Source organism: Diaphorobacter oryzae DSM 22780 (genome assembly GCF_059568935.1).
Genome location: NZ_JCANUL010000013.1, coordinates 1 through 54,319 on the forward strand (window position 1 = coordinate 1; position 54,319 = coordinate 54,319).

The 54,319-nt window shown below is 66.8% G+C and carries 65 protein-coding genes (1 of these 65 cut by a window edge); 16 read left to right on the plus strand and 49 right to left on the minus strand.

Going from position 1 to position 54,319, the window contains the following annotated elements:
- Nucleotides 1–417: 417 nt before the first annotated feature.
- From gshB to BP68_RS16445, 7 genes are all read right to left on the minus strand, one after another.
- Nucleotides 418–1,374 carry a glutathione synthase gene (gene gshB / locus BP68_RS16415; protein WP_496373721.1) on the minus strand — a complete coding sequence of 319 codons (957 nt, stop codon included), beginning with the start codon at nt 1,372–1,374 and terminating at the stop codon, nt 418–420.
- A 26-nt stretch (nt 1,375–1,400) separates the two neighbouring features.
- Nucleotides 1,401–2,594, minus strand: coding sequence for a benzoate/H(+) symporter BenE family transporter (locus BP68_RS16420; RefSeq protein WP_496373723.1), 1,194 nt, complete (start codon nt 2,592–2,594; stop codon nt 1,401–1,403).
- Nucleotides 2,595–2,714: 120 nt separating this feature from the next.
- Entirely contained in the window at nt 2,715–4,583 is a 1,869-nt protein-coding gene (locus tag BP68_RS16425) for a potassium transporter Kup (protein WP_496373725.1), read from the minus strand.
- A gap of 139 nt (nt 4,584–4,722) precedes the next feature.
- Entirely contained in the window at nt 4,723–6,018 is a 1,296-nt protein-coding gene (gene gshA / locus BP68_RS16430; RefSeq protein WP_496373727.1) for a glutamate--cysteine ligase, read from the minus strand.
- A gap of 55 nt (nt 6,019–6,073) precedes the next feature.
- Nucleotides 6,074–7,540 carry a TrkH family potassium uptake protein gene (locus tag BP68_RS16435; protein WP_496373729.1) on the minus strand — a complete coding sequence of 489 codons (1,467 nt, stop codon included), beginning with the start codon at nt 7,538–7,540 and terminating at the stop codon, nt 6,074–6,076.
- A 15-nt stretch (nt 7,541–7,555) separates the two neighbouring features.
- Complete coding sequence (gene trkA, locus BP68_RS16440) at nt 7,556–9,010, minus strand: Trk system potassium transporter TrkA (RefSeq protein ID WP_496373731.1); 1,455 nt, start codon at nt 9,008–9,010, stop codon at nt 7,556–7,558.
- A gap of 60 nt (nt 9,011–9,070) precedes the next feature.
- Complete coding sequence (locus BP68_RS16445) at nt 9,071–10,351, minus strand: glutamate-5-semialdehyde dehydrogenase (RefSeq protein WP_496373733.1); 1,281 nt, start codon at nt 10,349–10,351, stop codon at nt 9,071–9,073.
- An 83-nt stretch (nt 10,352–10,434) separates the two neighbouring features.
- Between BP68_RS16445 and BP68_RS16450 the strand changes: the two genes are divergently transcribed.
- A complete protein-coding gene (locus BP68_RS16450) occupies nt 10,435–10,737 on the plus strand; it encodes a hypothetical protein (protein WP_496373735.1) in 303 nt (100 codons plus the stop codon).
- 7 nt (nt 10,738–10,744) lie between these two features.
- Here the strand turns inward: BP68_RS16450 and BP68_RS16455 are convergent, their stop codons facing one another.
- The 8 genes from BP68_RS16455 to BP68_RS16490 all read right to left on the minus strand — a co-directional run bounded on the left by BP68_RS16455 (nt 10,745) and on the right by BP68_RS16490 (nt 18,208).
- Nucleotides 10,745–11,173, minus strand: a complete 429-nt coding sequence (locus BP68_RS16455; RefSeq protein ID WP_496373737.1) for a helix-turn-helix domain-containing protein — start codon at nt 11,171–11,173, stop codon at nt 10,745–10,747.
- Nucleotides 11,174–11,318: 145 nt separating this feature from the next.
- Complete coding sequence (locus BP68_RS16460) at nt 11,319–11,630, minus strand: HU family DNA-binding protein (RefSeq protein ID WP_496373739.1); 312 nt, start codon at nt 11,628–11,630, stop codon at nt 11,319–11,321.
- A 114-nt stretch (nt 11,631–11,744) separates the two neighbouring features.
- A complete protein-coding gene (locus tag BP68_RS16465; RefSeq protein WP_496373741.1) occupies nt 11,745–12,890 on the minus strand; it encodes an acyl-CoA dehydrogenase family protein in 1,146 nt (381 codons plus the stop codon).
- A 1-nt stretch (nt 12,891) separates the two neighbouring features.
- On the minus strand, nt 12,892–14,010 hold the full coding sequence (locus BP68_RS16470; RefSeq protein ID WP_496373743.1) for an LLM class flavin-dependent oxidoreductase: 1,119 nt from the start codon (nt 14,008–14,010) through the stop codon (nt 12,892–12,894).
- A 147-nt stretch (nt 14,011–14,157) separates the two neighbouring features.
- Nucleotides 14,158–15,336: a c-type cytochrome gene (locus tag BP68_RS16475; protein WP_496373745.1), complete on the minus strand. Its 1,179-nt coding sequence runs from the start codon at nt 15,334–15,336 to the stop codon at nt 14,158–14,160.
- The gene (locus BP68_RS16480) at nt 15,333–16,139 is read right to left on the minus strand and encodes an ABC transporter ATP-binding protein (RefSeq protein WP_496373747.1); all 807 of its coding nucleotides are present in this window, start codon (nt 16,137–16,139) and stop codon (nt 15,333–15,335) included. Before BP68_RS16480 ends, BP68_RS16475 begins: the two co-directional genes overlap by 4 nt.
- Nucleotides 16,133–17,155 (minus strand): ABC transporter permease, encoded by a 1,023-nt coding sequence (locus BP68_RS16485; protein ID WP_496373749.1) that lies wholly within the window; start codon nt 17,153–17,155, stop codon nt 16,133–16,135. Before BP68_RS16485 ends, BP68_RS16480 begins: the two co-directional genes overlap by 7 nt.
- 18 nt (nt 17,156–17,173) lie before the next feature.
- A complete protein-coding gene (locus tag BP68_RS16490; RefSeq protein WP_496373751.1) occupies nt 17,174–18,208 on the minus strand; it encodes an ABC transporter substrate-binding protein in 1,035 nt (344 codons plus the stop codon).
- A 275-nt stretch (nt 18,209–18,483) separates the two neighbouring features.
- On the opposite strand from BP68_RS16490, the gene BP68_RS16495 reads away from it, so the two are divergent.
- Entirely contained in the window at nt 18,484–19,152 is a 669-nt protein-coding gene (locus BP68_RS16495) for a cysteine dioxygenase family protein (RefSeq protein ID WP_496373753.1), read from the plus strand.
- A gap of 84 nt (nt 19,153–19,236) precedes the next feature.
- Here BP68_RS16495 and BP68_RS16500 read toward each other — a convergent pair whose 3' ends face one another.
- The 33 genes from BP68_RS16500 to BP68_RS16660 all read right to left on the minus strand — a co-directional run bounded on the left by BP68_RS16500 (nt 19,237) and on the right by BP68_RS16660 (nt 45,897).
- Nucleotides 19,237–20,028: a DNA adenine methylase gene (locus tag BP68_RS16500; RefSeq protein WP_496373755.1), complete on the minus strand. Its 792-nt coding sequence runs from the start codon at nt 20,026–20,028 to the stop codon at nt 19,237–19,239.
- Between the two features lie 147 nt (nt 20,029–20,175).
- Nucleotides 20,176–20,397, minus strand: a complete 222-nt coding sequence (locus BP68_RS16505; protein ID WP_496373757.1) for a hypothetical protein — start codon at nt 20,395–20,397, stop codon at nt 20,176–20,178.
- Complete coding sequence (locus BP68_RS16510) at nt 20,390–22,279, minus strand: hypothetical protein (RefSeq protein ID WP_496373759.1); 1,890 nt, start codon at nt 22,277–22,279, stop codon at nt 20,390–20,392. The genes BP68_RS16505 and BP68_RS16510 overlap by 8 nt, the downstream gene beginning before the upstream one ends.
- Nucleotides 22,280–22,289: 10 nt before the next feature.
- Nucleotides 22,290–22,721, minus strand: coding sequence for a hypothetical protein (locus BP68_RS16515; RefSeq protein WP_496373761.1), 432 nt, complete (start codon nt 22,719–22,721; stop codon nt 22,290–22,292).
- Nucleotides 22,721–23,065: a hypothetical protein gene (locus BP68_RS16520; RefSeq protein WP_496373763.1), complete on the minus strand. Its 345-nt coding sequence runs from the start codon at nt 23,063–23,065 to the stop codon at nt 22,721–22,723. Before BP68_RS16520 ends, BP68_RS16515 begins: the two co-directional genes overlap by 1 nt.
- Nucleotides 23,066–23,070: 5 nt before the next feature.
- On the minus strand, nt 23,071–24,273 hold the full coding sequence (locus BP68_RS16525) for a hypothetical protein (protein ID WP_496373765.1): 1,203 nt from the start codon (nt 24,271–24,273) through the stop codon (nt 23,071–23,073).
- Between the two features lie 15 nt (nt 24,274–24,288).
- On the minus strand, nt 24,289–26,253 hold the full coding sequence (locus tag BP68_RS16530; RefSeq protein ID WP_496373767.1) for a hypothetical protein: 1,965 nt from the start codon (nt 26,251–26,253) through the stop codon (nt 24,289–24,291).
- A gap of 13 nt (nt 26,254–26,266) precedes the next feature.
- Complete coding sequence (locus BP68_RS16535) at nt 26,267–27,934, minus strand: hypothetical protein (RefSeq protein WP_496373769.1); 1,668 nt, start codon at nt 27,932–27,934, stop codon at nt 26,267–26,269.
- Between the two features lie 6 nt (nt 27,935–27,940).
- Nucleotides 27,941–28,324, minus strand: coding sequence for a hypothetical protein (locus tag BP68_RS16540; RefSeq protein ID WP_496373771.1), 384 nt, complete (start codon nt 28,322–28,324; stop codon nt 27,941–27,943).
- Nucleotides 28,321–32,019, minus strand: coding sequence for a tape measure protein (locus BP68_RS16545; RefSeq protein ID WP_496373773.1), 3,699 nt, complete (start codon nt 32,017–32,019; stop codon nt 28,321–28,323). Before BP68_RS16545 ends, BP68_RS16540 begins: the two co-directional genes overlap by 4 nt.
- 88 nt (nt 32,020–32,107) lie before the next feature.
- Nucleotides 32,108–32,875, minus strand: coding sequence for a phage tail tube protein (locus tag BP68_RS16550; protein ID WP_496373775.1), 768 nt, complete (start codon nt 32,873–32,875; stop codon nt 32,108–32,110).
- Between the two features lie 2 nt (nt 32,876–32,877).
- Nucleotides 32,878–33,360 carry a phage tail terminator protein gene (locus BP68_RS16555; RefSeq protein WP_496373777.1) on the minus strand — a complete coding sequence of 161 codons (483 nt, stop codon included), beginning with the start codon at nt 33,358–33,360 and terminating at the stop codon, nt 32,878–32,880.
- Complete coding sequence (locus tag BP68_RS16560; RefSeq protein ID WP_496373779.1) at nt 33,360–33,866, minus strand: phage protein Gp36 family protein; 507 nt, start codon at nt 33,864–33,866, stop codon at nt 33,360–33,362. Before BP68_RS16560 ends, BP68_RS16555 begins: the two co-directional genes overlap by 1 nt.
- A gap of 5 nt (nt 33,867–33,871) precedes the next feature.
- On the minus strand, nt 33,872–34,198 hold the full coding sequence (locus tag BP68_RS16565) for a capsid cement protein (RefSeq protein WP_496373781.1): 327 nt from the start codon (nt 34,196–34,198) through the stop codon (nt 33,872–33,874).
- 13 nt (nt 34,199–34,211) lie between these two features.
- A complete protein-coding gene (locus tag BP68_RS16570; RefSeq protein ID WP_496373783.1) occupies nt 34,212–34,577 on the minus strand; it encodes a hypothetical protein in 366 nt (121 codons plus the stop codon).
- Nucleotides 34,578–34,587: 10 nt separating this feature from the next.
- Nucleotides 34,588–35,526 carry a major capsid protein gene (locus BP68_RS16575; protein ID WP_496373785.1) on the minus strand — a complete coding sequence of 313 codons (939 nt, stop codon included), beginning with the start codon at nt 35,524–35,526 and terminating at the stop codon, nt 34,588–34,590.
- Nucleotides 35,527–35,553: 27 nt separating this feature from the next.
- Nucleotides 35,554–36,747, minus strand: a complete 1,194-nt coding sequence (locus BP68_RS16580) for a peptidase (RefSeq protein WP_496373787.1) — start codon at nt 36,745–36,747, stop codon at nt 35,554–35,556.
- A gap of 119 nt (nt 36,748–36,866) precedes the next feature.
- Nucleotides 36,867–37,292, minus strand: coding sequence for a Mor transcription activator family protein (locus tag BP68_RS16585; RefSeq protein WP_496373789.1), 426 nt, complete (start codon nt 37,290–37,292; stop codon nt 36,867–36,869).
- A complete protein-coding gene (locus BP68_RS16590; protein WP_496373791.1) occupies nt 37,285–37,731 on the minus strand; it encodes a phage protein GemA/Gp16 family protein in 447 nt (148 codons plus the stop codon). The genes BP68_RS16585 and BP68_RS16590 overlap by 8 nt, the downstream gene beginning before the upstream one ends.
- Complete coding sequence (locus BP68_RS16595; protein WP_496373793.1) at nt 37,728–37,967, minus strand: hypothetical protein; 240 nt, start codon at nt 37,965–37,967, stop codon at nt 37,728–37,730. Before BP68_RS16595 ends, BP68_RS16590 begins: the two co-directional genes overlap by 4 nt.
- Before the next feature lie 3 nt (nt 37,968–37,970).
- Nucleotides 37,971–38,213 (minus strand): hypothetical protein, encoded by a 243-nt coding sequence (locus BP68_RS16600; protein ID WP_496373795.1) that lies wholly within the window; start codon nt 38,211–38,213, stop codon nt 37,971–37,973.
- 95 nt (nt 38,214–38,308) lie between these two features.
- Nucleotides 38,309–39,226, minus strand: coding sequence for a recombination-associated protein RdgC (locus BP68_RS16605; RefSeq protein ID WP_496373797.1), 918 nt, complete (start codon nt 39,224–39,226; stop codon nt 38,309–38,311).
- Entirely contained in the window at nt 39,223–39,435 is a 213-nt protein-coding gene (locus tag BP68_RS16610) for a hypothetical protein (protein ID WP_496373799.1), read from the minus strand. Before BP68_RS16610 ends, BP68_RS16605 begins: the two co-directional genes overlap by 4 nt.
- Nucleotides 39,432–39,959 (minus strand): host-nuclease inhibitor Gam family protein, encoded by a 528-nt coding sequence (locus tag BP68_RS16615; protein WP_496373801.1) that lies wholly within the window; start codon nt 39,957–39,959, stop codon nt 39,432–39,434. The genes BP68_RS16610 and BP68_RS16615 overlap by 4 nt, the downstream gene beginning before the upstream one ends.
- A 16-nt stretch (nt 39,960–39,975) precedes the next feature.
- A complete protein-coding gene (locus BP68_RS16620; protein WP_496373803.1) occupies nt 39,976–40,176 on the minus strand; it encodes a hypothetical protein in 201 nt (66 codons plus the stop codon).
- Nucleotides 40,173–40,784 (minus strand): HI_1489 N-terminal domain-containing protein, encoded by a 612-nt coding sequence (locus tag BP68_RS16625; RefSeq protein WP_496373805.1) that lies wholly within the window; start codon nt 40,782–40,784, stop codon nt 40,173–40,175. The genes BP68_RS16620 and BP68_RS16625 overlap by 4 nt, the downstream gene beginning before the upstream one ends.
- Nucleotides 40,781–41,047, minus strand: a complete 267-nt coding sequence (locus tag BP68_RS16630; RefSeq protein ID WP_496373807.1) for an SH2 domain-containing protein — start codon at nt 41,045–41,047, stop codon at nt 40,781–40,783. Before BP68_RS16630 ends, BP68_RS16625 begins: the two co-directional genes overlap by 4 nt.
- Nucleotides 41,044–41,196 (minus strand): hypothetical protein, encoded by a 153-nt coding sequence (locus tag BP68_RS16635; RefSeq protein WP_496373809.1) that lies wholly within the window; start codon nt 41,194–41,196, stop codon nt 41,044–41,046. The genes BP68_RS16630 and BP68_RS16635 overlap by 4 nt, the downstream gene beginning before the upstream one ends.
- A 4-nt stretch (nt 41,197–41,200) precedes the next feature.
- A complete protein-coding gene (locus tag BP68_RS16640; RefSeq protein ID WP_496373811.1) occupies nt 41,201–42,397 on the minus strand; it encodes an AAA family ATPase in 1,197 nt (398 codons plus the stop codon).
- The gene (locus BP68_RS16645; protein WP_496373813.1) at nt 42,394–44,145 is read right to left on the minus strand and encodes a transposase family protein; all 1,752 of its coding nucleotides are present in this window, start codon (nt 44,143–44,145) and stop codon (nt 42,394–42,396) included. The genes BP68_RS16640 and BP68_RS16645 overlap by 4 nt, the downstream gene beginning before the upstream one ends.
- Before the next feature lie 11 nt (nt 44,146–44,156).
- Entirely contained in the window at nt 44,157–45,095 is a 939-nt protein-coding gene (locus BP68_RS16650; RefSeq protein ID WP_496373815.1) for a hypothetical protein, read from the minus strand.
- Nucleotides 45,096–45,106: 11 nt separating this feature from the next.
- Complete coding sequence (locus tag BP68_RS16655) at nt 45,107–45,424, minus strand: IclR family transcriptional regulator (RefSeq protein WP_496373817.1); 318 nt, start codon at nt 45,422–45,424, stop codon at nt 45,107–45,109.
- Nucleotides 45,421–45,897, minus strand: coding sequence for a hypothetical protein (locus BP68_RS16660; RefSeq protein WP_496373819.1), 477 nt, complete (start codon nt 45,895–45,897; stop codon nt 45,421–45,423). The genes BP68_RS16655 and BP68_RS16660 overlap by 4 nt, the downstream gene beginning before the upstream one ends.
- 113 nt (nt 45,898–46,010) lie before the next feature.
- On the opposite strand from BP68_RS16660, the gene BP68_RS16665 reads away from it, so the two are divergent.
- Nucleotides 46,011–46,271, plus strand: coding sequence for a hypothetical protein (locus BP68_RS16665; RefSeq protein WP_496373821.1), 261 nt, complete (start codon nt 46,011–46,013; stop codon nt 46,269–46,271).
- Nucleotides 46,272–46,349: 78 nt separating this feature from the next.
- Here the strand turns inward: BP68_RS16665 and BP68_RS16670 are convergent, their stop codons facing one another.
- Nucleotides 46,350–46,598: a DNA-binding protein gene (locus BP68_RS16670; protein WP_496373823.1), complete on the minus strand. Its 249-nt coding sequence runs from the start codon at nt 46,596–46,598 to the stop codon at nt 46,350–46,352.
- 115 nt (nt 46,599–46,713) lie between these two features.
- Between BP68_RS16670 and BP68_RS16675 the strand changes: the two genes are divergently transcribed.
- From BP68_RS16675 to BP68_RS16735, 13 genes are all read left to right on the plus strand, one after another.
- The gene (locus BP68_RS16675) at nt 46,714–47,145 is read left to right on the plus strand and encodes a helix-turn-helix domain-containing protein (protein ID WP_496373825.1); all 432 of its coding nucleotides are present in this window, start codon (nt 46,714–46,716) and stop codon (nt 47,143–47,145) included.
- A 10-nt stretch (nt 47,146–47,155) separates the two neighbouring features.
- The gene (locus BP68_RS16680) at nt 47,156–47,587 is read left to right on the plus strand and encodes a hypothetical protein (RefSeq protein ID WP_496373827.1); all 432 of its coding nucleotides are present in this window, start codon (nt 47,156–47,158) and stop codon (nt 47,585–47,587) included.
- Nucleotides 47,584–48,096, plus strand: a complete 513-nt coding sequence (locus BP68_RS16685; RefSeq protein ID WP_496373829.1) for a hypothetical protein — start codon at nt 47,584–47,586, stop codon at nt 48,094–48,096. The genes BP68_RS16680 and BP68_RS16685 overlap by 4 nt, the downstream gene beginning before the upstream one ends.
- Nucleotides 48,097–48,284: 188 nt before the next feature.
- On the plus strand, nt 48,285–48,560 hold the full coding sequence (locus BP68_RS16690) for a hypothetical protein (RefSeq protein WP_496373831.1): 276 nt from the start codon (nt 48,285–48,287) through the stop codon (nt 48,558–48,560).
- Between the two features lie 104 nt (nt 48,561–48,664).
- On the plus strand, nt 48,665–49,594 hold the full coding sequence (locus tag BP68_RS16695; RefSeq protein ID WP_496373833.1) for a hypothetical protein: 930 nt from the start codon (nt 48,665–48,667) through the stop codon (nt 49,592–49,594).
- A gap of 113 nt (nt 49,595–49,707) precedes the next feature.
- Nucleotides 49,708–50,256, plus strand: a complete 549-nt coding sequence (locus tag BP68_RS16700) for a glycoside hydrolase family protein (protein WP_496373835.1) — start codon at nt 49,708–49,710, stop codon at nt 50,254–50,256.
- Nucleotides 50,253–50,837, plus strand: a complete 585-nt coding sequence (locus BP68_RS16705; RefSeq protein ID WP_496373837.1) for a DUF2514 domain-containing protein — start codon at nt 50,253–50,255, stop codon at nt 50,835–50,837. Before BP68_RS16700 ends, BP68_RS16705 begins: the two co-directional genes overlap by 4 nt.
- Nucleotides 50,827–51,171: a hypothetical protein gene (locus BP68_RS16710; RefSeq protein WP_496373839.1), complete on the plus strand. Its 345-nt coding sequence runs from the start codon at nt 50,827–50,829 to the stop codon at nt 51,169–51,171. The genes BP68_RS16705 and BP68_RS16710 overlap by 11 nt, the downstream gene beginning before the upstream one ends.
- Nucleotides 51,171–51,479, plus strand: a complete 309-nt coding sequence (locus tag BP68_RS16715; protein WP_496373841.1) for a hypothetical protein — start codon at nt 51,171–51,173, stop codon at nt 51,477–51,479. Before BP68_RS16710 ends, BP68_RS16715 begins: the two co-directional genes overlap by 1 nt.
- A gap of 3 nt (nt 51,480–51,482) precedes the next feature.
- A complete protein-coding gene (locus BP68_RS16720; RefSeq protein WP_496373843.1) occupies nt 51,483–52,028 on the plus strand; it encodes a DUF3486 family protein in 546 nt (181 codons plus the stop codon).
- Nucleotides 52,028–52,273, plus strand: coding sequence for a hypothetical protein (locus BP68_RS16725; RefSeq protein WP_496373845.1), 246 nt, complete (start codon nt 52,028–52,030; stop codon nt 52,271–52,273). The genes BP68_RS16720 and BP68_RS16725 overlap by 1 nt, the downstream gene beginning before the upstream one ends.
- Nucleotides 52,273–53,733 carry a terminase large subunit domain-containing protein gene (locus BP68_RS16730; RefSeq protein ID WP_496373847.1) on the plus strand — a complete coding sequence of 487 codons (1,461 nt, stop codon included), beginning with the start codon at nt 52,273–52,275 and terminating at the stop codon, nt 53,731–53,733. Before BP68_RS16725 ends, BP68_RS16730 begins: the two co-directional genes overlap by 1 nt.
- A protein-coding gene (locus BP68_RS16735; RefSeq protein WP_496373849.1) for a DUF935 domain-containing protein crosses the window boundary here: on the plus strand, nt 53,733–54,319 show its 5' end (the start). It continues 898 nt past the right edge of the window; 587 of the gene's 1,485 nt are visible here — the first part of the coding sequence; the start codon lies at nt 53,733–53,735; the stop codon falls past the right edge of the window. The genes BP68_RS16730 and BP68_RS16735 overlap by 1 nt, the downstream gene beginning before the upstream one ends.

Below are 54,319 nucleotides of genomic sequence, written 5' to 3' on the forward strand. Positions count from 1 at the left end.
TCTATTCTCATGAGCGTTTGATAGTTCCAAAGAACTTGGCACCCGCCATCAAACGCCCACGCTTATCGGCTGTATGTTTTTAATGAACCAAAAGCCAAAATTTTTTCTGACTTTCTAGCTTTGCTGCGATCAGCGAAGCCTTGAATTCTAACACAGTTTTAAAAGACCTGTCAAACTTTGTGGCCTTTCGGCCTTTTCGCTTTATTCACCAATCTGCAACTTTCATCGCAGACCGCCTCAGCAGCGAAGCCTTGAATTCTATACCGGTTTTAAGCACCGAATCAACTCAAGGCAGAGGAATTTTTTAGCTTCCTCTTCTTGCTGCAGAAGAGCCCTTTTGAAGGACTTCCGCTGCAGCAAGCTGGCTAGTGTAACTGAGAAATCCCACAAAAAAGGAAACGTGGTTCCGCCAACGAATTACTTTACGGATGAAGCGACGGCAGCCTCGAGCGCATCCACGAACAGGGCCGCCACGTCGCAGCCGGTTTGGTCATAGATTTCCTGGAAACAGGTAGGGCTGGTGACATTGATCTCCGTGACGCAGTCGCCAATGACATCCACACCCGCCAGCAGCAGGCCGCGCTCGCGCAGCACCATTCCTAGCGATTCCGCAATCTGCTCGTCCCGAGCCGTGAGCGCCCGCGCCACGCCAAGCCCCCCCGCCGCCAAGTTACCCCGCACCTCGCTTCCTTGAGGAATGCGTGCCAGGCAATAGGGGACGGGCTTGCCGCCGATGATGAGCACGCGCTTGTCGCCCTCGGCGATCTCCGGCAGGAACTTCTGCACCATGACGCTCTGGCTTCCATCCCTATTCAGGGTCTCGATGATGCTGCCCAGGTTCAGGCCGTCGGGTCCGACACGGAAGATGCCCATGCCGCCCATGCCATCCAGCGGCTTGAGGATGATGTCGCCATGTTCCGCATGGAAGCGCCGGATGTCCTGCGGGTCGCGCGTCACCAGCGTGGGGCCGATGAACTGCGGAAACTCCATGATCGCCAGCTTTTCCGGATGGTCGCGCAGCGCCCTGGGTTTGTTGAATACCCGCGCGCCCTCACGTTCGGCCTGCTCCAGCAGATGGGTGGCGTAAAAGTACTCGCTGTCGAACGGCGGGTCCTTGCGCATGAGCACGGCGTCGAAATCGGCCAGCGCCACTTCGCGCTGGGCGCGAACGGTGAACCACTCCGACGCGTCTGCCGTGAGGATGATGTCCCGCACGCGCGCCATGACCTTTCCGCCACGCTGCCAATGCAGGTGTTGCTGCTCGCACACCGCCAGTGCGTGGCCCCGTCGTTGCGCCTCGCGCATCATGGCAAATGTGGTGTCCTTATGGATCTTGAAATACTCAAGCGGATCGGCGACGAAGAGAAGATTCATGGGCTGCGCGGGAAAGGTTGCAAACACTATCGCGGCGCCTGGGGTGCGCGAGAGCGCCCATACTGTTGCACAAATAGCGCAACACTGCCGGCGACCACGCCCCAGAACGCCGAGCCAATGCCGGCGATGGTCACCCCGCTGAGCGTGACCAGGAAGGTGACGAGCGCTGCCTCGCGGTGGCTTTCCGCCTGCAGCGCCGACGCCAGGCCGCCGCCGATGGCGCCCAGCAAGGCCAGGCCGGCGATCGCCACGACCAGTTCCTGGGGAAAGGCCGTCAGCAGCCCCGTGACCACCGCTCCGCAAATACCCACGGCGATGTACAGCAACCCGCACGACGCCGCTGCCGTGTAGCGCCGTGCGCGGTCCGGGTGCGCCTCCGGCCCCATGCAGATGGCGGCCGTGATGGCGCTGAAGTTCAGCGCAAAGGCCCCGAACGGCGCCAGCACCAGCGTCACCAAGCCCGTCATGCTGATGAGACGCGACACCGGCAACTGGTAGCCCGTGGCGCGCATGACGGCGACGCCCGGCAGGTTCTGCGACGCCATGGTCACGATGAACAGCGGCAGCGCCAGGCTCATCATGGCCTGTACGCTGAACTCAGGCATGGTGAACACCGGCATGGCCAGGGCCCAATGGACGGCCGACCAGCGCAGTTGCCCTCCGACCGCCGCCCAGGCGATGCCGGCCGCCAGGGTGAGCACCACGGCGTAGCGCGGCAGCAAACGCCGGGCCACCAGGTAGGTGAGCAGCATCGCCAGCACCAGCGGCAGCGCCGTCTGCAGTGCCGCGAAGGCCTGCATGCCAAAGCGCGCCAGCACGCCCGCCAGCAGCGCGGAGGCCAGCTCCATGGGAATGCGGTTCATGACCCGTTCGAACCAGCCCGTCACGCCTGCCAGCGTGATGAGCAGCGCGCACACCATGAAGGCGCCGACCGCCTCTCCCATGCTGAAGCCCCCGGCCATGCCCGCCGTCGCCAGCACGGCAGCCCCGGGCGTGGACCACGCCACCATCACCGGCTGGCGCAGGATGAGCGAGGGCACGAGGGAGCACAGGCCCATGCCCCAACCCAGGGCCCACATCCAGGAGGTGATTTGCTCGGGCGTGGCGCCGAACGCCTGCGCCGCCTGGAACACGATGGCCACGGAGCTGGTGAACCCCACGAGCACCGCTACGAAGCCCGCCGTGAAGGCCGACAGGCTCAGGTCTTTGAGAAATCGCATGGCGGCAGATTGTGGCACCGCCGCCCGGTGGCCGCTGCGCATGGCGCATCAAAAACCATAGCTATCAGCGCTTGACACATAAGCGCAGAAGGCCAAAAATCCTTGAAGCCGGGATTCCCATCAGATCTCGACCTTGGACCCCAGCTCCACCACGGCATTGCTCGGCAGATGCAGAAAGGCCGCCACGCCGCTGGCGTTGTGGTGCATCTGGGCAAACAGCTTTTCGCGCCAGGGCGCCATGCCGCTGCCGATGGTGGGCACCACCACGTCGCGCGAGAGGAAGTAGCTGGTGTTCATGGCGTCGAGCTCGCAGCCGCGCCCCTGCATGAGGCGCAGCGCGCTCGGCAGATCCAGTTCGTTCTTGAAGCCGTAGTTCACCGCGACCTGCCAGCAGTCGCCGCCCAGGGGCTGCACCTGCAGCCGCTGGTCGAGGCCGATCCAGGGCGTCTCGTGGTAGCACACGGTCACGAACAGGTTCTGGCGGTGCAGCACCTTGTTGTGCTTGAGGTTGTGCAGCAGCGCATTCGGCACCACCCCCGCCTCGGCGCTGAGGAACACCGCCGTGCCCTCCACGCGCATGGGCGGGTTGGCCTGCACCGAGGCCAGGAAGTCCTGCAGCCCGATGGAGTCCTCGCGCAGCTTGTCGTTGAGCAACTCGCGTCCCCGCTTCCAGGTCATCATGAGCGTGAACAGCAGCCCGCCGATCAGCAGCGGGAACCAGCCGCCCTGGAGCAGCTTGAGCAGGTTGGAGCTGAAAAACGCCAGGTCCACGATGAAGAAGAACCCCGTGGCGGCCACGCACAGCGCCAGCGGATAGCCCCAGCCATAGCGGATCACGAAGAAGGTGAGCACGGTGGTGATCAGCATGTCCAGCGTCACGGCAATGCCATAGGCCGCCGCCAGGTTGCTGCTGGACCGGAACATGACCACCGCCAGCACGATGGCGACGAACAGGCTCCAGTTCACGAACGGCAGGTAGATCTGGCCGGTCTCGCGCACGCTGGTGTGCTGGATGTTCAGGCGCGGCAGATAGCCGAGCTGGATCACCTGCTTGGTGACGCTGAACGCCCCGGTGATCAGGGCCTGCGAGGCGATCACCGTGGCCATCGTGGCCAGCACCACCAGCGGCACCAGCGCCCAGTCGGGCGCCATCATGTAGAACGGATTCTTCACCGCGGCCGGCTCGGTCAGCAGCAAGGCCCCCTGGCCGAAGTAGTTGGTCGTGAGCGCGGGCATGGCCACGCAGAACCAGGCTAGGCGGATGGGACGCTTGCCGAAATGCCCCAGGTCGGCGTACAGCGCCTCGGCGCCGGTGACACACAGCACCACCGCCCCCAGGATGATGAAGCTGATGCCCGGGTTCTCCCAGATGAAGGCCAGCGCATGGTGCGGACTCAGCGCACCAAGGATCTCGGGGTGCTTCAGGATATGCGGCACGCCCAGTGCGGCAATGGTGATGAACCACACCAGCGTGACCGGCCCGAAGAAACGCCCTACGCCCGAAGTGCCGTGCTTTTGCAGCGCAAACAGGCAAAACAGCACCACCAGCGTCAGCGGTATGACCGCCTTGCCGAAATGCGGCGAGACCACCTCCAGCCCCTCGATGGCCGAGAGCACCGAGATGGCCGGCGTGATCACCCCGTCGCCATAGAACAAGCAGGTGCCGAAGATCCCCAGCCCGAGCAGCCAGGCCCGCAGCCGCGGCCGCTCCTTCACCGCCTGCGAGGCCAGCGCCAGCATGGCGATCAGCCCGCCCTCGCCATTGTTGTCGGCTCGCAGCACCAGCACCACGTACTTGAGCGAGACGATGATGGTGAGCGTCCAGAACAGGACGGAGAGCACTCCGTAGACATTGGCGTGCGTGAACGGCACATGGCCGGAGCCGAAGACCTCCTTGACCGCATACAGCACGCTGGTGCCGATGTCGCCATAGACGACGCCGATGGCACCCAGGGTGAGTGCCGCTAACGACGATTTGGTGTTTTGCACGGTGGGATGGCCCAGGCCTTCAGCCCGAACGGTCCTTGATGGTTTTGCAGGACCGCCATTGTGCGCCGGGGCCATCCGGAGTGCATGCGGGTATCCGCCTTGTTGCAGCGCAACAACTGGCGCTTCCCGCGGTGCCTAATCAGTCGTAGACCTCGGCCTCGGGGTCGGTGGCCTCCAGTTCATAGCTGGCGGCAAGCATGGCCAGGCGGGCGATCACGCCATACATGTAGAAACGATTGGGCGCGCTGGCGCCCGGGCGGGCGCCGGGCTGCGGCAGGTGGGTGCTGTGCTCGAACGCCAGCGGCACGAAGCTGGCGCCGGGCGCGTTCAGGTTCTCGTCCACGCCGCGCTCGGCATGCATGCGGTAGAAGCCACCGACCACGTAGCGGTCCATCATGTAGACCACGGGCTCGGCCACGGCCTCGTGCACGCGCTCCTGCGTCAACACCCCCTCCTGCACGATCACGTCATGCACCACCTGCCCGTCCTTGATGACGGCCATCTTGTTGCGGGTCTTGCGGTTGAGCCCGTCCAGCTCCTTGGCATCGCGCACGGTCATGATGCCCATGCCGTAGGTCCCGTTGTCGGCCTTGACGACGACGAAGGGCTTTTCGTTGATGCCGTATTCCTTGTACTTGCGCCGCACCTTGGCCAGCGTCGCGTCGACGGCGCTGCGCAGGCCCTCCAGGCCGGTGTCCTCGTTGAAGTCCACCCCCTCGCAGCGGCTGAACAGCGGGTTGATGAGCCAGGGGTCGATGCCCAGCATCTTGCCGAAACGCTTGGCCACCTCTTCGTAGCTCTGGAAATGGCGGCTCTTCCTGCGCACGCTCCAGCCCGCGTGCAGCGGCGGCAGCAGGTACTGCTCGTACAGCTCCTCCAGGATGCCGGGCGGGCCGGCCGACAGGTCGTTGTTCAGCAGGATCGTGCAGGGGTCGAAGTTCTTCAGCCCCAGGCGGCGCTTGCTGCGGATCACCGGCTCCAGCGTCACCGTCTCGCCATGGGGCAGCGTAATGGTGGTGGTCTTCTTGATGTCCGGGCTGATGGAGCCCACGCGCACGTTCAGGCCGGCCATGTTGAAGATGCGCTGCAGCTGCGCCACGTTGGCCAGGTAGAAGGTGTTGCGCGAATGGTTCTCGGGAATGATCAAGAGGTTGCGCGCCTCGGGGCAGATCTTCTCGATCGCCGCCATGGCGGCCTGCACGGCCAGCGGCAGCATCTCGTTGGTGAGATTGTTCCAGCCGCCCGGAAACAGGTTGGTGTCCACCGGCGCCAGCTTGAAGCCGGCATTGCGGATGTCCACCGAGGAATAGAACGGCGGCGTGTGCTCCATCCATTCCAGGCGGAACCAGCGCTCGATGGCCGGCATGGAGTCGAGGATGCGCTGCTCCAGCTCGTTGATCGGCCCGGTGAGAGCGGTGATGAGATGGGGAACCATGGATAGCCCTCGGGGAAGACGGAAAAGTCGTTGGCGATCGATTGTAGGGACTGCCCTAGCGGCGCCAGAACGCCGGCGTGAGCAGGGCCATGAAGCTCAGGATCTCCAGACGCCCAAGCAGCATGGCCAGCGTGCAGACCCAGAGCTGGAAGTCGGTGAGCACGGAATAGTTGGAGGCCGGCCCCAGCAGCCCCAGGCCCGGCCCCGTGCAGTGCACGCTGGCCAGCACCGCTGAAAAGGCGGTCACCATGTCCAGGTCGGTCAGCAGCAGCACCATGCTCAGCGTGATCACCGTGGCGCCGTAGACCAGCATGAAGGCCAGCACCGAAAAGATCATGCGGTTCTCCACCACCCGCTCGCCCAGGCGCACGGGCTGCACCGCGCGCGGATGCACGATGCGCGTCATCTCGCGGCGCGCCTGCTTGAGCAGGATGAGCATGCGCACCATCTTGATGCCGCCACCCGTGGAGCCGGCGCTCGTCGCCACGCCGGACAGCAGCAGCATGAACACCGGCGCGAACACCGGCCAGGCCAGGTAGTCGGTGGTGGCAAAGCCCGTCGTCGTGGCCACGGACACCACGTTGAACATGCCGTGGCGCAGCGCCTGCAGCGGGTCGTACACGCCCTTGGCCCACAGCAGCAGCGCCACCGCCAGGCCGCCGCCCACCAGCGCGGCCATGGTGGCGCGCATCTCGGGGTCGCGCCAGAAGCCCCGCCAGTGGCCCTTGCGCAGCGCGATGAAGTACAGGGCGAAATTGCAGCTCGCGCACAGCATGAAGCCCAGCGCAATGGCCTCGAGCAGCGGTGACTCGAAGTAGCCAAAGCTCGCGTCGTGGGGCGACAGCCCTCCCAGGCTCACGGTGGCGAACATGTGCATGATCGCGTCCGGCGGCGTCATGCCGCCCAGCCAGAACGCGAGGGCGCAGCCCAGCGAGAACACCACGTACACGCCCCACAGGCCCTTGGCGGTTTCCGTCATGCGCGGCGTGAGCTTGGTGTCCTTCACCGGGCCGGCAGCCTCGGCCTTGAAGAGCTGGCTGCCGCCCACCCCCAGCAGCGGCAGCACGGCCACGGCCAGGATCAGGATGCCCATGCCGCCCATCCACTGCATGAACGTGCGCCACATGTTCACCGACAGCGGCAGCTGGTCCAGCTGGGCCAGCACGGTGGCCCCGGTGGTGGTCAGCCCCGACACCGACTCGAAGTACGCATGCGTGAACGACATCGGCCGGCCGATGGAGTGCATCACCAGCAGCAGCGGCAAAGCCGCAAACAGCGGCAGCACCGCCCACACCAGCGACACCAGCATCACGCCGTGGCGCGGCAGCAGCTCGCGCCGGTGCGCGCGCAGCCCGCCCCACAGCAGCACGCTGGCCAGGCAGGTGACCGCCATGGACGCGACGTACTGCGGCCACAGTCCCTCGTCGGCCCAGACGGACGCGGCCAGCGGCACCCCCATGGAGGCGGCGAACATGGCCAAGAGCGCGCCCAGCAGGCGCAGTACGGGCAGCACGTCAGACATGGCTGTGCGACCGCATCAGAAGAACGTGGCGCTCACGCGGAACAGCTTTTCCACATCGCGCACCAGCCGCTTGTGGGGCAGGAAGAAGACCACATGGTCATTGCTCTCGATCACCGTGTGGCTGCGCGGAATGATCACCTCGGGCGGCGCATCGGCCGGGGGCTCGGAGCAGTCCTCGGGCAGGCCGCGCACGATCAGCCCCATGTGCACCTCGGGCGGCAGGTGGATCTCGCTGACCTTGCGCCCCACCACGCGCGAGCTCTTGCGGTCGCCGCGCGCCACGATCTCCAGCGCCTCGGCCACACCGCGGCGCAGGCTGTGCACGGCCTGCACGTCGCCCTGGCGCACATGGGCCAGCAGCTCGCCCAGCATGGCCTGCGCCGGCGACAGCGCAATGTCGATCTGCGTGCCGTGCATCAGGTCGGCATAGGTGCGGCGGTTGATGAGCGCCAGCACGCGGCGCGCGCCCAGGCGCTTGGCCAGCAGGCAGGACATGATGTTGTCCTCGTCGTCATCGGTGAGGGCGAGGAACAGGTCCACCTCCTCGATGCCCTCGTCGCCCAGCAGGTCCTCGTCGGTGGCATCGCCCTGCAGCACCAGAATGTCGGAGGGCAGCGCGGAGGCCAGCGCCACGCAGCGCTCGCTGCTCTCCTCCAGCACCTTGATGTGGAAGCGCCCAAGCTGGGCCAGCTGCCGCGCCAGGCGCATGCCCACGCGCCCGCCGCCGGCGATCATGATGCGCCGCACGGGCCGCGCGGGCTGCCCCTGCTGGCGGTTCAGCGCGGCCAGCACCTGCGGAATCTGCTCGCGCGCGGACAGCACGAAGACCTCGTCGCCCGCCTCCACGCGCGTGCCCCCGTCGCAGGGGATGAAGCGGTCGGGCTCGTCGGCAAAGCGGCGGTAGATGGCCACGATGCGCATGGCCACGTCGGGCGCGGTCTCGCGCATGGTGGCGATGCGCATGCCCACCATGGGCGCGCCGGGCCGCGCGCGCACCGACACCAGACAGGCGCGCCCGCCCGCGAACGCGCGCACCTGCAGCGCCTCGGGATACTCCACCAGCTTGCCGATGTAGCGCGTGAGCGACTCCTCGGGGCAGATGATGCGGTCCACGCCGAAGCCGTCCTTGCCCAGCAGCGCGCTGTCGCTCTCCAGCGCCATGCCCGACGAGCGCACGCGCGCAATGCGCGTGGGGATGCTGAACATGACCTGGGCCACCTTGCAGCACACCAGATTGGTCTCGTCCTGCGCGGCGCAGGCGATCAGCAGGTCGGTATCGCGCGCGCCGGCCTCGGCCAGCACCTGCGGATCGATGCCGTTGCCGACCACGCCGCGCAGGTCAAAGCGCGCCTCCAGCTCGCGCAGGCGCTCGGCGTCGGTGTCGATGACGGTGATGTCGTTCTTCTCCGACACCAGGCTCTCGGCCACGCTGTAACCCACGCGGCCTGCGCCCAGGATGATGATCTTCATGCGAAATTGGCCTTGAGCCCAATATTGGCAAGCGCAATAAGCTACAAAATCAGTAGCAAATCAGGCGCGCACCTCTCCCTCGCCCAGCACCACCCACTTGAGCGATGTCAGGCCCTCGATGCCCACCGGGCCGCGCGCGTGGAACTTGTCGGTGCTGATGCCGATTTCGGCACCCAGCCCGAACTCGAAGCCATCGGCGAAGCGCGTGCTGGCGTTCACCATCACGCTGGCCGAATCCACGTCGCGCAGGAAGCGCTGGGCGTGCATGTGGTTGGTGGTGAGGATGGCGTCGGTGTGGTGGCTGCCGTAGCGGTTGATGTGGGCAATGGCCTCGTCCAGCCCCGCCACCACCTTCACGCTGATGATGGGCGCCAGGTACTCCTCGCTCCAGTCCTGCTCGGTGGCCTCGGCCAGCCGGGCGCCGGGCACGGCGCGCAGGATGGCCAGCGCCTCGGCGTCGCCGCGCATCTCCACGCCCTTGGCGGCGTACACGGCGCCGATCTGCGGCAGGAACTGCGCCGCCACGCCGCGCGCCACCAGCAGGCCCTCGCTGGCGTTGCAGGGGCTGTACTTCTGCGTCTTGGCGTTGTCGGCCACCTTCACCGCCATGGCGATGTCGCAGGGGTCGTCCACGTAAGTGTGGCAGTTGCCGTCCAGGTGCTTGATGACGGGCACCTTGGCCTCGGCGCTGATGCGCTCGATCAGGCCCTTGCCGCCACGCGGAATGATCACGTCGACAAACGCGGGCATGGCGATCAGATGGCCCACGGCGGCGCGGTCGGTGGTCGTGACCAGCTGCACGCCATGCTCGGGCAGGCCGGCCTGGGCCAGCGCCTGCGCCACCAGGCGCGCCAGCGCCTTGTTGGACTCGATGGCCTCCGAGCCGCCGCGCAGGATGCAGGCGTTGCCGCTCTTGATCGACAGGCTGGCGGCCTCGATGGTCACGTTCGGGCGGCTCTCGTAGATCATGCCGAACACGCCGATCGGCACGCGCATCTGCCCCACGCGGATGCCGCTGGGCTGCTGCTTCATGCCGATGATCTCGCCAATGATGTCGGGCATGGCCGCCAGCTGCTCGCAGCCCTGGGCGCAGGTCTCGATCACCTGCGGCGTGAGCTTGAGGCGGTCCACCATGGGGGCGTCCAGCCCGGCGGCCACGGCGCGCTCCAGGTCGCGCGCGTTGTCCTGCTGCAGCGGCTGCACGTTGTCGCGCAGCAGTTGCGCCAGCGCCCGCAGTGCTTTGTTTTTTATAGCTGCTGGCGCTTGCGCCATAAGGGCTGCAGCCGTTTTTGCCTGCAAACCAAGCGTCTGGGTGTATTCAGCGATATTGAGCGCGTTCATGGCGTGATTCTGACGCAGTTCTCCACGCCCCCGCTGGCATGGGGACTGGCGCTACGCTTGGGGCCTTTGCCTCCCGCACCGCCATGACCATGGAACTTGCCGCCCACCAGCTCCAGAACCTGCAGGACGATCTGCGCGCCCTGCAGGCGCAGCGCCTGAGCAACCACGCCTTCAGCGCCGCCGCGCGCGGCCACTCAGTGCTGCTGGCGCGCCTGCCGCCGCGTTACGGCGAGGTGCTGCTCGGCCTGCTGGACCGGCTGGAGGCCGGCGCCCTGTTCACCGAGGAAAGCTGCTCCTTCAGCCACCAGGACCTGGTGGACAACCTGCAGCTGTGGGTGGACAAGGCGCGCGGCGCCCTGGAGCGCCCCGCGCCGGGAGCGGCGTGACGGGCCCTCAGCCCTGCAGGCTGGCGAGCGCCTGGCGCTTGCCCATCTTCAGGACCTGCTGAATGCGCTCCAGTTGCGCCGCGCGCGGCATGACCTTGCCGCTCTCCCAGCGGGACAGCGACAGGGGCGATGCGGCCAGCAGTTGCGCCATGGCCTGCTGGGTGAGCCCCAGCTGCTCGCGCTTGGCCGCCAGGGCCTGGGCGTTGAACTGAAAGCGCCGGCCGCCGCCCCGCTGGGCGCGCGGGGCCTGGGCCGGCGCGTCCTGGGCCGCTGGCGCGGGCTCTTCGCCCGTGCGCCGGCCAACCGCCCGGCGCAGGCTCTTGAGCTCGGCGGCCAGGGCTTTCACATCCCTTTTGAGCGCCGCCATGTCCGCGCGCTGGGCGCTGACCGTCTTGCGCAATGCGCCCAGTTCGGCCTTGACCTCTTTGCGCGCCATGCGCATGACTTCAGCGCTGAATGCTTTGGAAAATGTTGTCATCTGATTCCCGTCCCTGGCACTGGTGGGGTGCCGAGGAACTGCCATGAGTCTGCCGCCCGAGGCGCGCCGCGGGGGCCGCGCACCGGGCGGATGGGCTTGCGGATTACTTGGCGGCCTTGTCGGCCTTGCGCTTGGCCGCCTTGGGGTCGACCACGGCCTTGAACTTGGCGCCCGGCACGAACTTGGGCACGGTGGATGCGGGAATCTTCAGCGCCGCGCCGGTGGCGGGGTTCTTGCCGGTGCGCGCGGCGCGCTTGGCGGACTTGAAGGTGCCGAAGCCGACGAGCTGGACCGCGTCGCCCTTCTTCACCGCCGTCTGGATGGTCTCGATCAGGGTGTCGAGCACGGCGTTGGCGGCGACCTTGGTCAGGTCGTTCTTGGAGGCCAGGATGTCAACGAGTTGGGCGCGGTTCATGGTGAAGTTGCGTTGCAAGAGGGTTGGTGAGCCTGGATTTATATCCGATGCCCACACGCCCCGCCCATGAACCGCTGTGACGCCGAAGCACGGTGAACCGCCTCACACCGCGGCCTAGAGCCCCAGCGCCTGACGCCCGGCGGCGATGTGCACGCTGTCGTCCTGCGGCGTGTGGACCCGCCCGCACAGCACGTCGCGCAGATGGCGCTCCAGCGGGTTCCTGCGCGCCAGGCCATGGTTGCTGGCCAGCGGCAGGGCCGCCTGCACCGCCTCGATGGCGTTGGCCGTGGTGACGGCCTTCACCAGGCCGCTGTGCACCGTGGACACCGGGGTGCCGGCGTCCAGGTCGTGCGCCAGGCTGGCGATCAGCCGCTCGTTGGTGTGCAGCAAGGCCTCGATGCGGCCCAGCGCCTCCTGCGCGCGCGGCAGGGCGGCCAGCGGCGTTCCCAGGCTGGCGGGCGCACGCTCGCGCAGGAAGCGCACCAGCCAGTCGCGCGCCGCCTGGGCCACGCCGGTGTAGAGGGCGCCCAGCAGCAGGCCCATCTCGGCCAGCGCAGCGGGCTCGCCCCGGGCCCAGTCCTGCGGCGGGCGCAGGTCCAGCGCATGGTCGATGGGCGTGAACACCTCGTGGAACAACACATCGTGGCTGCCGCTCGCGCGCAGCCCCAGGTGGTCCCAGGTCGCCTCGATGCGTATGCCCGGGCTGTCGGCGCGCACCAGGAAGGCGCCCGTGCGCGGCTCGGCGTCGTCCGTGCGCGCCCACACCAGGTACCAGCGCAGGGCGGGGGCGCCGGTCGCATAGACCTTGTGGCCGGAGAGGCGCCAGCCCTCGGCCGTGCGCCTGGCCACCGTGGCCGGCAGGCCGCCGCGCGCGGGCGATCCCAGCTCGGGCTCCACGCGCAGCGCATTGATGAGCGAAACGCCCTGGGCCGCCTCGCGCACCAGCGTGCGCGCCAGCGCCTCGGGCCAGCGCGCGCCGGGCCGCCCCATGCCGCGCTGCTGGGTGTACTGCATGGTCAGCACCAGGGCCGTGGCCGGACAGCCGCGGGCCACGGCGCCGACCACCCCGGTCAGCTGCGCGGCCGAGGCCCCCTGCCCGCCCAGCGCACGCGGCGCGGCCAGGGCCAGCAGGCCGGCGCGCTGCAGCTGCGCGAAGTTGTCGTGGGGAAAGCTGCCCTCCCGGTCATGCAGCGGCGCACGCGCGGCAAAGCCCGCCGCCAGCGCACCGGCGGCCTGCTCCCAGGTCATGGGTGCGTTCATGTCAAGCCACCTTCAGGGCGGCCGCGGCGGCGGCGGTGCGCTCGCGCGCCGCGTCGCGCTCGGCCACCTTGGCGCGCACCAGGGGCAGCAGCTCGCGGCCGTACTCGATGGCATCCACCAGCGGGTCGAAGCCGCGCACCAGCAGCGTGCCGATGCCCAGGTCGTAGTACTTGAGCAGCGCGTCGGCCACCTGCTCCGGCGTGCCCACCAGCGCGGTGGAGTTGGAGCGCCCGCCGGTCTCGCGCGCGATGGCGGTCCACAGGCGCTCATCCACGCGGTCGCCCTTGGCGGCGTCGGCCAGCAGCCGGCGCGCGCCCTCGCTCTGCTGCGGCCCGGCCCCGCGCGCATGGGCGACCTGCACCTGCTGGCGGCGCGTATCGGCCAGGATGCGCTCGGCCTTGGCCCAGGCCTCGTCCTCCGTGCGGCCCAGGATGGGCCGAAAGGAGATGCTGAAGCCGATGCCACGGCCATGCTGCGCGGCCTCGGCCCGCACGCGGCGCACCAGGTCGTCGGCCTGCGCCAGCGACTCGCCCCACAGGGCATAGACATCGGCATGCCGGCCCGCCACCTGCAGCGCGGGCGCCGAGGCCCCGCCGAAGTAGATGGGCACATAGGGCCGCTGCAGCGGCTTGACCTCGGAGGTGGCGCCCTTCACGCGGTAGTAGCGGCCGGCATGGTCGAAGGGCTGGTCCTCGGTCCACACGCGGCGCAGCAGCGTGAGGTATTCGTCGGTACGTGCGTAGCGCTCGTCGTGCGCGTAAAAGTCGCCATCGCGCTGCTGGTCCACGTCGGAGCCGCCGCTGATGTAATGCACGGCCAGGCGCCCGCCGACATAGTGGTCCAGCGTGGCGATCTGGCGCGCGGCCAGCGTGGGCGCGACGAAGCCCGGCCGGTGCGCCAGCAGGAACTGGATTCTTTGCGTGGCCGCCGCCGCATGGGTGAGCGTCAGCAGCGTGTCGGGGCTGGACGAGCTGGCCGGCACGAGGATGCGGTCGAAGCCCGCATGCTCATGCGCCTGGGCGAAGAGGCGCACATAGGCAGGGTCCACCGCCGGCCCGCGGCGCGGGATCGTTTCGGACACTTCGTGCGGCTGGATCATGCCGATGATCTGGACGGGCATGCGGGGCTCCTTCAACGGTTGAGATGCAGGCCATGATCGGCAGGGGCCGGCGTTCGGCCAACGAAGAAAAACGGGTTTGCAACTGCGTTTTGCGTTGCCCGGGTGCAGGCGGCGCTGGCCCCGGGCAGACAGGCGCTGTGCGCCCTGTCAGCCATGCGGGAAGCCGCCGCGCACCAGGCGCACCGGTTCCGCGTCCATGCGGCGGATCAGCGCCTCCAGGCCATCCGCCGTGCCGGCGGGCACCACGGGCCGGCGCGCGGCGGGCGCGGTGCGGCACACCAGGTCTTCCTCCACCCAGGCGGGCTGCCCCGGCCGGCCGCGCGCGCGCAGCCAGCCCGCGCGGTCCACCAGCACCTGGTGGCCGCCGGCCGCCTCCGGGGGCACGCCGAGGGCCAAGGCCAGGGCCTGCGCCGCCGCCGGCTCCGGCACATGGCACTCCGCGTCCGCCCCCGCGGGCAGCCGCCCCAGCACCACCGTGGTCAGGCGCGGGTCGTCCTGCGGCAGGTCGGCGGCCCCATCGCCAGAGCCCCCGAACACCACGCGCAGGCGCTGGCCCGCGAGCGACCGCAGGGTGCGCGCACCCTGGCGGCAGTCGGCCGTCGCATCGGGCAGGCGCACCGGGCGCTCCCACGCGCCGCCCTCCTGCAGCATCCGCCCGGCGGCATGGGCCTGCAGGTAGTCCAGCACCTGCCAGATCTGCTCGTCGCTCACGGCGATCGCGGGGACCCCGGGCTTGGTGGCCCGGCCATCGCGCCCCTGCATGCCGTGGCGGATGCGCCAGAACAGCTCGCCGTCCAGCCGCTTCCACAGCAGCCCGCCGGTGAGCATGGGCGGCCACACGGGTTGCGATGCGGCGTCGGGCCCCTCGCCGCGTGCGTCCGCACCATGGCAGCGCACGCAATGCGCCTGGAACACCGCGCCGCCCCGTGCCACGCTGCCGGCGGTAAAGCCCGTGGGAGACTGGTGCATGCTGGTGGGCACGGCCGGGGCCAGCAGCAAATGCGCCTGCGGCCAAGGCGCCAGCACCAGCAGCAGCGCCGCCGCGGCGGCCAGCGGCCAGCGCGCGCGCCGCCACCCCAGGGCCAGCACGGCCGCCACCAGGGCGCCGGCCGCGCAGACCAGCGTGAGCAGCACGCGCCGCGCATGGCCGGCGTCGATGACCAGCATCTCGCCGGCCAGCCGCCGCGCGAACGGCCAGGCCGGCTGGCCCGCCACCGCGTCCGCGAGGCCCAGCGCATGCAGCATGTCGCGCAGCGCCAGTTGGCCAGCATGCAGCGCTTCCAGCAGGCCGTTCAGCACCTCCGGCGGCAGGGCAGCCTGGCTCACCAGCTGTCGCCCAGGCCCAGCAGTGCCAGCGCCTCGCGCCGCAGCTCCGCCAGGCGCGGATCGCCGCGATGGCGCGGGTACGGCAGGTCGACGCGCAGCTCCTGCCGGATGCGCGCGGGCCGGTCGGTGAACACCAGGACGCGCTGGGCCATGAAAAGCGCCTCCTCCACGTCGTGCGTCACCAGCAGGGCCGAGAACCCGGCGCGCTGCCACAGCGCCACCAGTTCGGTCTGCATGGCCAGGCGGGTGAGCGAGTCGAGCTTGCCCAGCGGCTCGTCCAGCACCAGCAGGCTCGGGTCGTTGACCAGCGCGCGCGCCAGGGCCACGCGCTGGGCCATGCCGCCCGACAGCTCGTGCGCGAATGCCTGCGCAAAGGGCGCCAGGCCCACCAGCGCCAGCGCCTCATCGACGCGCTGGCGCTGCCGGCGCAGCAGGCCGCGCGCCTGCAGGCCCAGCGCCACGTTGTCCCAGACGGTGCGCCAGGGGTAGAGCGTGGGGTCCTGGAAGACGACGATGCGCGACGGGTCGGGCCGCGTGATCGGCTGGCCGTCGTGCGCCAGGCTGCCGGCGGTGGCGTGCTCCAGCCCCGCCACCAGGCGCAGCAGCGTGCTCTTGCCGCAGCCGCTGGGGCCCAGCAGCGCGACGAACTCGCCGGGCGCGATGGACAGGTCAAGCGCATCGATCACATGCAGCGGCGCGCTGCCCTTGCCGCGCTGGGCGAACCAGTGGCTCACGTTGCGCACCTCGATGCGGGCGCCGCGCAGCGCGGGCCGCGCTGTGGGTTCGGTGGCGGCGATCACCATTGGACCATCCCCTTCTGCCAGGAGAGCACCCGGTCGCGCAGCGCGAACAGCAGCGTGATGACGCCCGAGAACAGGAGCGCCATCACCAGCAGCGCGGCGTACATGTTGGGGTAGGCGGCCCATCCCTGCGCCCAGGTCAGATACCAGCCCAGGCCGGCCTTCACGCCCAGCATCTCGGCCACCACCAGCGTGGAGAACGCCGCGCCCAGGCCCATGAACAGCCCCACGAAGACCTGCGGCAGCGCCGCCGGAATCGCCACGCGCAGCACCAGGAACCAGGGCGACGCGCCCAGGGTGCGCGCCACGTCGTAGTAGTTCTTGTGCACGTTGGCCACGCCCGACCAGGTGAGCACCGCCACCGGAAAGGCCATGCCCAGCGCGATCAGGAAGATGGCCGTGGACCAGCTCGACGGGAAGAAGTAGAAGCTGATGGGCAGCAGCGCCGTGGTGGGCACCGGCCCCAGAAAGCGCAGCACGGGGTGGATCCAGTAGCTGGCCGCGCGCGACCACCCGATCCACACGCCGATGACAAAGCCCGCCGCCGCGCCCAGCGCCACGCCCACGGCCAGCAGGCGCAGCGATGCGCCCGCGCTCTCCAGCAGGCGCGGCCAGTCGGTGGCATAGATTTCCACCAGCGTCTGCGGCGGCGCGAAGAACGGCGGCGGCAGCGCGCCCAGCTTGGCCGTGACCACCTCCCACAGCAGCAGCCCCCAGGCCGCGGCCACCAGCCAGGGGCCGGCGGGCTGCAGGCGGCGGCGCAGCCCGCCCAGGTCCACGGCGGCCAGCACCGACAGCAGCGCGGCCACCACGGCCGCGCCCCAGGCGAACTCCTCGGTGAAGGTCCATTCGTTGAAGCCCGCGGGCTTGTTGGGCCACTGGTGGGTCAGCACGGCCAGCACGGCCCAGGAGGCGGCGGCCCCCAGCCCCGTCCACCACAGGGCGGCCGGCGCGGGCGCGGCGCGGCGGCGCACGACCGTGGGCGGCGGCGGCAGGACTTGATCGACAACGGTACTCATGCGGCATCTCCCGGGGCGTCAGCCCAGCACGTCGGCATAGACATGCGCGGCAAAGCGCGCGGGGTCGGTGCCGGGCTTGAGCACCTTCACCAGCTTGAAGTCGCGCGCGTAGAACTCGATCTCCTCCTTGAGCGCCGTGCCCACCGGATGGCTGCGGTGCGTGAGCGTGCCCAGCACCGCGCGCAGGTCCTCCTGCGAGGCCTTGGAATACGGGCTGTAGATGCGCGCCGTCTCGGCCGGGTTGTCGGCGATGAAGTCCGACGCCTCGACGATGGCGCGCGTGAGCGCCGCCGCCGTGCCCTTGTCGCCGCGCACCAGCGCGCCGCTCACGCCCAGCACGCAGCAGGTCTTGGCCGCGTACTCGCCCGAGAGATTGGTGGCCAGGTCCACCAGGCCCTGGGTGCGGCGCTGGATGAGCAGCAGGTTCGGATCGCCGTCGGCGATGGCCTGCGCCTCGCCCTTCTCCACCGCCAGGCCCAGCATGTCGGCGGGGAACTGGCGCCAGGTCACGTCGCGCTCCGGGTCCAGGCCGGCCTTGACCAGCAGCACCGAGAAGAAGTTCTTGCCGGGCGCGTTCAGGTCGGACACCGCGATGGTCTTGCCCTTGAGCTTTTGCAGGCTGGTGACGCCCGCGGCCTCGTAGCCCACCAGGCGCGAGCAGCCACCATGCGAGCTGCCCACGAGCTTCACGTCCAGGCCCGACTCCAGCGGCTTGATCCAGCGGTGGATCATGCCCACGCCGGCATCGGCCTTGGAGGTGGCGATGGTCTCGAGCAGCTGGTCGGTGGAGCCTGCGAAGTTGACCAGCTCCACCTTCAGGCCGTGCTTTTCGAACAGGCCGCGCGCCTGCGCCACGGGCGCGGCGGCCAGGCACACGGAGTTGGCGTTCCAGGCCAGCTTGATCTCGCGCAGCTTGCCCGCCGCGCGCACCTGGTGGCTGGCCAGGGCCGCCACGGCGCCGACGGCGCCCGCCGCCGCAGCGCCGCGCAGCAGCCGGCGCCGCGTGAATGCGCCGGGCTCCAGCGTCGGGGGTGCAAAAAATGGGGTGTTCATCGCTTTTCGTCCTTTCCTCTCGGTATGCAGGCGGCACCGGGCCGGTTGACCGCTATTGCAAGCAAAGCCGGCCGGCAAGGGAAAGAAGAAAAACGGCCATGCTTATGCAAGGCCGTTGGCACCCTCAGAAAGCTATAAAAAACATAGCTTCTTGCGCTTACCCATCAAGCGCTGCAGGCCAAAATGGCATGAAACCCGGATGCCCTGCGGAAAGCACCCATCGATATGCGAAAAGCGCAGCTCGCAAACGCCGCCGCTGCGGTGCAATGCGGTGGATGAACGACCACGCACCCACCCTCACCGCCCCCGCTTCCGGCGCGACAGCGCCCACGCCCGCCCCTGCGCCGCACGCGCTCCAGCGGCTGCGCCATTTCATCCAGGCGCTGGCCCGGCTCGTGGAGCAGGCGCCGGCCGAGCCCGAGCTGATCGCCCGCGGCAGCGCCCTGCTGGGCGCACTGGTGGCACACGACGACTGGCTGCCCGCCGCCTACGCCCAGCCCATCCCCGAGCGCTACCAGCAGTACCTGCTGCACGCGGACGCGCTGGGACGCTTCTCGGTGGTGAGCTTCGTCTGGGGCCCGGGCCAGGGCACGCCCATCCACGACCACACCGTGTGGGGCCTGATCGGCCTGCTGCGCGGGGCCGAGGAGTCGCAGGCCTATGCGCAGGACGCGCAGGGCCGCTGGCAGCCGCGGGGAGCGCCGCACCTGCTGCGGCCCGGCGATGTGGAGACCCTCTCGCCCACCCTCGGCGACGTGCACCGCGTGCGCAACGCGCTGGCGGACCAGGTCTCGGTCAGCATCCATGTGTATGGTGCCAACATCGGCGCCGTGCACCGCTCCGTCTATGCCGAGGACGGTGCGCGCAAACCCTTCGTCTCGGGCTACAGCAACCAGCTGCTGCCCAATCTGTGGGACCTGTCCCAGGAACGCCCCTCGCCCTGATGAAGCGCGCCGCGATATTTGAAGCAGCAGCGCTGAGATAAATTGCCGCCAGTTTACTTTCGCGTCAGGAAAGTAAATTGCGCATCAGAACAAGCCGGCCGGTTCCGCTTGGCGGTCCCAGTTGTAGATCACCAGTTCCCCACGCTCGACCCTGTTTGCGCCGCCGCCCACGGTGTAGTCCAGCTTGAGCGACTCCATGTCGAAGCCTGCGAAACACTCGCGGATGGCCGGGTGGTCGTTGATGCTCACCACCGCCTTGCCCTTGATCGCCCTGAGCTTCGCAGCCATGGCCACGTACTGCTCCCAGGGGAACTGGACGCCATAGCCCTCGGTCTCCCAGTACGGCGGATCGAGATAGAACAGCGTGTGCGTGCGGTCGTAGCGGTCAATGCACGCGGCCCAGTCGAGCTGCTCGATGTACACGCCACCTGCCAGGCGCAGATGCGCGGCCGAGAGGTTCTCCTCAATCCGAAGTAGGTTGATCGCAGGGGTTGTAGTCGCCGTGCCCCAGGTCTGGCCAGCCACCTTGCCCCCGAAGGACTGCTGCTGAAGGTAGAAGAAGCGCGCCGCGCGCTGCACGTCGGTCAACGTCTCGGGGCGGGTTTCCTGCATCCACTTGAACACTAGCCTGCTCGTCAGCGCCCATTTGAACTGGCGCACGAATTCTTCCAGGTGGTGGGTGACGACCCGGTACAGATTAACCAGGTCGCCATTGACATCGTTGAGCACCTCGACGGGCGCCGGGTTACGTGCGAAGAACACCGCCGCACCGCCGGCGAACACCTCGCAGTAGCACTCATGGGACGGGAACCGGCTGAGAAGCAGGTCCACCAGGCGGCGTTTGCCACCGATCCACGGGACGATTGGATTTGCCATTATTTGCAAGCCTCTTTTCTGTGGTGAAACATCTGGTAGGCTTCACCCGCTCTCGCGAGAGTGGCGGGTCTTCGCCTGGCTTGCAGCTCATACCTGCATGTTGGGGGCTTGGCCTGGTGTTAGCGCACCTGGCCAGGTCGCCCGTTTTTAGATCACGTCCACGAACACAGGCAGATCAGGGGCCGGCCCCTGGATCACCCCGTCCTGCACGAACACCTTGCCGCCCACCGTGGCCTCGCCACGTGCGCGGATCTGGCCCGCGCCGGGCAGATTGATCGTGGCCACGCCATCCGCATAGGCCACCACCTCCCCGATCTGCACCTGGCCGGGCGCCAGCAGTTCCTTGAGTTGCTGGTACAGGTTAGGCATGGCTGTCGATCTCCAGAGACTGGGTGAGCACCGGGAACTGCTGGCTAATGGCCGTGGAGCGCACGATTCCCAGGCGCAGCACCTGCGCGTCATCCACGTAGCGCAGCACCGTGCCCGGCTTGATCACGCCCGTGGTGGGCAGCACCGGCAGCGTCATCTTGTGCTTGAGCATCCGGCCCGACTCGGCCAGCTCGGCCGTGGCGCGCTGCTTGGCCGCCACCAGCTCGGTGATCAGCGGATGCACTGCCATGGGTTGCTTGAGCACCGTGCCGGGCATGCCATAGCGCGTCAGGTCGGCCTGGATGCCGCCCGCCTCGCCCGCCACAAAGATGCGGTCATAGCCTGGCAGATCGACCACCTCTGTTTCGTCCCCCTCGGCAATGCCCTCGGGCAGTTCGATATGGGGTGCGAGCATTTCCCAGCGCCACCATGGCTCGGGCCAGGCCGGCAGTACGCGCAGGATGGGGGCGGTGTCATGGGGCTGCAGATAGGCGCCCACGCTGCCCGCGATGTCCGCCAGCGCGCTGATCCATGTGCCCTGGTGCATCCAGATCCCGCCGGGCACCAACCAATCCGTGATCTGCCAGTCCACCGACCAGCCGAAACCCACGCCATTGACCGTCAGCACCTCGGTCATCAGCTGCTGGGCCGTGCGATCCATCGCCTGGCTGAAGGTTTGCACGGGTCCATCCAGCACGGCTGCCAGGCCTCGCCCCGAGGCCGTGACCAGGTGCTCTGGGAAGCGCTTGCTGCGGCCGATGCGCTCGGCCTGCAGGCGAAACGGTTGCCCATTGACGCGCACCTCCAGCTCCACGGGCTGACCGCCCGGGCCGAGAGCGAGCGCATCGCGCGCAGCCGCGTGAAAACTCGCCGAGAACGTCCAGGTCCAGCTTTGCCGGTTGAGCTGCATCTGGAAGGTCTCTGATGGCAACGGGTCGCCAGCCAGGTCATCCGCGCGGCGGACCTCGATGGAATTGATCACGACGTAGCTCCTGCGTGCAGGCACGACGATGCCTGCAGGGGGTAGCGGCGGCCCAGCACGCCGGCACACGAACACCAGCCGGCCGTCTGCAGTCGCTGGCGCGTCGAACACGAGCAGGCCACGCCGGGCGGGGTCGTAGCACGGCGGTGGCGGTGGCTCGGGCGGTGGGGCGCTGGGCGTGATGCCAGGCAGCGGGTAGCGGGCGAGCTCGAAGGCTGCACGCCATGGGCGCGCCAGAGGCTGACCGGTGCGCAACCAGCCACGCGCCATGTGCAGCACAGGCTGGCCAACCTGCATGTGGCTGCGCGCGCTGGCGCGCAGAGCGACGACTTGCTGGAAGCCCAGTTGCCAGGCGGGCAGCACGGGGCGGGCCTGCTGCCAGGCGCTGCGGCCGACGGCGCGCAGGACGATGGTTTGTTGCAGGTGCGACCGCGTGGCCGCGGCCGTGGGCAGGCCTTGCTGCCAGTTGCTGCGGGCGATGGGCCGCAGGGCCTCGGTGCGCTGCCAGTAGGCGCGCGCCAGGTGCAGGGCCGGGGCGCCGTCCTGCCAGGCCGGGCGGTGCACTGCGCGCAGCGGCTGACTGCGCTGCCAGTGCGGGCGCGCCAGGCTGGCAGCGCCTTGCGCCTGCTGCTGGTGCTGGCGGCAAAAGGCCGCGGCGTGCCGGAAGGCATTGGCGTCCCAGCCCAGCTGCACGTCAGCCGTACCCTCGCCAGCAATGCCCGCATCGATCGACGCGAAAACACCCACGTGCAGGTCCAGCGACGCGGCGCCTTCGCCAGCAACGCCCGCGTCGATCCAGACCTCAGCATCGGGGACGATGCTGCCGGCGTGCGAGTCGCCCAGCACCAGCCGACCGCTGCCGCTGGCCGGGCGCAGAAAGATGAGTTTTCCGTCAGCCACATACCCACCATTACCCGATCAAGGCGGTCGTGAGCAGCACGATGCCGCCTTCGTAGAGCTGCGTGCCCGTGGTACCGCGCAGCACCCAAGGGCCGATGCCGCCCGTGTCCACCAGGCCACCGCTGCCGTCGCTGACCATGCCGGTCTCGTCGGTTACTGGCCCGACAAACAGCGCCGGGCCGTCGCCTGCACACCACTCGCCCCACGTGGCGGCGCCCGTGGCCAGCACCAGGTCGTTGACCGATGAGGGCAGCAGCTGGATGCGCCCGTCCGTCTCACGCACGGTGCCGCTGGGCTTGGCGAGCTGGCGCACAGCCAGTAGCGCGCCGCCCTGGGCAGTAAACAGGCGGACGCCGCTGGGTGCTGGGCCCACGTCAGCGCGGACGATGCTCGCCGCGTTGCGTGCGGCGCGACCGGCCAGGGTCAGGGCAAGGTCGCGCATCAGCTGCCCCCCCGCACCGCTTGCACCGGGCCAGCGGCATCGCACTCATGCGTGCCTGACAAGTCGATCGCGACGGGGTAGTACCAAAGGCCCACTTCAAGGCCGCGCGGCCAGTAGTAGCCCTGGGCGTCAGAGATGCCCTCCCACGCGCAGTAGCCGTCCAGCAACCGGTGCAGGCGCACGCGCGCGCCTGCGAAGGGCACCTCAGGCGCCGTCGGCTCGGGCTTGACCATCACGCGGTTGTTAGCGGTGATGGTGCCGGCGGTGTCATTGGGCAAACGCCAATCACGGTTCAGGCTGCTGACCAGGCCGACCAAGCGCTGAGGCAAAGACAGGGTGGCCATGCCCATCACCTCCAAGGACCGGTGATGTCTATCAGGTAGACACCGCCCGGATTACTATTGAGCGACACGGCTGTGCAGTGCAGTGCCAGCAGGGCGCGGCCTGCGAAAGCTCCTGCGCCCTCGACTACGTCCAGCCGGTTGATCGCAGCAACAACTCCGCTCTGAGGGATGTACAACACCCCTGGCACGTCGGCGCGCGGCGGCCGGTCGTTTGTTGAGTTGTCTTGATAAATGAACTTACGGCAGTAGCGCAACACACCGTCAACGGTAGACGGGAACACACCGCACAGCGCGTCGTTGCCGGAATAAATGGTGCCGCTGCGGCCTGCCGCGGAATAGGACATTGCGGCAACCATGACCCCAGCGCCGCCCCCGGATGCGGAACGCGCGACATAGATGCCCGCGGCGCCGGAGTTAAGACCCTCAAACCCTCCGTTGCCTGACTCAATGCTGACCAGGTTCTCCTGACCGGCACATGAGAGCGCCACCGCCCACGGGTCGCCCCCTGGTGCCAGCGGGAGCATGTCCCCAAAGCCGCGCGCGGGTGAGCCTGTGTGCGATGCGTTCTGCATACTGCGCGAGGCGATGCAGACCAACATGGCCCTGGAGTCGGCCGCCATCACGTACTGCGCTGCGGCGGCGCTGGCCACCCCACTCTTGACCCAATAGCCACCGCCGGCGATCTGCGCTTCGGTCGGGAACGGGCCGATGCCCGTGTCCACATCCGTCATGTCGATGTAGCCACGCACGCGCGCGGACAACGTGCCGGTGTCATCCACCCGGAAAAACATGCGGGGGCTCTCGGGGGCGATGCTGCGGTAGACGGCCACGTTGGCCTTAGAAAACGCCTTCTGCCACCCGCCCACCGGCGCGTACTTGATGGTGATCGCACCTGTATAAGTGCCGTCCGGCGCATCGGAGGCCCAGGTCACAGTAGTGACCGTGCCGCCGGTTACGCGGGCCTGGCCATTGATGGCCGCCTGCGTGGCGCCGGCCACCTCGATCACTGCGTGCACCTCAAACGTGTCGCCGGCGTTGACCGTGGCCGTGGCCACGCCGCTGGCCACGACGATCTGGCTGGCGGACACCTGGCCCCAGCCGTGCAGGAGGAACGCATCGAGCGCGGCGATCTGCGTGCCGGGCGTGCCACTGATGATGGGCGCGCCGCGCATGGTGCTGGAGATCCATTTGACGGGAAAATTTGCCATATCGGTTCGGTGGGATCAGGGGGTTGGAATGCCGCTGGGCAGGCGATCGATGTCGCCGCCGGTGAGCAGGTCGAAGCTGTAGTCCAGGCCCGCGGGGGCGCCCGGCTGCACGGTGCGGATGACGGCCATGGACTGCATGGCGCCCACCACCCGCACGAACAGCGTGTTGCCCGCGACCCAGTTGCTGCCCCAGCCGGCGCTGGCCAGCTGCAGCAGCGGCGTGCCGGGCTTGATGGGGTTGACCGGGGCGAAGTCAGCGTTGATGGAGCCTTCGGCCAGAACGCCCATGTGCTCGGTGTGGAACTCGAAGGTGCTGCCGCTGCTCTTGATGCGCAGGGCAAAGCGGTCGCTCAAAGCGCCGGCGTTGTTGACAACGATGGGGTAGGCAGTGTCGTTGTAGTTGCCCACGGCCGGGTTGCCATGCACTTCGTCTTTCCAGGTCACGCCGTCCCAAGACTGCTGGTCGAACAGCGTGGCCACGCGCGCCCAGGTGTGGCCCCACAGCACGGCCGAGCTGACCACGCTGCCCACGGGGTACTGGTGGCTCAAGGGGATGTTGAAGCTGAGCGTGCCGTCGATCTGCACGTCGGTGCACAGGGCCATGTCCTGGATGCGGTGCTCCACCGTCACGGGCTGGGCCCAGCCGCTGGTGTCCTGCACGTGGATGCGGCCGGCGTCCAGGTCGGCCTCGGTCGCCTCGAAACCGGATGTGATCAGCTTGCCATCGGCGCCGATCAGCCACACGTGCGACAGGCGCGTGCGGCCCACGTCGATCACGGCGCCGTTGACGTAATGGGCCGCGGGCAACTGATCGTTGTTGCCAATGACGAGAATGCGGCCCTTGCGGTAGATGGGCACGCGCCCGTCCTGCGGCAGGCGCACCGGGTCCAGGCCCAGGATCTCCGGGTCCACCGGCAAATAGAAGTTGCTGACCCCGTTGTAGCGCAGGCTGGCCGGGTCCACGGGCCAGGGGCGCCACACCTTGCCCGGTTGCACGGCACCAACCTCGGCGGCGCTGTACCACCACTCGGCCCGGTCGGCGTCGGTGAGGCTGGCGGCGTCGACGAAGTCGCCGAACTGCAGCTCGCCCAGGCCGTTTTGAAATTCAAACTTGCCCATGGCGTGCGGGCCGGTCAAGTTGCCGTTGAGGTCACACTCCACGGTGATCAGGTCGCCCGACACGTCAGTGACAGTGATGGTGATCTGCCCGGGCTGGATGGGCGAAGCCTCGGTCATGAAAAACACGCTGGCGGTGCGCCAGTCGCCGGCCTGCGTCCACAAGCTCTGCAGCACGAAGTCGGTGGCGCCGCTGCCGCCCACCACCCAGTCCGTCATGATGGCCACGCCAGCGGCGTAGTCCACTCGCCCGCTGGCGATACCCGGGCTGGTGTCTGTGCGGTCGCGGTACACCACGCCCTCGAAATCCACATAGGTAGTGCCCATCCACCGGAACTGCACACTGCCAGGCACGATGCGATGCGTTGTGTAAGGGCACAGGTCGATGGTGACGGCATCGGGCGTGTAGGTCTCGCTGTGCGACACCGGAGCGGGCGCACCGACACGGTAGCGGGCCACCAGGCTGGATCCCGCGAACATCTCTTCGCCCACGCTTGCCGTGCCGTAGCTGCCGCCCTTGCGACTGTTGCTACCAGAGCTGCCACTGCCGCTGCCCCCGTTGCCGCCACTGGTAGTGGTGGAGAACTCGGATGCTTTTTCGTGGTCGGCCTTGTAGTTTTCAGTGGTCCGGTCGTGGCTGACAACCTTGAGCGATACCGCTCGGCTCACATAGTCCACAGTGCCCAGCGCAGCGGCCAGATTGCCGGCTCCATCGTCGGTGACTGTGCGGGCGACGATGATGCGATCGTCGGCCGTTTTGCCGCTCTGCTCTGACAGCGAGGAGCTGGAGCCCTGGCTGGAGCCAGCGGTAGAGGTGCGGGTGATGGGCTGCGGGCGGTAGACGCCGCCTTCTGATCCTGCCATGGTGGTGCTCCGATTAACCCCACGTCACGCCGCCAGGCGCGCCGGGAAGAGATAGGCCCGACGGCACCTGGGTGACGGTGGTCGTGGTGTTGTTGCTTTTGATCGCGCTGGTGATGCTGAGCGAGGCGCCACTGGTGGTGCTGGTGGCGCGGGCCGTGTACCAGGTGAGCTGCAGCGTGCCGGCGGCGGGCTGCTGGGCCAAGGCAAATGAGATGAAACCCGCAGCATCAGGGCTGAGGTCCCCGGCCGGCTTGATCTCGGTAATCAGCTCCTCCATCTGGCACTCCACCTGCAGCTGCGCGCCCGGGTCGGGCATGTAGGTGGGCCGCAGCAGGATGTGGCGGCTGTTGTAGTCCAGCACGCCGGTGCCATCGCCCGCCAGCTGGCCGCTGCCGTTGTCGGTGACGGTGCGCACGGTGCCGCCGCTGGGGTAGCGCACGGTGAAAGCGCCAGGCACGATGCGGTCGCGCTCGCTGCGGCCCTCGAGCACCCAGGCGTATTCCGGCGCGCGTACGGCGGCGCTCTGGGCCAGACGGTTGGTGTAGGCGATGCGCGTGCCCCAGTTGATGACCAGGGCGCTGCCCACGTCGGGCAGGCTGGGCAGCGTGATGGCCATGCTGCCGGTGGCCGGGTTGACGGTGCCCGCACCCGCGCCGCTGAGCTCGCCCGCGCCGTTGTCCTCGATCGTGTACCGGTTGCCCAGGCCCACCCAGGTGGCGACCACGGTGCCAGGCTCGGGCGGCGGCGTGAGTTGCACTACGAAGGACAAGCCTCGGTTCTCCTGACCGATCTTGATGCGCGTGGTGTGCGGGGTCATGCTGACATCGATCGCGCGTGGGCTGTCGGCCAAGCGGAAGGTCTTGCGAGCGGCTGGACGCTGGTCCAGCGCGGGCACGCTGGTGGTGCTGCTGGGCACGAGCTGGCTGTAGGGACTGGCCACCTTGACGCTGGTCGCGCCCACGTTGGCGACGGCCGTGGTGGCGGCGGCGCCGTAGTAGTTGGCGGCGTCCGCCTCGCTGGTGTCGCGCAGCACTGTCTTGCCCGTGCCTACCGTGAACGTGCGGTTGGGGGCCGTGCCGGCCCAGGCGTGCGCCAGGGGCGACTGCAGGTCGCACTTCACCACCTCGGCCTGGTAGTCGCCTTTCTCATCGGTGAAGGTCTGGATCTCGCTACCCACCTTGATCACGCGCACGTACTGCAGCACCTCGGTGGGCAGGCCCTCGTTGAGCACCAGCACCAGCGTGCGGCCCACGGTGGGCTTGCGCACGCCCGGGCGCTGGAAGATCTGGATGTTGGCCTGGCCCTGCACGTGGTTTTCGAGCAGGAAACCGGGCCAGCGGACTCCGCGGATCAGGTAGTCGGCGATGGCCGTGGCGATCTCGCTGCGCCGGGCAAACGGGGCGCAGGTGGCCAGCGTGACCGATACGTTGGGGTCGGACGGCAGCTTGGCGACGATGGCGTAGGCGCCCAGCAGGCGGTCAGTGCTCGGCGTGTCCACGTGCATGTGCAACTGGCGCACGCTGACGTTGCCCAGGGTGCGACCGAGCGAGTCGATGTCGTCGAAGACGGTGTTGGACTCGCCGAAGGCGATTTCCTGGGCGCTGGGGCCGCCGCCGCCTTCGGGCACGTCGGCCATGACGCGGCTGGCGCGCAGTTTGATGTCTTGGGCGCGGATGGGCATTGGGGTTCAGACCTCCATGAATCTAAAAAATGGGACGTACTGCGTGTCGGCCGTGTGCTCACCGTCCTCGAGGCGCCAGATCGGATTGGCCTGGAACTCAAGAAGCATCACGGTGCGGGCAGTGCCGCGCAGCACCAGCTCGAACGTGGCGCCGGGGATAGCGGCCCAGGCCTGGAGCTGGTCGCACTGCGCCCGGCTGATCCAGGCGGCGCTGTCGCGGCCGTCGAGCGTGATCGGGCGGCCGGCCAGGCGCTTGCCGACGTGCACGTGCAGCGCGCCGTTGGTGCCTGTGCGGGGCTCTATGACGACGGGCGACCAGGCGTATTCATCGGTCCAGATCAGGCGGTCGGACAGCGTGGCCACGACACTCGCGCGGGTGAGCGTGATCATTGGGCGACTCCCCTGTCTTCGGCGAGCCGGCGAATCAACGCATCGCCGTCGAGCTGGCTTTGTCGGTCCGCGTACTTGAGCGTGCTGCGCTGGCCCTGGATGGTGATGTTGGAGACGTAGCTGGCGCCACTGCCAGAGCTACCGGAGCTGCTGTTTGATGGTGCAGTGGTGGTGGGCGCGGTGGGCTTGTTGTTCTTGGTGCGCTCGTGGTCGAGCATCTCCTGCGCCTGGTGCTTGCCCGTGGTGTCGTACTTGTAGTACTCGGCCATCTTGCCCAGCGCGCCAGCGAGCGTGGAGTACTTGCCGCCCCAGCGTTTCTGCGCCTCTGACGCCTCGTACGACACCGTCCCATCAGCCTGCGTGAACTGCTGGGATAAACGAGCAGCCAGCATTTCATCCAGGCCGGCCTGCTTGAGGTAATCGATGATCGCTGTGCGGGTCCACACACCCTGCGTCTGGACGTTGCCCCGCGCATCGGACGTGAAACCGTCCTTGTTGCGGAACCCTTCGCCCACACGCTCCACACCTTCAGCCAGGCGCTCCAAGGTGCCTACCTGCTTAACGAGCGAGCCCGTTGCATCTTCGGTCTTGCGCTTCAGGTCCCCCTGCGCATCGCCGAGCTGGCGCAAGCGGCTGGCCGTTTCCTGCGCGATCTGGCCCTCCAGGCGTTTGACTTCAGCGGCTTTGATTGCGGCATCGATCTCGAGCTTCTTCACGCCGGTGTATTCGCCGCTGGCAATCAACTCGGCACGCTTGGCCTGAGCTGTAGCAATGGCCGCATCCGCTTCGGCACGCTTCGCTTGGGCCGAGAGTTCCAGCAGCTGAATCTCTAAGCGGCGGATGTTCTCTTGCGCTCGCATGGCACCAGCTTCGTCGCCGCGGGCGCGCGCCACTTCAAGGATGGTGCGCTGCTGCTCGATGGCCAGCTGCACACCTGCGGCCTGCACATCCAGGTCAGAACGCTGGGCGCGCGCGCGTGCGTCTATGGCCTTGAGCTGGTCCTGCAACGCGTCGCGGTACAGCAGTGCAGCCCTGCCGGCTTCCAACTCGGCATTGGTGACATCCTCGGTCGTGGCTTTTCCTGCAGCCTTCGCTGCGCGTACCTCTTCCAGCTTGGCCTTGGCCTGTTCATAGGCCGCTCGCAACTCATGCACGCGGGCGCTGTTGTCCCGCTGCGCATCGGCCTCAGCCTGTGCCGCCACGGCCGACGCTTGTGCGGCGCGCGCCTGGGCCATCGCCGCGCCGGCATCGGCCTCCCTTAGGGCGATCTGCTGGTTCAGATCGTCCAGCTGCTTTTTCTTCTCTGGATTGCTGCGGAGCAGTTCCTCGCCGATGGCCATCAGCGCGTCACGCTCCGCCTTGAGCACGTTCACTTCGGTCTGACGCTGCAGGGCGACGTTCGCCAGTTGCTGCGCCTGGGTGGCGGCCGCTGCTGCCTGGGCTGCACGCTGCTCGGCTTCGGTGCCCAGCGCTTGTGCCATCGTCACGGCGGCGGATGCTTCAGCATTCTTGAGCGTAGCGACCTTGTCTACGAGGGCGGCCTGGGATTCCAGCTCCTTGTGAACCAACGCGTAGCTGGTGCGCAGCCCTTCCCACTGCACTGTCGCATTCTGAGCTGCCGTACCGGCCGATGCGACCTTCTGGCCCACCTCCTGCTGCTTGGTCCCAGCCTTGTCGGCCGCCGCGAACAACGCCGCGTACTCGTCGTCTATCTCCTGGAGCTTCTTGCGCAGGCGCTCTTGCGCAGCTTCAATGGTGTCGTCAGTGAACGCTGCCTGAGTCATCTCCCAGGCGGATTGCGCCATGGCTGCAGCCTTGGTCAGTCCCGCGGCCAGAGCAATGCCAGCCTTTTCGACCACCTCGAACTCGGTGCGCATGAAGGTGCCGATTTCCCAACCGATCCATGCTGCCGCGGCGAGCTTGCCCGCTGCGGCCAAGCCCGCGGCCATCTTGGCGCCAGCGGCCGTTGTCGCCCCCATCAGGGCCGTGGTTTCAGCCGCTGCAAGCGAAAGCTGCGCCGTGTACGCCTTCAGCGCGTTCAGGGCCTTCACGCCCCAGACAGCCACCATCACGTCGCCCGCGATGATGGCAACCTTCACGACGGCGTCTAGGTTGCTGGAGAGCTGATCAATCAGCCAAACGATTTTCGTCGTCGATTGATTGGCCCGGTTGGCCTCGCCGACGTACACGCTCCAGGTGTTAGCCAGGCGAGTCACGGCGTCCTTCACCGTGGCGCTCATTCCAGTGGCCGCCTCCTTGTTCAGCTCGACCGTCTGGCGCAAACCTTCGTTGAGGTCGGCAATGGACAGTTGCCCCGTGATCCCCAGGCGGCGCACTTCCTCAGCCGTTTTGCCCGTGGCGCTGGCGATCGCGTCCACGATGGTCGGCGTAGCCGCCATGATGGACTGCCAGGAATCCACCTCAACCCGCCCCGACTGGATGGACTTTGTGTACGCGTCAATCGCGTTCTTTCCCCGCTCGGCGCTGGCGGCATTGGTGGTCAGCAGGTAGCTAAAACTGTCGGTGATGTCTAATACATCAGCCGTCGAATAGGACATGGAGCGCAATGCATCCGCCGTCTGGATGTACAGCTCCTGCTGCTCGGAGAGCGATCGATAAGTCAGGTTGGCCGATTCCAGAAGACGACGCTGCACCAGGTCGTACTCGTCGGCGTTGCCCGTGGCCATCTGGATGCGCTCGGCCATCTGGCCATAAGCATCAGCCACAGCAATGGTGTCTTTTGCAAAGTCCCAGAGCTTTCCGGCTGCGAACAACCCGGCTACGGCCTTCGACACCTGTGTGAGCGTTTCTTCCAGACCGGACGATCGCTTGGACGTTTCGTCGAGGGCTCCTCCAAGCCCCCGCATCTCCTGAGTGGCCTGGTCAGCGGCAGCTGCCTGCACGCGCAGGGCCTTCGCTCGGTTTTCGGCCACCTGCAGCTCTTGTTGTTGCGCCTGGGTCAGCGGGCCTATAGCCGTCAACTCCTCACGCCTGGCGTCCACTACCTGCTGTACCGCCGCGGCCTCAGCCCGCTTGGAACGGGCAACCAGGGCGAGCTGGTCAGCCTCGATCTGCCGCAGGGCATTGCCTGCGCGTGTGGCGGCGGCTTCGTCTCCCTGGGTCTGAGCGGCTTTCAGGCGTGCCTGCTGCTCTTCTGCAGCCGCGGCCAGGTGTTGGCGCTGCAGCTCAATCTCGGACTGCTCGACCTGCAGCCCAGCTTTGATCGCTGCTGTCTTCTCATCAGTGGCTTTGCGCAGCTCGTCTAGCTCGCCGCCTGCCTGGCTGGCGGCCTGGCCTGCAGCAGCCACGCTCTTGGCGGCGGCCTGTGCACCTGCCCCAAGATCTCTAGCGCCGTCCTCAGCCCGGTCTTCGGCCGCAGCCAGCTGCTCGACGCCACCGCGCGCCTGTTGTGCATCTTGGCCCAGCTCCTGCACTGCCTGTGCTGCCGCATCGGTTCCGCGGCCCATCTCGCCACCCTGGTCGGCAGCCTCGGATGTAGCTTGTGCCAGACCACCCATGTCGGCGCCAGCTTGCTTTGCCGCATCTCCCAGCTTGTCCAGCGTGGTGCCTGCATCAATGCCCGCGCCGCTTACATCCTTGGCGCTTTCCTCAATCTTGGCCAGGTCGCCCGCAAGCTCACCCACGCCCTCGCGCTTGATGCGAACGGTGAAGTCGATCTGGTTGTCGTTGGCCATGGTGCGGGAGCGTCTCGGATGCGGGTGAAATAAGGGCCGCGCGCCGCCCGGTGGGACGGTGGCGGCCCTGGTGCCTGATCGGGCGGTGTCAGGCCATGCGTGCGCGGTAGTACTTGCTGATGCCGGCGCCTGTCTTGGTCGGGTCCATCATCAAAGTGCCCTCGATATCCAGCGCGCCGAAACCCTTGTTGATCAAGGAGAACTGCTTGGCGACGCCCTGGCTGCAGCGCCAGATATCCACCGTCACCGGGTTGCCGCTGTCGGCCTCGTTCATGCCGCCAAACAGCAGTTGCAGCTCTGGAGCTTTGGTCGTCAGCGCTTCGATCACGGCATAGGCGCCGTGGGTGTAGCTGATCCACAGCTTGTCGTCCGCAGCAAGGCCGGCGGCACCGGACTGCAGCACGATTCCCTCGCTACGCGGCTCGTAGTTGCCGGCCATGTCCACCGGCGTGGCGCTGGCGGCGTCCGCCCCCTTTTTGATCACCACATCAGTTGCGCCGATGTGATCCAGCGGGATCAGCACACCCAGCTCGGAGACGGTATAGGGCATGTCTGTCACGGTGCCCGCTTCGACGGAGGCGACCGAGCCCAGCACGCCGCGGGCGATGTTGACCACGTTCAGGTCCGCCAGCTTCATCTTGACCTTGACGTCCTTCACGCGGCGCACCTCTGCATGAACACCGCCGCCCAGCTTGGTCATGTCGTCCTGGGTTTGCACATCTTCGCTGTGCTCCAAGCCCAGCTCAAGCACGTTGCCGATTTCCTTCGGGCTGGCAGATGTGCCCCACACTTTGGCGTACACCTGGCCCACGGTCATCATGGGCTTATAGGTTTGTTTGATCACTTCGACGGCCATGTTCAGGCTCCTTTGAAATAGTCGGCACTGTGAAAAACCGTCTCGACCAGGAAGGCGAGCGGCAGATAGAGGTAGCCGGCCTGGCTGTACCCGGCACCAGGTGCGGGCGCCAGGCGCATCGGCCCATTCACGTTTGGCGGGCGAAAGCCCATCACCGCGGCGCCCGCGCGCGCGGCCAACTCGCCGGCCTCGCGCCGCGCGTCGGCGCCGCTTTTCAGGCCCCGCACGTTGCGCACTGCAGAGACGATCAGCCACTCGTGGTCCAGGTGCGAGACGCGTCCATCAATGCGCGTGTCCCGCACCCGAAAGCCGTTCCAGACCACGTGCACCGCCGGCACCGGCTGGGCCTCTTCCTTGGTGGCAGCCAGGTCGGCGGCCGTGAGCACGTGTACGCCGGGCAGCCGCTCCTTGAGCCGCGCCACGATGTGCGACTCGGGCTCCAGGAAGTTGTTGGGGTGCGGCGCTGCAGGCGCGGTCGTGGCCATCAGTACCCCCCCCAGTCAAATGCGCTACCCGGCGCACGGGTGACCATGCGGCCGGGTGGCTGGGCCACGTCCACGTCACCACCACCCAGGCTCACCACGCCCTTGGCCAGGTCGGCCAGGTACTGGTCGGCCCAGGCCGCGCCGCGGCGCAAGTCCTCGGGCACCGAGGTGCCGTACAGGCGCTTGAGCGCGATCGCCGCCACGGCCGCGGGCAGGCTGCTGCCCTGCACCAGATCCAAGGGCAGCGGCATGCGGGCGCGGTAACGGGGGAACAGGTAGGTGTCAGCATGGCGGCTGGCGCGCTCCAGGGCATCCTGCAGACGCCCCAAGGCGGCCGTGGCCACGGCGATCGCATCGGCCGTCCATGCGCTCACATCACCGCCCGTGGCCACCAGGCGCAGCAGCTCGGCGTCGAGCACGGCCTCGGGCGCAGCCCTTTGAGCCAGCTCGGTCCAGCCACCCGTTGCGGCGGCGACCAGGTCAGTGATAGAGGCGTAGGCGGTCATGGCGATCAGCGCAGCACGCGGATGAACTCGCCTTCGGCCATGGCCGCATCCACCGCGCGGCCGGCGGCTACACCAGCGGCCAGCGTGATGGCGCGCCCCGTGGCGTCTGACTGCACCTGTGCACCCGCAGCGACGGCTGCGCCGGCTTCGACCAGCACCAGGCCGTGCGTGGACACGCCCGCCTGCTCACCGGGGTCATAGTTCGCGTTGGCAACACCCAGCGCGGCGTCGGTCGCGTTGGCCGTGTCACCCGCAAAGTTCACAAAGCGCTGCCTGGTGAGCGCGGCGGCGGCCAACACCGTCGTGGCCAAAAGGATCTGTTCGGTTTTCATAGGGGGGTCAACCTCACTCATTGATGGGGGTCAGCAGGCCGGAGAGCCGGTCGGCCTCGGCTACGGTCAGCCGGATCTCGAAGCCCACGCCGTACACCCGACCGTCGTGGCGGATGGGCACAACGCCGACCAGGTAGCGGTGCTTGGCATCGGGATCTGCCTTGTTCACAGGCGGCTCTTCAGGCGGCGGAGTGGTCGGAACTGCGGGCGCCTGCTTGCCAGTCGTGCCCGAGGCTTCGCCTTCGCTGGCCTCGCCCGACGCGGCTTGCGCCGCATCGGAAGGGGCCGTGGAAGTCTGTGGGGGCACCTCCACCGCGGGAGCTGCGGCCGCTGCGGCAGTGGTTTTGGCGGCGGTAGTTGCCTTGGATTTGGTGGCCATGGCATTCACCTCACGCAGCGCCCGTGACCAGGTAGCCGGCTTCCGCGCCCAGCACGTAAGGGCGGAAGATGTCGGTATTGCGGATCAGCTCGAGCTTGCCGCCGCCACCCAGGCGGGTATCCACCACCGGGTTGCCGGTCTTGCGTAGCGTGTAGCCAAAACCGGGCTCGTAAGCAGAGCGCACGGGCGCGTCGCCAGCCTTGGAGGGGGCACCCGGCGGCACATAGGCCATCACGAGATTGCCGCCCCACATGTCCGTCACCGCGCCGGCATCGGTGGCATATACGCCTTTACCAATGACGATGTTCTCGATCTCGAAGATCTCGCGCAGGTCGACCAGTTGCACCAGGCGCGGCTTGGAGTCACCCAGGATGGCACGCAGCTTCGGATGGCGCTTGAGGGCACGCCACGCCTTGTAGCCGATCACCATGGTGTTGGGCTCCTTGACGATCTTGCCGCGCACCGCAGCGCGGGCATCGTCCACCACACCTTCCGGGTCGCTGCCGGGGTCCGTGAACACGTCCGTTCCCGACAGCGCGATCTTGTTGCCCACCGGGTAATTGGCCGGGTTCTGCGTCATGTCGGCCACCGTCTTCTCGTGGCGCAGGCGGATGGCTTCCACCACACGGTTGGTGGCATGCGCCTGCAGCGGGAAGGCGCTTTCCGCGTCCTCGCGGTAGTCGATGGGGTACTCCAGATCGTGCTCGTCCAGCGCAACGGTGATGCCCCCGATGTCCTCGGGCACCAGGCGGTTGGACTCGGCACGCAGTGCGCGCTCGGTTTTGTAGACCTTGAAGGCCTCCTTGCCGAAGGTAGGAATCTTCCCACCCTCCTTGTCCACGTTCACGAAGGGCAGCAGCTGCTCGCCAACAAACTCGGCGTTGCTGTAGCCCAGGGCCAGCGCGCTGAGGACAGGGTCCACCACGCGCAGATTGCTCAAACGTCCCATGTGTTTCTCCTTGGGGTACGGGTCGGGTTACTTGGCACGCATCACTGCGTGGGCCGCGGCGGCGTAGGTCACACCGTGTTCCTTGGCATAGGCGCGGATGCGCTTGTCCTGTGCCGTGCGGTCAGGCGTGGCGCCTTCGGCAAACGCGGGGCCGTCGTCGCTGGTGCCTGCGTCATCGGCCACACGCTGGCGCGTGGCGGTCTCGCCAAACTCCACGGCAGGCGGCAGTGCCTGCAGCAAATCGCGGAAGACCTGATGCATCGGCTTCTTGGCGTCGCCTTCGCCGAACTCCACGTCGGGTGTGGACTGCAGCTGCGCGCCGATGGCGGCCACCTGGTCCTTCATGGCGGCCGGAATACGCGCCTCGCCGGCCATGGCCTCGGCAAAGGCCGCGTTGTCCGAGCGGATGGCCTCGGCCAGGCGCGCCTGTTCGGAACGACGCAGCTCCTCGTTTTGCCGCTGCAGGGCGGCGTTCTGTTCGCGCAACTGCGCGGCTTCCTGGTCTGTCACTGCGGACTCCTTTGGTGGTGGATTGCTGGGGGCGGATGCGCCCTCCGCGAATGCGGGGGCAGGAGTGGCGGCGGTCACATCACTTTCGCGCCGCGCATTGATCTCTTCCTGCGCACCCAGCTCCAGGGCGCGCACGTCGTAGCCCGGCAGGACCTTGTCGGCTTCGTCCAGGCCGAACTTGCCGACAATCCATTCACGCAAGTTGCGCCACAGGTTGGCGGAGGTCATGGCGTCCCATTCGCCGAAGGTCACACCCTCCTGAAAGCACACACAGCCGTCGTCGTCGGTGGCGGCGAACTCGGGTGTATCCAGGCCCTTCACGGCGGGCGCTTGTGCGCCCAGGAAACCGATGTGGCGCAGGTACCAAACGCCGGGCGTGGGGTTGTTGGGGTCGGTCGGGCGGTAGAACTTGGCGCTCACCGTGCCGTAGGCGCCGCGGCGCACGGCCTCCGCGAACTCCGGGTCCACCTTGTCTGCGGCGGCATACAGGCCGCGCTCGGTCGCGGTGAGGGAGACTGCCCAGCCCTTGGCCGGGTCGTCCGTCTTGGGGTGGCCCACCACCAGTGGGGCCTTGGAAATCCTGGGGTCGTAGGCCCGTGCCATGGCCTGCAGGTCGGACTCGCTGAACTCAATGGACTCACCATGCATGGTGGTCCAGCGGCCAGGCTTGAAGATGTGCAGCGGCTTGGGGGTAGATGCGGCTTGAGGCATGGGCCGCACTGTCGCGCGTACCCTGCGCTTTCCGTAAATGCTGCACTCCACATACTCACGAACAAAAAGGCCCCGTCGCGGCGGCGATCGGGGCCTTCATGGCATGGGTGGTGGGTGGGCTATTCCAGCTGCAGCTCGCCCTGGCGCAGCGCCATCTGCTCACGCCGCCACGCGCGCTCAATGTTGCGCACGCGGCTAGCGGTAATGCCGCAGGCATCGGCCACGTCTTTATACGGCAGGCCAGAGGACAGCAGCTCAATGACGCGGCGCGTGCGGGCGCTGCTCATCATGTCTGCGCCCACGGGAATGTAAGGCTGCGTGCCACCCAGATCCTGGGCCAGGCCCATGGTGAGGGCCACGGCCAGCGTGGCAAGCGACGCCGGCGTGGCGGCATCGGCGTCGGGAGCCGACAGCAGCGTGATGTAGTGGCTGGTGGCCAGATCGCGCCAGGTGTCTGACCACGCCGGGGCCATCAGCGCCTCCAACGGCGCGAGCTGCTCGGCCGTCAACTCGGCCAGGTCCAGGCGGTCGAACATATCAAACATGCGCTCCTCCTCGCTGCTTCCACGCCTTCAGCGCCTCAATGCAGGTGTCCAGCTGCGCGCCAGTGCAAAAACGCAGCGCAGTCACATGCACCGTACGCTCCACCCATGCGTCCAGCGCGGCGCGGCTGGGGTTGTCCAACAGGCCATCGCGGTGCAGTTGGTGCCACAGCGCCCACACCTTGCGCTCCTTCGGACTGGCGACGGTCTTGGCCTTGGCGAACTGCTCACCCGTCAGGGGCCTGCGGCGCGTGGGCTGTGCCAGGCCCAGGCGCTCGGCCAGCGCTTGCATGTGTTCGCGCACCTTGCGCCGCTCGACCTGGTTCATGGCCTTGCTGCTGTCCTTGCCGGTCAGGTTGACCAGCAGTGCGCGGTAGTCGTCATCGGACTGCCTGAGCTTGCCCTTGAGTACGTGGATGGCGGCGATGTGGTTGGTGGTCATGCCGATGGCTCCAGTTGAGTGGCGATCAGACGCAGGAATGGCGCGAGCGAATCCGTCGCGTGGGGGCCGTCGATCGCAGGAGCCTGACGCCGCCGGTCCGGGGCCAGCTTTTCGTAGTAGCAAGCCTTGCAGCAGTAGAAGAGACCGCTACGCGTGTTGGGATCGCTGAAGAAGAATTCCAGATCTGCGGGCCATTCCTCATCGCACTTCTTGCACAGCTTCACTTCATCGACCATGGCTTACCCCAGCAGCGGCCCAAGCCACCAGTTCCACAGGCCCAGCAGGCTGCAGGCCAGGAACACCCACTGCTGCGCATGCAGGGGCCACTGGCGCTGCCAGGCGCTGGCGATCAGCCAGGCCACGTTGCTGACCAGGAATGCGCCGAAGCCCCAGCCCGGCAGCGCGGGCATGGCCAGCAGCAGCGCCCCCAGCACCCCGAAAAACGAGCCCAGGATGGACACCGCCAGCACTTCCTGGCGCAAGGGCGTTTTAAGGCCCTGGACGCTGCAGGAGCGGCAACCCCCTGGGTTTTGCGCTTGGGACGTTTTGGGACGGGATTCCATGGCTTCGCGGGGCATCACGACGACACTCCAGTGCTACCCAACTCGGTGCGGCCATGTCCGCCCAGCGCTGCAACCAGGTCGGGGATCAGCTTGGACAGCTCGCCCGTGGCGATGGCCACATCGGCGTCAAAGCCGCCGTCGTCCTGCGCCTGGCCCTCGAACACCGTGTCCAGGAACGCCACCTTCTTGAGCTGCAGTCCTTCCGTCAGGACGAAGGACACGCGGTCGTCCCAGCTCATGGCCAGCTTGGTGGGCAACTTGCCGGCCTGGATGTGGTCTCGCACCTCGGCAATGTCCAGCGGGTGGCGACCGTAGCGCACCACGGCCTTGGACTCGTCGGGCGACTTCAGCTCGCACTCGCGGTCGATGCTGAAACCCGCCGGCGGCTCCTGCTCCTTGAGCCACTGCGCCATGGCAGCCTGCGGGCTGGTCTGCGTGTCCAGCAGCGCCACCGACAGGCCGGGCAGCGCCTCGACCAGCGCGGTGACGATCTCGTCGGCCCGGCCCTGGCTGCCGGTATCCAGCACCAGCAAGCGCGCCTGCGGGTCGATCCACACCCACGTGGATGCCTGCTTGGTGAAGGCAACGGGCAGCAGGTCCAGCCGGGCCTCGTCCTTGAGCTCCTTGGTCTCCTTCTTGCCGGGCCTGCGGCCGGTCTGCTGCTCGATCTGCGCGGCCTTTTCCTTGACCTTGCGTTCCAGCACCGTTCCGGGGATCACCTTCGCCTCGGTCATGAAGCGCAGCATCCACTGCCCGCCCACGGATTCGACCAGCAAGCCGTGAGCCTCGCCGCGCGGCGGAACCCAGCCGCTGGACTTTTCCTGCGTGGCGCCACATTCTTGGAACGGAGTCTTGGCCAGCGCCTCCTCCAGCTGGGTCAGCTCCACCTGCCACCGGGGCGCGATGCGGTAAATGATGGCGTTTTTGATCATTGCGCTTCCTTCTTGCGCTTGGCCTCATGCTTTTCACAAACCGCCAGCGCCGTGGTGCCGAACAGCCCGTTATTGCAGTACCAGGGGTAGTAGTCGGCGCCGGTTCTGTGCTGCTGGGAATGCGTGCAATTGCGGCAGCTGGGGCGAGCGTTTGCGTTCTGGTAGCCCATGCGCTCTTTGACGCGGTCGATTGGGGTGGAGCGCATCACGCTGCCTCGCCTTCCTGGGCCGCACCCTTGAGCAGCGCGTCCACCAGCTTGTCCACCTCGCTGTCCACGGGTTTGATTACCACCATGTCGCCGGCGTCCTCGACCGTCACGCCGATCTTCCTGAGCTCGGCTGCGGTGAGCTGCGCCAGTGCCTCCTTGACCGGCGCCTCCTTGGTGCGGATCAGCACGTCGGCCTGATCGGGCAGGTGTTTCTTGATGCGGGCCACCACGGCGTCGGCGTCGTCGAAGGTGATGGCCCCTTTGCCCTTTTGGTAGCCGAGCTTGACGCCCGCCAGCACCTGGGTCTTGGGCTTCACGAAGCACTCGGGGTGGGTTTCGACCAGGGCACGCAGCGCGTCCTCGGCCTCGGCGGCGCGCGTCACGGCACGGCGGATGTCGGCCAGGTGGTCGCGGCGCAGTGCGGCTATGCCGTCATTGAGCGCGGTGACCTTCTCGGCCAGGAGTGCACGGGCCTTGGCGTACACCTCGGCATGCTTGTTGATGGATTCGATGGCGGTGGGCATGGGTCTCCTTTTGTGATCAGCACCGAAAGCCGCGGCTCTGGATGCGCTTGTGGTCATCGGCCCCATCGCGCGCGGCGGGCGCCGGGCTGGTGGTCCAGGTGGGCGCGCGCATGCGGTCGTACTGCGCGGGCGGCACGGCGTCTGCCGGGCGCGGCGTGGGTTGCACCTTGCCGCGGGGACGGCCGCGGCCTGGCATTTGCTGGGTGGTCAGGTTCACGGCTGCTCGCCTTTCTTTGTTGCGATGGCTGCGCGCATAGCGCGCACGGTTGGGGACATGCCGGCGGGCGCCGGTGTGGTCGCGGGCCGTGGTGTGGCCGCGTTGGTGGTGGGTGATGCGGCGACACCCTGCAGCAGTTGGCCCACTTGCGTGGGAGCGTCGCTGCTGTGCGCGCGGCCCGCGTTGCGCAGCTCCTGCTCGCGCTGCTGCTCGGCCTGGCCCTCGTGCTTGTCGGCCATGCCTGATAGCACCGCATAGAGATAGCCGTGGCCCTTCATGGGTAGTTCCAGGCGCTGCGCGGTGCGTGCGTCCAGCATCTGGTCGATGGCCTGAGCCCAGGCGGCCAACGGTGCCGCCCAGTCGCGCCCCTTCCAGGTGATGGCCTGGCGCTCCAGGTCGGGCAACAGCTGCAGGATCAGCTTGATCTTCTTGGCGGCCGTCAGGCGATGCTTGGGCGGCTGGAACAGCGCCACGTACTGCAACACGCGGGCGCCCAGGGGGATGCTGACGCTGGCCAGGCGGGACAGCGCGCGCTGATCCGCCTCGGAGGCGAAGGCCACCGACAGATCGAACTCCGCGCCGCAGGCGGGGCAAGACAGATCCGTCACAGCAGCCCTTTCGCATGGAACCAGCCACTGGCCACGCCCAGGGCGATGGAGATGGCTGCCAGTAGTACCACTTCGGCCGCCAGAGCCATCCAGCGCCGCACGCGGCGTGCCCGCGGTGTGCGCGGTGCCTCCTGCTCTATGGCACCGGGTGCGAAGTAGAACCCTCCTGGGGGCAGTTGGTGCGTGTCGTGGCGGCAGGAGCGGCCCACGCTGGGGCGGCCGTGGCATACGCCCAGTTCGTGGCAGGATCGCTTCGTGGTCATTGCATGCTCCTGATGCAGCGCGCCGAAATACAGCGCGCCTCGGGCCAATCGGCCAGCGTCTGGCTGACGGCTTCGCAGCTGCTGGCAAACAGGCCGGTGATGGACCACCGGGCCAGGGGCGTCTTGATGGTGATGCGGAAGATGGCCATGGCTTCAGCATCCGGCGATGACCTGCGCGTCCACTACTGGCCAGCCCGCACGCGTGGCGGCGTTCATGGCGCGGCAGACCAGGTTGTTGACCACCAGGGGATAGCACTCGCTGCGCGCGTCGCTTGCCTTGCCGCCGCGGGGGATGTGCACCAGGCGGGCGCGGATGGCGTCAGCCGCGTCGGGGGCCATCACGTCCTCGTACTTCAGGTCGAAGCGGGCGAACTTGTGGCGCAGGTAACCCTCCAGTTCGGCATCCAGCGGCTCCAGCTCCACGATCTCGCAGCGCTGGGCCACCTCGCGCACCTCGGCGTTCTGGCTGGAGAGGCGGTCGCGCAGCTCGGGCTGGCCGACCAGGGCCACACCGATCAGGCGGCGCATGCCGTCCTTCAGCTCAATGAAGCGCTTCAGGTGCTTGAGCGTGGCGCCAGGCAGGCAGTGCGCCTCTTCAATGAGCAGCAGGTGGCGACGGCCGGCGCGGTGGCTGGCTTTGAGCAGCTCATGCACCTGGCGAAAGCGCGCCTCGGGTGACGACTTCACCTTGAGCTGCGGGTCCAGCGCTGCGGCGATGGATTCGGCAATGTGGCTGGCCTTCAGCGTCTTGCCCTTGGCGTCGCTGGCCTCCATGGCCAGCACGTAGGGGCGGATGATGACCACGTCCTTCTTGTCGGCCTTCAGGCGCTCTTCCAAGTCCTCGGCCAGGGTGCTCTTGCCAGCACCGGACTCCCCCACCACCGCCAGGAAGCCATGGTGCTGCGCACAGTCGTTGAGCGCCGCGCGCACGTAGCGCACGCTGGGCGTCTGGTGCACGTCGTCGGGGGTCTGCACATCGTCCTGGAAGGGGTTGCGCGGCAGGTTGAAGTGCTTGCGAGCGTCAGGGGACAGGGCTTCGTTTTGCAATAACATCGTTTCCTCCTCGGGGGTTTCGGTTGGTTTCGGGACTTCAGGGGCGGCCTCGGCGTGTTGCGAGCACGTCGGGGCCAACTTCTTTGCGGGGGTGATGAACAGGCTCAGCAACTGGGCCGGCGTGGCGCCCAGGCCGCGGAGCCAGGCCTCTGCCTTGCGGCGCAACGCGGTTTCACCCTTGGCGGGCCATTGGCCGTGAGCCACCAGGCGGCTGGCTGCCGAGCGGCTCAGGCCGGTGGCGCGGGCAAACTGGGACTGCGTTGCGCCGATGGCTTCCAGGACCGGGGCCAGGCTCATGCGGCACCTCCCCCAGCCACTACGCGCAGGCCGGCGCGCACTGTCAGGCGCTCCATCAAGGCCTGCAGCTGGTCCTCAGGCACGCCATCGGGGTACCAGGCGCGTAGCTGTGCGGCTTTTTCGCGGTCCATTTGCAGGCCCATGCGGCGCAGCTCGGCGGCGGCCTCAAAGCCGCTGAGCACACGCGCCGGTGCCTTGTGGGTGGCCACGCCGGTCTGCAGCTCAGTGCCGCGGCGCGGCAGCATGGCCACGTCGGGCAGGTTGGCGTGGTGCTTGTAGGGGTCCAGCGTGCCGCCCAGGGGAAGCGCCTTGGCCTTGCGCGCGGCGGCGGCCTGCTCGTCTGTCTGCGTGCCGGTGGCGATGCGTTCCACCAGCTTGCGGTTGGCGTCTGCGGCGGTCTCGGGCAGGCTCTTGTATTCGCGGGCGATGTGCGCCGCATCCAAGGAAAAGCCGTTGGCGTCTGTCTGCACTTCAGGCACTTCGATCAGCACCTCGTCGCCCTGGGCGTCGCGGTCCAGCACATAGGCAGTGGCCGGATTGAAGGGGTTGAAGGTGACGGTGAGCTTCTCGCCCACCATCACGCCTGGCACGTGCTTGACCGACCACACCCGGCTGTTGAAGCGCACGCACAACTCGCGGTCCACCTTCGGGGTGGCTGGCTCGTGGGTGAGTAACTGGCGCGCCAGATCGGCGCCTACCAGGCGCAACTGTTGCTGGGTGATCTCCATCCACTTGGCCCAGCGGGTCAGGCCGTGGCGACTGTGCACGCGCACGCTGTTGTAGTAGCGCATCCACAGGGCGGCCTGCTCGTTGATCCAGTCGATGCTGGGCACGTGCTGGAACTTGAAGCCGCTCTCGAAGTTGGTTTCGACCAGGTTGTGGGCGTTCTCCACCTGCCCCTTGGCGCGCGGGTTGCCCGCTTCGTTCACCACAGGCTTGACCTGCAGGCGGCGCAGCAGCGTCTTGAACGCGCCGCCGATACCAGCGCTGCCGGGGTCCATCGTCAGGTGGAAGGGAACGCCGTACATCTGCTGGTCGGGGCGCTGGGCGATCGCCGCCAGGAACGCCTCGGCCATGTTGACGATGGATTCGCCCCCGGACACGTAGTGCACGAAGATGGCACCGCTGCAGTGGTCGGTGAGTACATAGCGCGTGAGGCGCTGGCGCTTGATCTTCTCGAAGTTCTCGGGCTTGTTCTTGTAGAACACGGCCTTATCCATGTCGGCTACGCCGCCCTCGGGCACATAAAACAATGTGCTGATGGAAGCGTCGATCTGCCACACGTCGTTAGGGTGCTCGCTGGCCAGGGCCTGCACAGGCGCGGGCTGGCGCAGCTGGTCGGGGTGCAGCTTGTAGGTGCGCAGTGCGCGGGCGCAGGCACTGTCGGACAGAGGGCGAATCTCGCCCGTGGCAGCATCCAGCGTGCAGGCGAAGTGCGGCCGGTTGGCACGCAGCCGCACCAGCGCCAGCTTGAGGGCGTGGATGCTCTTGTCGTTGGCACGGTAGCCCTCCATGAGCGCGGTGCTCAGCAGCTGCGCATCGGGCAGGCTCAGGGATGTGGAGCCCGCGTCGGAGCGGCGTTTGCGTTCGGGTTTCACGGTGACCTCCTTGATGCGGCGCATGAGCGTGGCGCGCGACAGGCCCAGGTGCTGGCAGGCGGCGGCGTAGACGGCCTCCTTGCCGCCGTGGCCTGCCGCCTGGGCGCGGCGTACCACGTCCAGCAGGGCTTCGATGAGTGCGGGGCTCATGCGGCGTTGCCTTATGCAGCTTTAGCCGTTCCGGTGCCTTGGGCTGCTGCCCAGCGCTGCCATTCGGGCAAGGCGCCTTCCGCCAGGTTGGGCAGGTTGAACTCGTCGCGCAGCAGGGTCAGGTCGGCCATGAGCTGCCCCACCATGCCGGCCATGAAGGTGCCGTTGTCCTCGGCATGGTTCTGCAGTGCGATCAGCGCGGCGCGCAGCTGGCCGCGGATGGCGCCCTGGGCGGAGAGCAGGTGCGTTGTCGCCTCTTGCTGCAGCTTCTCCAGATCCTCGTCGGGGGGCATCTTGGCGATGCGCTCCTGCGCGCGCTCCAGTTGGTCGATGCGGGACTGCTTCTTGGACATGACGGCCCTGGTAGCGTCATGCTCGGCACGGGACTCGCGCAGCGCGGCGCGCAACTCCTTCACGCTCATGGTGGCCACGTCGTCGAGGGACAGCTCGCCGGTATGGCCAGTAAGTTCCAGTTCCTCGATCTGCTCGTCGTCCAGAACGAGCATCTCGAACAGCTTGGATTGGTTGCCGATGGCCTTAACCAAATGTGCCGACGTCGGCACATTTGAGAACTTGACCGCAGCCTGAATGAACCGGGCCGCGACATAGCGATCAAGGCCCAGCACATCCATACGTCCAATGAATTCACCGTGCTCGCAGGCCTCCTTGAGCACGCGCAGCCCGCGCCCCACCTCCAGACACGCCTCCACGCTGCGGCGCATGTTGGCAGCGATGTCGCGCTGGATCAGGTCGGGGTCGGTGGCGTCGGCGGGCAGCTGGTAGCCAAGTTGCTGCGCCACAGCGCGTACGGTGGTCTCGCGCTGGGACAGCGCGAGGGCCTGGGCGCCTTCGTCGGCGCGCATCACCGCCATGGCGCCTGCGAACTTCTCCTGGTCGATGGTCTTGTCATCCACGTCTTGCGCTTCGATATTCTTGGGTTGGCGTGCCATGGGCTTCTTTCTCAGTCGGGGTTGCGGGTGAATCGGTTGCGGGCCTCATCCACGCGGCGCTGGGCCGCGTCGATGCTGTTGAAGACCTTGATGGCCTGCTGCGGCAGGCGCGGCGTCAGGCGCCAGTGGCCGGTGGCCTCGTCACGCTCGGCCAGGCCGGCGGTGTGCAGGTTGTCCAGGTCGCGGGTGATGGCGCTGGCGCTTACGCGCAGCAGCTCGGCCAGCTTGGAGGGCGGATAGCCGTTGACCACGTCGCAGAACAGAGCCATCTGCAGGTGCAGGATGCGCTGCTGGGCGGCGTTGGTGTAGTCGGTGGTGCGCTTGGTCATGCATCGAACTCCAGCTCGGGCGTGGCGTAACGCGCCACGTTGGCGTGGTGGTAGGCCACCTGCTCCATGTGCAGGCGAAGCGCGGCCAGGGTGGCTTCGGTGTCGGCCTCGGTGGGGGCGGCGTAGAACTGGGTGAGCAGTTGCAGGGCAGCGGCGCAGCTGCTGTTGATTTGAAGCAGCTCGGTGCCCTCGGCCTTGCGGCCGGTAGGCATGGGCACCGCCAGACGGCCGGCGCTGGCTACCAGCCACTCACTGACGTAGTGGCAGCCGCAGGCCAGCTCATAGGCCGGGATCAGGATGGCGGGCATGCGGCCCGTGGCCAGCCACTTGTAGAGGCTGTCGTGGGTAGTGCCCATGCGGTCAGCAATGCGCTCTACGCTCAGGTTGTGCTTGGCTTGCGCGAATTCCTTGCAAAGGCGCATGGCGTGTACCAGGCTGCTGGCGCGCAGGCGTTTCCAATCGCGGCGAATCATTGGAAGCCCCCTTCACGGTCGGCCGCTAAACAAATGCCGGCTTGGAAATGCTGAAAACGGCTTTCAGGGTGGCAAAGTGCAGTCATCTCACACCCCACCGTGAAAGGACGACCATGAGCCAAGACTTACCTGATGTGCTGGATGGCCTGCTTGCGCAGATTGAGCAACTGCATGCGGCGCAAGCGGTACAGCGCGCGGCGTTTGTTGCACTGGCCCGCCAGCTGTCAAGGGCTGGCCATGCAGACCTGCCGCAGCTGGCGCAGGATCTGGACACACTGGCACAGGCGCAGCCTGAGCCAGCCTGGCAAGCAGGGCTCGCAGAGCTGTCACGGGTGCTATTGCTTGCGCATGCTGGGCCATCAGCAGGTCGCTGATGCTCCGGGCCTCACCGGGTGTCAGCTTGGCGTTACGGCAATTTGTTACAGTGGGCGCGGGACGCATCTGCATGGCCCTCACGCTGCCAGCGGGGTGTATCGCTGCACGCTGGTGGGGCGCGAGATTTCGCCATGCTTGAGGCCCAGCGCAACGGCAATGTTGTGGCTTTCGCCACGCAGGCACTTGCGCTTGGGGTTGCGCTCGTCGTCGTTGAGGATGTCGCCGACCAACACGGGTGAATAGCCGTGCTGCTTGGCCCAGCCGGAGATTGACCAGCCGCGGCTGGCGAAATCCTGGCGCACCTCGGCTCGGGTTTTGAGGGGCATGGTGGCTCCTGGGTTGTTGGCACTTGTTGGCGCAAGTGCCGATAGGTTTTGACTTGTTGGAATGAATTATGGGAAAGAAATCTTTCCCATGCAATAGGCTTGAGGGAAATATTTCATGCCCATTGGTGAGCGATTGCGCGAGGAACGCGAGCGGCTAGGGCTGAGTCAGCCCAAGTTCGCTGAACTCGCTGGCACGACCAAGCAAACGCTGTTCTCTTGGGAGAGCGGAAAAACTGCGCCCGATGGCTTTCAGATGGTTGCCTTCTCTGCCGCCGGCGTTGACGTTCTCTACGTACTCACAGGGGAGCGCAGTGGTCACAACCCTGCGCATGACGCAGCCGAGCAGGTACTGCTGGACAACTACCGGCGCTGCGGCGCGCAGGCGCGCCAGCACCTGATCCAGACGGCTGCGCTGCTGGCGGCAGGCATGCCACCGGCGCCGGCCGCACGCGCCAGCGCTAAGGGCGATGGTGGGCAGTCCGTAGTGGGCGACAACGCAATTCAGATTGGCAGCGTGACGGGCAAGACGCGCATCAAGAACAGGTGAGGGTCAAGGCGTGGGTGAGCTACCAAAGCAGTTGCTGGCCTGGTTGGCCAAGCTACTGCCACAACAGAAAGTGCGGGGGGACAACGCCGTCCAAGTCGGCAAGGTGAGCGGTGGCCTGCACACGGATCACAGCACGCACAGTCATGCAGTCCATGTGACCCATGTGACGCACCAGCACTTCTACCCCGTTGCAGGCAAGCCAACACAGACCTCTGCTGGCCGTCCAGCTGCATCCAACGACGGCGGCCGGCTCACCCCTGAACAGCTTGAGGTGTTCGCACGTATGAAGCAGCTGAGGCCCCGCACCTACAACAAAGTGGTGGCCTTCATGCGCAGCGAATTCAACACCGGCCTGGTGAACCAACTGCATGGCCAACAGCTGTACCGTGTGCGTCGGTATGTAGAGACGATTCAACGCAACGAGGAGAAGGAGCGGGCATGATCAAGCAAGCCGTTTTTCTGATCGCCGTACTGCTTTCGGCTGCACCTACGTGGGCCATCAATAAGTGCAAGGGGCCTGACGGCAAAGTCGTATTCCAGGACGCACCCTGCGCAGGCCAAGGCGAGAAGCTCGACGTGCGGCCGGCATCTGGTCATGCTGCCCGTGCGCCGTCGCCCGCACCTTCCGCGCCTGCTCCAGCGCAAATAGCTGCACCAGCACCAGCACCTGCAACGCCGGTGCCGGCTCCAGCCGCACCAGTGAAGTCCGTCCTGGAGTCGCAAGCAGACCAATGCCTTGCTTGGTACCGGCCGTTGCTACGCGATCCAGCAAGCGCCTATTACTCCAACCCCAAGCTTGAAGACAAGCGCGTTCTGCGCATGACGCTGCATGCCACGAATGGCTTTGGCGGCGTGGTGACGCGTATGGCTGCTTGCGAGTTTGACAACGGAAAGCTCAGCGCCGATTGGACAAAGATTCAGGCGAAGCGGCTGGAGTGGGGCGTGAACTGACAGCAGCCCTTGGAGGAAAAGACAGATCTACCGCGCAGAAGGCGCTGGAGCGCCGGCATATGGGCAGGACATCAGCAGGCTGTCAGCAATTGCGCTTGCGATGACATGCGGCAGATAACAGGGATCTTGAGCGCTGGCAAGACGTGACTCAGGCTTGATTCGAGAGAATTTTATCTAGGAGAAAGATCGTGGTAGCCCGATACAAGAAGAACGACGTTAAGCTCAACGACGAAAAAAAAGTCGATGTTTATGCGACACCCAAAATTTCACATGCGTTAGATCTTATTGATCAGATGAGCCTGTTCGAAGGCGTGAAATTGATGCAATTGCTCGAGGTCATGTATGAGCAAGGGAAAAAAGACGGAGCTCGCAACGCGTTCTCCGCAATCCATGCTGGTGTTGCAGCAGCGGAAAAGTCTATCCCGCACAGGAACCCAGGGAGGAAGCCTAAAGCAAAGCGTTAACCCTCTTTCCTGAATTGAGCAGTAGCCCGCAGAACGCGCGTTGGTGGCATACGAGCAGACAGCGCGTGGTGGCCAATAACAATCACAGGCGATAGGAGAAAACTTTGACCACCATGCCATCCAAGGATGAGCCTCAGCAGTACGTTTGGGAAGCAACCCACCGCATTTACTACAACACAGAGCAACCGGTCCCGATCAAAGAGGTGATCATTGCATTGCAAGGACTCGAGGGAATTCTTCGAGTTCTGCCTAAGGCGGTGACAGCGCTTACAGGAATCGATGTTGCTGAAACGCAGTTTCTCGTCCAGAGTATTGAGTCAGGAAGCCTAACAGAGGACTTCATTGTGAAGTTCTTTTTTGGGGACAAGGAGAAGTTCGATGCTTTCGCCGAGAAAATGGGAAAGAGCAAGGTGGTGAAAACTGCTGTCATCTCGGCCATCATTGCAAGCATCGTGGCCTATGGGGTCATCAAGGCTACATCCCCCGGTTCGGCCCCAAACATCACAGCGACCAACAGCGTGATCATCCAGGGTGGAGCGGGTTCATTGAACATCACACCAGAAGCCTTTGAAGCCGCCATGCGAGGCGCGGTTGGCGACAAAAAAGCAGTGGCCGAAAGCGCGCTCAAACTCATGGCCCCAGCACGCTCGCAACCCGGCTCTTCGGTTTCTATCAGCCCGGTTGACGAGCCGAGTCAGGGGTTTGAGTTTCCTGCTAAGGCAGTTGCAGAGGTACCCGCACGTATAGAGTTGGAATCCAACGAGCGCATTGAGGAATACCAGAATACGCGCCTCGCTATCAGGGCTACAAACCTCGACAGCAAGAAGAATGGCTGGGCTGGAAAGCTCGCGCTGCGAGAGGAACGACTGCCCATAGAACTGGATCCGTCGGTATCAGAAGCGGATATCTTTGGACGGCAAGAAGTTATGGTCGATGCGGCGTTGGTGTACAAGGAAAAAGGCCGCTCACGTGAACTCAAGCCCGCACGCATCTATGTGAGGCGTGTCATCGGCCCGGTAACGTCGAAGAACTAGCCCACCAAAAACAATGGCGCGTAGCATTTACCGCTGATCGCGCGCGCACGGCATCCTGCCGTGCATGACTTCCTCTCACGTCCGAACAGGGCTCCCCAGCGCATGGGTGCCCCATGGATAGCCGCATCGCCATAGCGGCTCTGGCACTGTCCGCCTCCGGGCTGGTCTATATCGCCCAGCGCGAGGGCTATAGCGAGCGCGCTTACCCTGACCCAGTCCACGGCCCGAAGGTGCCAACGGCCGGCTTTGGTACCACCGGCAGAGACATCAAGATGGGCAGCACGTTGCCACCCATGCGTGCGCTAGTGCGCCTGCGCGCAGATGCCAACGAGAAGGAAATGGCGCTCAAGCGCTGCATGGGCAATGTGGAGCTCCACCAGCGCGAGTGGGACGCCTTCGTGGGACTTGCCTACAACGTGGGGGCCACCACTGTGTGCAGGAACAACGATCGCACCGGCCCCAGCACGCTGGTCCAGCGCCTGCAGGCGGGCGACTACCCCGGCGCCTGTGAAGCCATCTTGCTCTACGACCGTGCCGGCCCCGTGCGCCAGCCGCGGGACCGCTGCAGCCACCCCGACAACCGCACCTGCAGGGGCGTGTGGACCGACCGCAAGCAGTTGCACGCCATGTGCCTGGGTGAGCCGATGGAGGCCACACCATGAGCCTGCGCATTCTGACCGCTGTGGTGCTGACGTTAGGGGCCCTGATGGCCGTGCGCGCCTGGAATGCCCACCTGATGGCCGTGGGCGATGCCCAGGGTGCCCAGCGTGTGCGCACCGAGTGGGCCACGGCAGAGGCCAAGCGCCGCGCCGATGAGATGGAAGCCTGGGCCGCAGCCTCACGCAAGCGCGCACAGAACGAAGCCATTGCCCGCGAAGAAGAGCAGGCCAAGCAGATTCAAGCCGAAAGGATCGCCCGTGAACAAGCACAACGTGAGGGCGCTCTGCGCGCCGCTCTGGGCCGCGCTGACGCTCGCAACCGCAGCCTGCTCGACACCATCGTCCAGCTCAATGCGCAACTCGCCCCTGGTGGCAATGACATGCCCGGCGCCAGCCAGAGTGCCGGCACCGCCGCCCTCGTTGATGCAGCCCGCACCGCCCGTGAGCTTCTCGGAAGTTGCAGCCGCAGATATGCAGCAGTGGCAGCAGAGGCTGACCGACTCGGCACCCAAGTGAGCGGGCTGCAGGACTTTGTGCGCACCGTTGTTCCCACCGCCCAGGAGCCCCTTTCCCATGATCTTTGAGCTGACGCTGACCAACGTCATCACGGTGGCCGCCCTGTTCATCGCGGCGCTGTGGGCACTACTGAAGGTGATCAGCCACCAGGGGGAGAAGCGCATCAGCGAGCGCTTCGACGCGCTGGGCAAGGTGATGGCGGATATCGCCAAAACGCAGGACCGCAATGCCACGGCCACGCTGGAGCTGGAAAGGGAGTTTCGCAAGCACCAGGCCGACATGGCGCGTGAGTACCTGCGGCGCGATGACTTCGTGCGGCACGTGGGAATCATCGAGACGCGCATCGACAACTTCGCTCTGCGCATGGAGCGGTGCCTGGATCAGTTGGGAGTAAAGAAGTAATGATCGATATCGCCAAAATCCGCCGCGAGGACATTCGCTGGCACCTGCTGCAGGCCATCAATTTGAGCCGCCCCGTGGGCATCTACACGGAGCCGCTTCTGGTGATCGTGCGCTCGGTGTACCCCGACGCGACCCACCAGGAAGTGCGCCTGAACCTGGACTACCTGGAGGAGCGGGAGATGGTGCGCATTGCGCGCGACCCCATGGACCGCTGGATGGTGGACCTGACGCGCACGGGAATCGACTTCGTGGAGTACACGATCGACGCGCAGCCCGGTGTGGCGCGGCCCAAAATCACGCAGGTGTAAGCCATGCCCCGTCGCAGCAAAGTGCATGAGCTGCCGCCCGAGCTGAAGGAGTGGCTGGACGCCGAGCTGGTGAAGCGCGGCTTTGGCGACTATGTGCAGCTGGCGCAGGATCTGAAACAACGCGGGGCCGATATCTCCAAGTCGGCGCTGCAGCGCTATGGCAGCCCGTTTGAGCAGCGCATGGCCCAGCTGAAGATGGCCAGCGAGCAGGCTCGCGCCCTGGTGGACGCCGCACCTGACGAGGAGGACAAGCTGGGCGCGGCCGTGGTGCGCATGACGCAGGAGAAGATTTTCAACTTGCTCATGGACCTGGACATCAACCCCAAGGACGTGGACGTCAACAAGCTGTTCAAGAACGCGGCTGAGATCGGCAAGGCCAGCGTGACGCAAAAGCGCTTCAGCATGGAGGCGCGCGCTGCCATCGAAGCCGAGGCCCGCCGCAAGGCGCTCGAGGAGGCCAGCGCGGTCGCAGCGACCACGGCCAAGAAGCAGGGCCTGTCTGACAGCGGCGTGGAAGCCTTGCGCGCGGCGATCGCGGGAGCACTGTGATGCTGGTCGTCTCTCGCGCCCGCCAGACAGGCCTGTTCGCCTACCAGCAGCTCTGGCTGGAGGCCATGGATATCTATGGCAAGCCCAAGTCCATGCGGATCAGGGGTAAGGGGTTCACCTTTGTCGTCATTGACGATGTGCAGGCCCATTTCCGCCACCCAGGCCGACGCCTCGCCGCGTCTGCAGCTCGCCGCTGCCGCCCGGCACTTCGCCGCGCTGCCGTTCTGTTGCGTGAGGGCTCGTGATGCAGCAGACCGCAGTGGCGAAGGGCATCCTGATGCAGTACCAGGTGGACTGGATCAGGGATCAGTCCCCGGTGAAGATCATCGAGAAGTCGCGCCGTATCGGCATCAGCTATGCCGAGGCGGCCGACGATGTGCTCTATGCCGCCAGCGCCAGCGGGGCCAACGTCTACTACATCTCCTACAACAAGGACATGACGGCGGGGTTCATCAACGACTGCGCCACGTGGGCCAAGGCGTTCAATGCCGCCGCCGGTCAGATCGAAGAGTCGGTGATCGAGGAGGAGGACAAGCAGATACTCACCTACACGATCAAGTTCGACAGCGGGCACATGATCCAGGCGTTCACCAGCAACCCGCGCAACCTGCGGTCGAAGGGCCGCCCTGGCGAGCGCCTGGTGATCGATGAAGCTGCGTTCGTGGACGACATCAAGGAGCTGCTGAAGGCGGCCATGGCCATGACGATGTGGGGCGGCCAGATCCGGATCATCAGCACACACGATGGCGCCGACAACCCGTTCGCCGAGCTGGTCAACGACGTGCGCGCGGGCCGCTACGACTACAGCCTGCACCGCGTGACGCTGGACGATGCGCTGCGCGATGGGCTGTACCGCAAGATCGCGGCCGTCACGGGCCGCGTGTGGTCGCCCGAGGCCGAGGCCGCGTGGCGCAAGGCCACGATCGACCGTTACCGGCCGAACGAGGACGAGGAGCTGTTCTGCATCCCGGCCCAGGGCGGCGGCTCGTGGCTGACACGCGCCCTGGTGGAAAGTCGTATGCGCGATTGGCCAGTGGTCCGGTTCACCGGCACGCAGGACTTCAACAACGCCACGCCAGATCTGCGCAAGCGGATCATGGGCGATTGGATCGGCGATGTGCTGCAGCCACTGCTCAAATTCGAGCCCGGCCTGCGCCATGCCCTGGGTATGGACTTCGCGCGCACCGGGGATTTGTCGTCGATCGCTCCCAACGAGATCGAGACCAACCTGCACCAGCGCATTCCCTTCATCGCGGAAATGCACAACGTGCCCTACAACCAGCAGCTGCAGGTGCTGTTTGCGATCGGCGATGCGCTACCGCGCAAGTGCGGCATGGTGATCGACAGCCGGGGCAACGGCAGCTATGTGGGTGAGGCGGCGCACGACAAGTACGGATCGGTGGTGCAGCGGCTGATGCCTACCGAGGGCTGGTACCGCGACAACATGCCGCCCTACAAGGCAGCGCTGGAGGACGGAACGATCCTGGTGCCAAAACACGATGGCCTGCTGCAGGGCCACCGCGCCATTCGCCTGATTCGCGGTGTGCCCCGCATGCCCGAATCCACCGACAAGGCAATCGGCCACGGTGACAGCACGATGGCCTGCATCTATTCACACGCGGCGGCCCGCATGGATTGGGGGCCGGTGCATGTCGCCAGTCGCCCGCGTGCCAGCCGCCTGGGCGTGTCCCTGGAAGGCTACTGATGACCCGAGGAATCTACGTTTCCCCCACAGAGTTTGTCTCGTTCGCCGAGGCGGCAAAGCCTCAGGCGCCCCTGGTCGATGAGATCGCCACGCGGGCGCGCTCTGGCGATCTGTTCGGCCTGGGTTTTATGCTGCCCAACCCGGACCCGATTCTGAAGAAGCAGGGCAAGGACATTCGCGTGTACCGCGACCTGCGCAGCGATGCACACGTGGGCGGCTGCATCCGCCGGCGCAAGGCGGCCGTGAAGGCGCTGGAGCGACGTGTGCTGCGCGACAAAGCCAGTGCGCGAGCCACACGATTGGCCAACGACATTTTCAGCAGCCTGGACATGGACAGCGTGTGCAACGAGATCCTGGACGCTGTGCTGTTCGGCTGGCAGCCGCTGGAGCTGGAGTGGGGCTGGATGGGTGGAGCACTGGCGCCGCTGCAGGTGGTGGGCAAGCCGGGCGAGTGGTTCATGTTTGATCAGGAGGCGCAGCTGCGCTTCAAGAGCCGTGCGCAACCCCACAAAGGGGAAGAGCTGCCTGCGCGCAAGGTGCTGCTGGCCCGGCAGGAGGCAAGCTATGCCAACCCCTACGGCTTTGC

Bases quoted from the DNA above. Each gene is read 5' to 3' on its own strand.
- gshB (WP_496373721.1), bottom strand. From the start codon at position 1,374: ATGAATCTTCTCTTCGTCGCCGATCCGCTTGAGTATTTCAAGATCCAT.
- BP68_RS16420 (WP_496373723.1), bottom strand. From the start codon at position 2,594: ATGCGATTTCTCAAAGACCTGAGCCTGTCGGCCTTCACGGCGGGCTTC.
- gshA (WP_496373727.1), bottom strand. From the start codon at position 6,018: ATGGTTCCCCATCTCATCACCGCTCTCACCGGGCCGATCAACGAGCTG.
- BP68_RS16435 (WP_496373729.1), bottom strand. From the start codon at position 7,540: ATGTCTGACGTGCTGCCCGTACTGCGCCTGCTGGGCGCGCTCTTGGCC.
- trkA (WP_496373731.1), bottom strand. From the start codon at position 9,010: ATGAAGATCATCATCCTGGGCGCAGGCCGCGTGGGTTACAGCGTGGCC.
- BP68_RS16445 (WP_496373733.1), bottom strand. From the start codon at position 10,351: ATGAACGCGCTCAATATCGCTGAATACACCCAGACGCTTGGTTTGCAG.
- BP68_RS16450 (WP_496373735.1), top strand. From the start codon at position 10,435: ATGACCATGGAACTTGCCGCCCACCAGCTCCAGAACCTGCAGGACGAT.
- BP68_RS16455 (WP_496373737.1), bottom strand. From the start codon at position 11,173: ATGGCGCGCAAAGAGGTCAAGGCCGAACTGGGCGCATTGCGCAAGACG.
- BP68_RS16460 (WP_496373739.1), bottom strand. From the start codon at position 11,630: ATGAACCGCGCCCAACTCGTTGACATCCTGGCCTCCAAGAACGACCTG.
- BP68_RS16465 (WP_496373741.1), bottom strand. From the start codon at position 12,890: ATGAACGCACCCATGACCTGGGAGCAGGCCGCCGGTGCGCTGGCGGCG.
- BP68_RS16470 (WP_496373743.1), bottom strand. From the start codon at position 14,010: ATGCCCGTCCAGATCATCGGCATGATCCAGCCGCACGAAGTGTCCGAA.
- BP68_RS16480 (WP_496373747.1), bottom strand. From the start codon at position 16,139: ATGGTGATCGCCGCCACCGAACCCACAGCGCGGCCCGCGCTGCGCGGC.
- BP68_RS16485 (WP_496373749.1), bottom strand. From the start codon at position 17,155: ATGAGTACCGTTGTCGATCAAGTCCTGCCGCCGCCGCCCACGGTCGTG.
- BP68_RS16490 (WP_496373751.1), bottom strand. From the start codon at position 18,208: ATGAACACCCCATTTTTTGCACCCCCGACGCTGGAGCCCGGCGCATTC.
- BP68_RS16495 (WP_496373753.1), top strand. From the start codon at position 18,484: ATGAACGACCACGCACCCACCCTCACCGCCCCCGCTTCCGGCGCGACA.
- BP68_RS16500 (WP_496373755.1), bottom strand. From the start codon at position 20,028: ATGGCAAATCCAATCGTCCCGTGGATCGGTGGCAAACGCCGCCTGGTG.
- BP68_RS16505 (WP_496373757.1), bottom strand. From the start codon at position 20,397: ATGCCTAACCTGTACCAGCAACTCAAGGAACTGCTGGCGCCCGGCCAG.
- BP68_RS16515 (WP_496373761.1), bottom strand. From the start codon at position 22,721: ATGCGCGACCTTGCCCTGACCCTGGCCGGTCGCGCCGCACGCAACGCG.
- BP68_RS16520 (WP_496373763.1), bottom strand. From the start codon at position 23,065: ATGGCCACCCTGTCTTTGCCTCAGCGCTTGGTCGGCCTGGTCAGCAGC.
- BP68_RS16525 (WP_496373765.1), bottom strand. From the start codon at position 24,273: ATGGCAAATTTTCCCGTCAAATGGATCTCCAGCACCATGCGCGGCGCG.
- BP68_RS16530 (WP_496373767.1), bottom strand. From the start codon at position 26,253: ATGGCAGGATCAGAAGGCGGCGTCTACCGCCCGCAGCCCATCACCCGC.
- BP68_RS16535 (WP_496373769.1), bottom strand. From the start codon at position 27,934: ATGCCCATCCGCGCCCAAGACATCAAACTGCGCGCCAGCCGCGTCATG.
- BP68_RS16540 (WP_496373771.1), bottom strand. From the start codon at position 28,324: ATGATCACGCTCACCCGCGCGAGTGTCGTGGCCACGCTGTCCGACCGC.
- BP68_RS16545 (WP_496373773.1), bottom strand. From the start codon at position 32,019: ATGGCCAACGACAACCAGATCGACTTCACCGTTCGCATCAAGCGCGAG.
- BP68_RS16550 (WP_496373775.1), bottom strand. From the start codon at position 32,875: ATGGCCGTCGAAGTGATCAAACAAACCTATAAGCCCATGATGACCGTG.
- BP68_RS16555 (WP_496373777.1), bottom strand. From the start codon at position 33,360: ATGGCCACGACCGCGCCTGCAGCGCCGCACCCCAACAACTTCCTGGAG.
- BP68_RS16560 (WP_496373779.1), bottom strand. From the start codon at position 33,866: ATGACCGCCTACGCCTCTATCACTGACCTGGTCGCCGCCGCAACGGGT.
- BP68_RS16565 (WP_496373781.1), bottom strand. From the start codon at position 34,198: ATGAAAACCGAACAGATCCTTTTGGCCACGACGGTGTTGGCCGCCGCC.
- BP68_RS16570 (WP_496373783.1), bottom strand. From the start codon at position 34,577: ATGGCCACCAAATCCAAGGCAACTACCGCCGCCAAAACCACTGCCGCA.
- BP68_RS16575 (WP_496373785.1), bottom strand. From the start codon at position 35,526: ATGGGACGTTTGAGCAATCTGCGCGTGGTGGACCCTGTCCTCAGCGCG.
- BP68_RS16580 (WP_496373787.1), bottom strand. From the start codon at position 36,747: ATGCCTCAAGCCGCATCTACCCCCAAGCCGCTGCACATCTTCAAGCCT.
- BP68_RS16585 (WP_496373789.1), bottom strand. From the start codon at position 37,292: ATGTTTGATATGTTCGACCGCCTGGACCTGGCCGAGTTGACGGCCGAG.
- BP68_RS16590 (WP_496373791.1), bottom strand. From the start codon at position 37,731: ATGACCACCAACCACATCGCCGCCATCCACGTACTCAAGGGCAAGCTC.
- BP68_RS16595 (WP_496373793.1), bottom strand. From the start codon at position 37,967: ATGGTCGATGAAGTGAAGCTGTGCAAGAAGTGCGATGAGGAATGGCCC.
- BP68_RS16605 (WP_496373797.1), bottom strand. From the start codon at position 39,226: ATGATCAAAAACGCCATCATTTACCGCATCGCGCCCCGGTGGCAGGTG.
- BP68_RS16615 (WP_496373801.1), bottom strand. From the start codon at position 39,959: ATGCCCACCGCCATCGAATCCATCAACAAGCATGCCGAGGTGTACGCC.
- BP68_RS16630 (WP_496373807.1), bottom strand. From the start codon at position 41,047: ATGACCACGAAGCGATCCTGCCACGAACTGGGCGTATGCCACGGCCGC.
- BP68_RS16635 (WP_496373809.1), bottom strand. From the start codon at position 41,196: ATGGCCATCTTCCGCATCACCATCAAGACGCCCCTGGCCCGGTGGTCC.
- BP68_RS16640 (WP_496373811.1), bottom strand. From the start codon at position 42,397: ATGAGCCTGGCCCCGGTCCTGGAAGCCATCGGCGCAACGCAGTCCCAG.
- BP68_RS16645 (WP_496373813.1), bottom strand. From the start codon at position 44,145: ATGAGCCCCGCACTCATCGAAGCCCTGCTGGACGTGGTACGCCGCGCC.
- BP68_RS16650 (WP_496373815.1), bottom strand. From the start codon at position 45,095: ATGGCACGCCAACCCAAGAATATCGAAGCGCAAGACGTGGATGACAAG.
- BP68_RS16655 (WP_496373817.1), bottom strand. From the start codon at position 45,424: ATGACCAAGCGCACCACCGACTACACCAACGCCGCCCAGCAGCGCATC.
- BP68_RS16660 (WP_496373819.1), bottom strand. From the start codon at position 45,897: ATGATTCGCCGCGATTGGAAACGCCTGCGCGCCAGCAGCCTGGTACAC.
- BP68_RS16665 (WP_496373821.1), top strand. From the start codon at position 46,011: ATGAGCCAAGACTTACCTGATGTGCTGGATGGCCTGCTTGCGCAGATT.
- BP68_RS16670 (WP_496373823.1), bottom strand. From the start codon at position 46,598: ATGCCCCTCAAAACCCGAGCCGAGGTGCGCCAGGATTTCGCCAGCCGC.
- BP68_RS16675 (WP_496373825.1), top strand. From the start codon at position 46,714: ATGCCCATTGGTGAGCGATTGCGCGAGGAACGCGAGCGGCTAGGGCTG.
- BP68_RS16685 (WP_496373829.1), top strand. From the start codon at position 47,584: ATGATCAAGCAAGCCGTTTTTCTGATCGCCGTACTGCTTTCGGCTGCA.
- BP68_RS16700 (WP_496373835.1), top strand. From the start codon at position 49,708: ATGGATAGCCGCATCGCCATAGCGGCTCTGGCACTGTCCGCCTCCGGG.
- BP68_RS16705 (WP_496373837.1), top strand. From the start codon at position 50,253: ATGAGCCTGCGCATTCTGACCGCTGTGGTGCTGACGTTAGGGGCCCTG.
- BP68_RS16710 (WP_496373839.1), top strand. From the start codon at position 50,827: ATGATCTTTGAGCTGACGCTGACCAACGTCATCACGGTGGCCGCCCTG.
- BP68_RS16715 (WP_496373841.1), top strand. From the start codon at position 51,171: ATGATCGATATCGCCAAAATCCGCCGCGAGGACATTCGCTGGCACCTG.
- BP68_RS16720 (WP_496373843.1), top strand. From the start codon at position 51,483: ATGCCCCGTCGCAGCAAAGTGCATGAGCTGCCGCCCGAGCTGAAGGAG.
- BP68_RS16725 (WP_496373845.1), top strand. From the start codon at position 52,028: ATGCTGGTCGTCTCTCGCGCCCGCCAGACAGGCCTGTTCGCCTACCAG.
- BP68_RS16730 (WP_496373847.1), top strand. From the start codon at position 52,273: ATGCAGCAGACCGCAGTGGCGAAGGGCATCCTGATGCAGTACCAGGTG.